The organism is Stenotrophomonas sp. S39 (assembly GCF_016624665.1).
Taxonomy (GTDB): Bacteria; Pseudomonadota; Gammaproteobacteria; order Xanthomonadales; family Xanthomonadaceae; genus Stenotrophomonas.
Window position 1 is genome coordinate 1 of record NZ_JACVTT010000035.1, and the last position, 43,379, is coordinate 43,379.

Sequence of the window (43,379 nt, forward strand, 5' to 3'; positions counted from 1 at the left end):
CCCCCCCCCCCCCCCCCCCCCCCCCCCCCCCCCCCGGCCGCGCCCCCCCGCCCCAATTCGATTGCCACTGCATGAACATTCCCGCCCCCGCCGTCACCCGGCTGGCGATGGCGCTCGCCCTGGCGCTGGCCCCCGCGCTATGCGATGCGCGCACCGTCCCCGCCGGTTTCGAAGATCTGGTTGAAGGCCAGACCGAGCAGCTGGACGTCAGCCTGTTTGGCCAGTCGGCCGGGCTGTCGCCGGTGCGGGTCACGCTGGACGACGTGCAGCTGCTGGAGCCACAGCGTGTCGCCGAGGAGCTGGGGCTGTCTGCCGAAGCGCAGGCGGCGCTGCTGCCCGCACTGTCACAGCCGATGCCACGCAACAGCCATCTGGCCTGCCGCTACGGTGGCGCTGCGGCCGGCTGTGGCTACATGGCACCGCCCGAGGAGCCCACTGCCGTCAGCGCGCTCTACGACGAGGGCGAAGGCTCGGTGCGCCTGTTCGTGGCCCGCCAATGGATTCCCGGTGAAGTGCGCGAGCCGCATCGCTTCCACAGTGTCACCCCCAACGCCGAGAACGCGTGGCTGCACCGGCAGACGTTCAACATGAGCGGTGGCCGCGACTACCAATCACTGAGCGCACAGGGCGCAGGCACGCTGGGCGTGTTCGAGCGTGGCCACCTGGCGGGCGAGTGGAACTACAACCGCCAACAGTACCGCCACGGCGGCAGCAGCGATGATTTCCAGCTGGACAGCGCCTACTACCGGTACGACCTCGGCCAGGAGCACTACGTGCAGGCCGGCCTGATGGACCGCCGCAACCTGTCCAGCACCCAGGGCGGCACCTTCGCCTTCGGCATGCTGCCGCTGGACCGCTTCCGCGGCGTGCGCTTCGGCACCACTTACGCCTACGTGGATGCCGACGGTGCCGTGCAGGCGTCAGCACTGACCGTGCTGCTGGCGCGCGATGCGCGCGTGGATGCCTTCGACGGCGAGCGCCTGTTGCAGACCTTCTACCTGCAGGCGGGCGTGAACCAGCTCGACACCCGCAACTTTCCGATGGGCAGCTACAACGTCACCCTGCGTATCTACGAGGACGGCATCCTGGTGCGCAGCGAGGACGCGCCGTTCGACAAGGGCGGCGACTGGACCGACAGCCGCATGCAGTGGTTCGTGCAGCTGGGCCAGCGCGATGAGCGCCGCAGGAACACGTTTGACGGCGACCAGGCCCTGCATGCCGGCGTACGCGTGCCGCTGGTGCGCGATATGGCCGTCACCGCGGGCATGGCCGACATTGCCGGCTTCACCTATGGCGAAGTGCGGCTGGATGTACGGCGCCAGTTCTCCACCCAGGATGTGCGTGGCGCCTTCAGCGTACTGCGCGGCAGCGATGGCAGCAGTGGCCAGCAGCATCAGCTGTCCTACCGCCGCACGGCGGCATGGAACGTCTACCAGCAACGCATGCGCGGCAACGCCTGCCGCTTCCAGGACGATGCGCGCGACCGGCTGGGCTGCAGCGATTCGCTCAGCGCGTCGATGTCGCTGCCGGTGGCCGGCGGCAGTGCCTATGTGGGCTATACCCGCCGGCAGACCTGGCGGCCCGCGCGCGACCTGCCCGGCTTTGGCGATGACCCGCTGGACGGGCTGTTGCCGTGGTTGCCGCCCGACCCGCTGCGCCCGCAGCGCGAGGCCCAGCGCAGCCGCACCTGGCAGGCCAGCTTCAGCCGTACCCATCGCTGGGGCGAGTTCACCGTCTCCACCCGCACGGGCGTGTGGCAGCAGCGCAACGACGCCGCTGTGGGTGCAGCGGCAACGCGCGACCGCGGCGTATTCCTCAGCCTCAGCCTGAGCCGGCTGCAGCAGGGCGAGCGCGGCAACTCGCAGCGCCGCTACGCCGTGGATGCGCGCCAGCCCGAACACCAGCGCCCCGACGTGACCTACAGCGTGGCCCAGAGCCTGCGCCAGGACGTGGACGCCAACTACCGCGAAGTGACCGGCGAACTGCGTGCTACCAACAACGACGGCTACAGCGCCACGCTGGGTGCGCAGCTGCAGAACCCGTGGGGCCAGACCGGCGCCACGCTGGCCGGCTACCGGCAGCCGGGCAGCAACACGTATTCCTATAGCGCCAACCACGCCTCCAGCTTTGCGCTGAGCCGTCGCGGTTTCTATTGGGGCGGCGGTGCCACCGCCGATGCCGGCCTGGCCGTGCAGGTGGATGACACCGACGACCTGGACCTGAGCGGCCTGGCCGCCGAGCTGCAGGTGGGCGGCGCACGCCGCCAGCGGCTGAAGCTTGGCGAGCGCCGGCTGATGCCGCTGCAGGCCTACCAGAGCCACCGTGCGGAACTGCAGGACGCCAGCGCGCTGGAGGGCATCGCCTCGGTGCGGGTGACCGGTGCTTCGGGCATGCGCCCGCTGTTCCTGTCGCCAGGCCGGCTGGTGCGCATGCCGGTGCCGATCGAGGTGACCTACACCTTCATCGGCAGTGCGCGCGATGTGGCCGGGCTGCCGCTGGGTGGCGCCCGCATCCTCAACGCGCCGGTACCTGGCACCAGTGCCAATGGCGGCTTCGTGGCCGAGTTCCCGCGCTTTGAAAAAACGCTTTATCTGCTGCAGGACGACCGCCTGCTGCAGTGCCCGCTGCAGATACGCGAACGCCGCAGCGTGGTGCTGCTGGTGGGCGCGGTGCAGTGCGAACCGCTTGCCGTGGCGTTGTTGCCGCCGGAAATACGCCAGCAGGCCCGCGTGACCCGCCTGCTGCAGGAACAGGCATTGATTGCCGTTGTGCCCCAGACCGCTGCTGCAGGAGAGACGCCATGAGCCGGCGTATGTTGTTTGTGTGGATGCTGGTGTGTGCGCTGGCCGTGGTGGTGCCGAAGGCGTGGGCGCAGAGGCCGCCGCAGATGGACCCGCCGAGCGGGGTGATTACCCAGGACGTGGTGATGAGCTGGGATCGTTCGGCGATTCCGGCGGACATCGAGGTGTGGCCGCGAAGGACGCTGATCGCCCACGATCACCTTGACCCGTCGAAGCAGTATGGCGCGTTGTACTTTACGTGCCCGTCCGCGAGTGACTCGGCAAAGGGGCGGTGCCCTGTGGAGGATACACACTCGGCCACCTACGGCATTCCCAGTGATGTGCCCTTGGTGTTCTTGGAGCAACGCAGCGGCTATCGCACTGATGTTTCCATTTCTGTAGCCATCAATCGTATCGATCCCGCAGCGTCGTGCAATGCGGATTACTGGCATTCCAACGTCCAGACAGCCCACTCGTCTGACGGAAAAACCTGTCTTGGTACGCCTATTGTTGGGACGGGAAGTGCTATTGCGCTCGATAGCACTTCGCTGTGCAAATTCACCGCCGGGCACTGGAAAGGCACTCTCGAACTCCGCCTGCGTCGCCCACCATCCGAGCACCTCGCCACCTACATCTTCAACTTCGACTTCACGATCACCGACTACGACGCTGTCTCGATCTACCTTCCCGCGTTCGAGAGCGGCAACGCCAACGTCAACATGGACCTGCGCTACGACCCGATCAAAGGACAGATCGGCGGAAGCAAGGACGTGGACATGTGCCTGTACGACGGCCTGGGTTCGCAGAGCGAGTACCTCGGTGTCACGGTGCGGGACACAGGCTCAAACCCCAGTACTGGCGACGACTACTCGCTTTGGCACCGCGATGCGACCGGCGACGAACGCGAGCGCGTGAGCTTCAACGTCTGGTTGAACTATGCCGGCAGCATGCGCCGCATGCGCAACGGCGTGGAAGAGCAATTGCTGGGCGTCGACAAGACCGCGCTGCGGCTGGTGAAGCTACCCAAGCTCGACCAGCCCGTTTATTGCGTACCGACACCGATCACCCTTGAAACACCGGCCTTTACAGCCAGCAGCAAGCGCGAAGGCGTCTACACCGGTGAGCTGAAGGTCGAACTGCGCGTGCCCACCGTCCGGCCCTGATTCCTAAGGAGATACTCGTGAACAAATTCATCTACCTGCTGTTGCCGGTGGCGCTGCTGCTTGCAGCGCCAGCCCACGCCAATCTCACCGTCCACCCGATGCGCTCGTCTGTGGAGGGCAAGCGCAGCACGCAGATCCGTGTGTACTCGCAGTCCACCCAGGCGCAGTACGTGCAGGCCACGCTGCGTCGCATCGACAACCCTGCCAGCGCCGACGAGCAGGAAAGCGCAGTTGAGCCGCACGAGGCCGCCATCGCCGTGACGCCCGGCAAGTTCGCATTGGCGGGCGGCGGCAACCGCCTGATCCGCGTGATTCCGCTGCAGCCCGTGCAGAAGGAAACCGCCTACCGCGTGTACTTCGAGGGCGTGCGTGGGCCGGAAGAAACCGCAGTGGAAGGCGAAACCGGATCCCAAGCCAACGTAGGCGTCAGCCTGGTCTGGGGCGCACTGGTGAACGTGCTGCCCACCGATGGCGAGGTGGCGCTGCAGCTGCAGGGCAGCACGCTGCATAACACCGGCAGCCTGCGCGTCGGCATTACCAGCGTGGCCGAGTGCACCCGCGCGGGTGCCTGCACCGCCCACGACATCACCCACAGCCTGTACCCGGATGCCGCACTGGAACTTCCGTTCCAGCCGAAGCCCGGCAACACGCTGCAGCTGCGCTATCGCCTCACCCGCGACGGCTACCGCGAGCACGTGCAGACCGTCTCCGCGTCGGCAGGCTGATCCGATTCCATCTCTGTCCTGCGCAGGTGCGCAGGCCAACTTTTCCCCGTGTTGCTAAGGAGCTTCAATGAACCGCATCTATCGACGTATCTGGAATGCCACCCGGCGCTGCTGGGTGGTGGCCAGTGAACTGAGTTCGCCGCGTGGAAAGCCTGCGCGCAGTTCAAGAAGCGCCGCCTGCGTCGCGGGGCTTGTGCTGATTCCATTTGCGGCGATAAGCCACGCCGCCAGCGAACCCGACTGCACCGGAAGTGATGTCATCTGCGTGAATCGCGATGAGCCGACGGGGATTCACGACGATCCGCTCAGTGTGGCGTTCTTCGCTCCGCCCTTCGTCGCTGGCATTCTTGCCACTGGTGATACGTTGTATGGCAACGCAAGTACGAGTGGGGATCACAATTCGGCGTTCGGCGCGTCAACTGAGGCGCGTGGCTACGGCACCGCTATGGGCTTCGGTGCCAGTGCCATGTCCCATGGGGCTACGGCCTTCGGCGCCAATGCATATGCAAGAGGTCGCAACAGCATCGCGCTGGGTCGTAGTGCAAGCATTACCTACAGCGACGCCGATGAAGCCATTGCAATCGGATACAACGCCATGGCTGGAACGAACGCCACCAAGGGCGCCGTCGCCATAGGTGCGGGCTCACGTGCCCAGGACAATTCCTTGGCGTTGGGCTACAACGCCAGGTCGAGCAGCTGGGACAGCGTAGCCCTCGGCACCAGCTCCGTTGCAACGGAGTACCGAACGGTGTCGGTTGGCAGCAGTGACATCAAGCGCCGCATTGTGAATGTCGAGAAGGGCAGAATCTCAAGTGGGAGCAACGACGCCGTGACAGGGCATCAACTGTTCGAGACCGGAGAAAAGGTAACGGCCGCACAGCGACGCGCCGATCTTGCCTACACCAGTGCTGAAAGTTCCCAGAGAACTGCCGATAGTGCGCTGGTGAAGGCTGACAGTGCTTTGAGCACTACCGTCACCCTACGGGGCCTTATCGACCACGCGTCCAGCTCGGGAGAGATTCGAATCGGCAGGAGCAACAGCGGATCGCTGATTGACATTCGCAACAACGGTGGCAACGACCGCCGTATCGGAGGCGTTGCGGATGGGCAGGTCAGCGGGACCAGCCGTGAGGCGGTCAATGGCCGCCAGCTGAACATGACCCACGAACTCGCCAGCCAAGGCAAAACAGCTGCGACGGAGGCGTTGAAGACAGCGCAGGCAGCGACGTCCCGGCTTGATGGCGTCTCGTTGGCACTTGGCCAAGGGGCAAGTGCGAACGTCAATTCGGGGACGGCTGTAGGCGGAAATGCCATTGCAGGCCAGGATTCGGTCGCCTTGGGCAGTCGCTCCGAGGCCAAGCAGCCTGAGTCTGTGGCAGTGGGGAACCGCGCTGATGCATTTGCAAGGCATAGCACAGCGTTGGGAAGCAATAGCGCAACTATTGGGGCGGCGAGCACGGCAGTGGGCCATTCGGCCAGAGCTGGGGGAACTGGCGCGGTCAGTATCGGCTACCGCGCACGGGCGGACGGCATCAACTCCCTGGCGATCGGCGCATCTGCCAATGCTGCACACAGTGGATCGGTGGCGCTGGGAGACGGCTCGGTGACGGACGGGGTCGATCAGGTTTCGGTGGGGAACAGCAGCGCCGGGACGCTACGCAGGATCGTAAATGTGGCTCGGGGCGCGCTGTCAGCTACCAGTGCTGAGGCGGTAACGGGCGCGCAGCTGTTCGCCGTCGACGAGATGGCCCGTGGTGCCGAAACCCTGGCGCAGGGCGCGGCAACCGCTGCGGACAATGCAGTGGCCAAGGTAACGGTGCTGGAGGGGCTGGTGCGAGAGGATGGACCGTCGGGCAGTGTTCGCCTGGGTGGAAACAATTCCGGTTCCGTGCTGGATGTTCGTAACAAGAGTGATGGCAAGCGGAAGATCACTGGCGTTGCGGAAGGCGCGCTTTTTGCTGGTAGCACCGAAGCTGTGACGGGCGGGCAGCTGGCGGCAACCAACGCGAGCGTGGCTGGCGCGGAGACGTTGATTGCTGATATTGCGGCGCGCGTTGACGCTGCATCAAGGCATGTTGCTGTGGGTACACCCATCGATGATGAAAAGGCGCAGGCGGGACGTCTTGGAATTGCCATGGGCGACTCTGCAGTGGCTGCGCCCACCAAGGATGGAGCCGTAGCGCTTGGAAGCTATTCGCGTGCACTGGGTGAGAACTCTGTTGCACTGGGCCGCGCTTCTTGGGTTCACGACAGTGCCACCGATGGCTTTGCACTTGGTGTTCGGGCTGTGGTCGAGGAGCGTGGCGGGCTAGCGCTTGGTGCCGGTAGTGCGGTGAGAAAGACTGCGCTGAATGCCGTCGCTATTGGTGAAGGATCTGTCGCAACAGAGAGCCGTACAGCATCATTTGGCGATGGCGCACTGCAGCGCCGTCTGACTAACCTCGCCCGCGGTACCGCCGACCACAACGCCACCACCGTCGGTCAGTTGAACGACACCCTCGCCACCCTTGGCGGCGGCGCGAAGCTCGACCCTGCTGGCAACGTGACCGCTCCCACCTACACCGTGCAGAACACCCGTCAGCACACCGTGGGCGATGCGCTCACCGTCCTCGATGGCGCGGTGGTGCGCGCTTCCTCCCGCATGGACCGCGTCGAAGGCCAGCTCCGCTCCGTCTTCCAGGACACCCCCACCGCCCGCGCCGATGGCCTCAACCAGATCACCTTGGCCGGTGCCAACGGCATGATCCTCTCCAACGTGGGCAACGGCCTGATTGCGGCCGGCAGCCGCGATGCGGTCAACGGTGGCCAGCTGCATTCCATGCAGCAGCAGCTCAACGGCCGCATGGATGGCCTGGAGCAGCGCATCGACGGCCAGCCGCAGTCCCGGATGATGGCGCTGGCTTCCAATGAGTCGGGCACGCCTGCCACCCCGCCCGTGGCTGAAGAACCGGCTCCGCCCGCCAGCAACGACGACAAGGTCGCCGCCAGCACCGGCAACGCGCCGAAGTCCTCGCCGCAGCCCAAGGCAGAGGCGCCGGAATCGCCGAAGCCGCAGGTCGACACCGCCGAACTGGAGAAGATGCTGGCCCGTGCCAACGACTACAGCGATGGCATCGCCCGCGAAGTGGATGCGCGCCTGAACAAGATGGACAAGCGCTTCAACCGCATGGCGGCGATGAGCAGCGCGCAGACCGCGATGGCGATGAACACCGCCGGCCTGGCCACGTACAACCGCCTGGGTGCGGGCGTGGGCTATGCCGAAGGCGAATCGGCCATGGCGGTGGGCTACCAGCGCGTGCTGAACGAGAAGGGTTCGGCCACCTTCAGCCTCAATGGTGCCTTCACCAACAGTGGTGAGCGCAGCATGGGCGTGGGCGTGGGTATCGGCTGGTAAGCCGTGATGCCCCGGCGTGGTGTGCGGTTACCGTGCGCTGCGCCGGGGCTTGGACTTTCAATGGCCAGCCACCCTTACATGCCCAGATCGGACAGCCCGGGGTGATCATCCGGGCGACGCCCCAGCGGCCAATGGAACCTGCGCTCGCTCTCCTTGATTGGCATGTCGTTGATGCACGAGAACCGGCGCTCCATCAGGCCATCTGCACCAAATTCCCAGTTCTCGTTGCCATAGGAACGGAACCAGTTGCCCGAGTCGTCATGCCATTCATAGGCGTAGCGCACGGCAATGCGGTTTTCGGTGAAGGCCCACAGCTCCTTGATCAGGCGGTACTCAAGCTCCTTCTTCCACTTGCGCGCAAGAAACTGGCGGGCTTCTTCGCGGCCGCTGGTGAATTCGGCACGGTTGCGCCACTGGGTGTCGAGCGAATAGGCGAGCGAGACGTTGTCGGCATCGCGGGAATTCCAGCCGTCTTCGGCCAGACGGACTTTCTGGGTGGCCGATTCAAGAGTGAACGGAGGAAGCGGCGGACGGGACGGTTCAGCGGACACGGTGGGCCCTCCAATGGGGATGGATACACGGGTTACTTCAGCGGATGGGCGTTGCCCGGGCGCTAGCGCCTGGACTGTTTCAACAACACGTGCGCCACGTCCCTGGCATTGTCTGCAGCGCCGTAGTCGCCCATGACGCGCGATACGGTGATGGCACCTTCCATGAGAACCAGCAACTGCCGCGCCAGGGCGGCTGGCTGCTCGATACCCAATTGCCCGGTGAGCTCCAGCGTGTAATCGAGCAACTTCTGTTTGTGATGCCTGGCAATCCGGCGGATCGGATCGTCGGGGTTGCCGACCTCGCCTGCTGTGTTGATGAACGCGCAGCCGCGGTAATCCTCGGATTCAAACCAGCCCTTGAGCACCGTGAACATGCGCAGGATGCGCGCTTCGGCGCTGTCGGCCTTCTCGCACTCGTGCCTGAACCAGTCCAACCAGCGCACATCGCGCGCGCTCAGCGCCTCGGCGGCGACCTGGTCCTTGTTTTCGAAATGGCGGTAGATGCTCTTGCGCGCCACGCCGGAGGTCTTTACCAGAAGATCCATGCCGGTGGCATGGATGCCGTTCTGGTAGATCAGGGCCTCGGCGGTCGCCAGGATCTTCTGCTTGGTGTCGTTGGTGATGGTGTCCACGACGCCAAGGTAGAACGATCGTTCTACCCTGTCAACTGCCACGTGCAGGAAACAAAAAAAAGGCGGGAACGCCTGCGCGCCCCGCCCTTCTTCATCCACCATGGCCCAGCTGCCGGGCCGGAGAACCTGGGCCCTGCCCTTATTCCACCGTAACGCTCTTGGCCAGGTTACGCGGCTTGTCCACATCGGTGCCGCGCGCCAGCGCGGTGTGGTAGGCCAGCAGCTGCACCGGAATGGTGTGCACGATCGGGCTGAGCACGCCGGCGTGGCGTGGGGTGCGGATGACATGCACGCCTTCGGACTCGCTGAAATTGCTGTCCTGGTCGGCAAACACGAACAGCTCGCCGCCGCGGGCGCGCACTTCCTGCATGTTCGATTTCACCTTTTCCAGCAGGCTGTCGTTGGGCGCGATCACCACCACCGGCATGTCCTCGTCCACCAGCGCCAGCGGGCCGTGCTTCAGTTCACCGGCCGGGTAGGCCTCGGCGTGGATGTACGAGATTTCCTTGAGCTTGAGCGCGCCTTCCAGCGCGATCGGGTAATGCAGGCCACGGCCCAGGAACAGCGCGCTGCTCTTGCGCGCGAAGCGTTCGGCCCAGGCGGCAATCTGCGGTTCCATGTTCAGCGCGTGCTGCACGCTGCCCGGCAGGAAGCGCAGCTGCTCCAGGTAATCGGCTTCCTGCGCGGCATCGACGCGGCCGTGCAGCTTGCCCAGCACCACGGTCAGCTGGAACAGCGCGGCCAGCTGGGTGGTAAAGGCCTTGGTCGAGGCCACGCCGATCTCGGCGCCGGCACGGGTGTAGCAGACCAGTTCGCTGGCACGCGGGATCGCGCTTTCCGGCACGTTGCAGATCGACAGCGTGTGCGTGTGGCCCAGCGACTTGGCGTACTTCAGCGCTTCCATCGTATCCAGCGTTTCGCCGGACTGGGAAATGGTCACGATCAGGTGCTTGGGGTTGGCGTACGCCGCGCGGTAGCGGTACTCGCTGGCGATTTCCACGCTGCACGGCAAGCCGGCGATGGATTCGATCCAGTAGCGCGCGGTCAGGCCGGAGTAGTAGCTGGTGCCGCAGGCCAGGATCTGCACGCCTTCGATACCGGCCAGCACGGCCTCGGCATTCTTGCCGAACAGCTCGGCCGGGAAACCACCGGCGTCGATGGCCGCTTCGATGGTGTCGCCCAGCGCGCGCGGCTGCTCGTGGATTTCCTTCTGCATGAAGTGGCGGTACGGGCCCAGTTCCAGCGAGGCCAGCGAGACGTCGGACAGGTGCACGTCACGCTCGACCGGCTGGTCGTGCTCGTCGAACACCTGCACGCCGTCGCGGCGGACGTCGGCAGTGTCGCCCTCTTCCAGGAAGATGACCTTGCGGGTGGCCGAGATCACCGCCGAGACATCGGAGGCGACGAAGTTCTCGCCTTCACCCAGGCCCACCAGCAGCGGGCAGCCCATGCGTGCGCAGACGAAATGGTCCGGCTCGGCACGGCTGACCACGGCCAGCGCGTAGGCGCCAGTCAGTTCCTTCACCGTGCGCTGCAGCGCGCCCAGCAGGCTGTCGCCGCCCTTCAGGTGGTGGTGCATGAGGTGGGCGATCACTTCGGTGTCGGTCTGCGACTCGAAGGTGTAGCCCAGCGCGCGCAGCTTCTCGCGCTGTTCTTCATGGTTTTCGATGATGCCGTTGTGCACCAGCGCCACGCCGGCACTGATGTGCGGGTGCGCGTTGGCCTCGGTCACCCCGCCATGGGTGGCCCAGCGGGTATGGCCGATGCCCAGCTGGGAATGGAAGCCTTCGGCTTCGGCGGCGGTGGCCATTTCCGAGACACGGCCGGTACGGCGCACGCGGCGCACGTCCGGGCGCTCTGCACGGTCGATCACCGCGATGCCGGAGGAATCGTAGCCGCGATACTCCAGCCGCTTCAGTCCTTCGATCAGCACCGGCACCACATCGCGATCAGCGATCGCACCCACGATTCCACACATGTCGCGCTTTTCCTTGAAGACGGTCGCCGCATTCTAGCGTGGGTGCCCGTGCCGTCCCTCCTGTCCGCTTAATGAAAGTGTCCGCAACAGTGTCCGCGGACACCCGGACACGGAGAACCCAGTCGCAAACCATTGAAAAGGCGTGAAAAAAAGTTGGCACGGAGCGTGCTTGGTCTTTGGCACCACCGAAAGGCATGCTCCCGATGATCCGCGACACCTCTGCCCAGGACCAGATCGTTTCCGCCCCCTCCGCCAGCGCCCCCCGTGCGGCCTGGCAGCGCTACCGCTGGCCGGCCCTGGGCGCCATTGCCCTGCTGGCCGCCATCGGCTGGGCCGTGCATGCCTGGTCCAACGCCAGCCGCTCCTTCGACAGCAGCCGGGTGCGCATCGCCGAAGTGCAGCGTGGCGACCTGGTGCGCGACATCGCCGCCGACGGCCGCGTCATCGCCGCCAACAGCCCCACTCTGTACGCCATCTCCGCAGGTACGGTGGACCTGAAGGTGGTGGCCGGTGACGTGGTCAAGAAGGGCCAGGAGCTGGCGATCATCGACAGCCCGGAACTGCGCAGCAAGCTGGCCCAGGAACAGGCCACTCTGGCCGGCCTGGAAGCCGAAGCCAGCCGCGCGGCGCTGGACGCTACCCTGGCCCGCGCCAAGTCGCGCAAGGAAACCGACCAGGCCAGCATCGAACGGCAGGCCGCCGACCGTGACCTGCAGCGCTACCAGCGCGGCTACGACGGCGGCGCGGTGCCGCAGATCGACCTGGCCAAGGCCCAGGATTCGCTGAAGAAGGCCGACATCACCCTGGCCAACGCGACCACCGATGCGCGCCTGCAGAGCCAGGGCGCCGACCTGGACGCACGCAACAAGCGCCTGCTGGCCGACCGCCAGAAGGCGGTGGTAACCGAAGTGCAGCGCCAGGTGGATGCGCTGACCCTGCGCGCGCCGTTCGATGGCCAGGTCGGCCAGGTGCAGGCCACCCAGGCCACCAACCTGGCGGCCAACGCGCCGGTGCTGGGCGTGGTCGACCTGTCCAAGTTCGAAGTGGAGATCAAGGTGCCGGAGAGCTTCGCCCGTGACCTGGCGATCGGCATGCCCGCACAGCTGACCGGCGGCAACGGCAAGCCGTTCCCGGGCGAGATCAGCGCGGTCTCGCCGGAAGTGGTCAACGGCGAGGTCAATGCCCGCGTGCGCTTTGCCGCTGCGCAGCCGGAAGGCCTGCGCCAGAGCCAGCGCATGTCGGTGCGCGTGCTGCTCGATACCCGCCGCAACGTGATGAAGGTCGAGCGTGGCCCGTTCGTCGAACAGGGCAACGGCGTGGCCTACGTGATGGACGGCCGCACTGCCGTGCGCCGGCCGGTGGAACTGGGCGTCAGCAGCCTGGGCGAAGTGGAAATCAAGTCGGGTGTGCAGCCGGGTGACCGCATCGTGGTCTCGGGCAGCGACCTGTTCAAGGACGCCGAACGCGTCTCCGTCAACTGACACATCCTGGAGAGAGGACACCCCATGTACATGCTCGAAATGCGTTCGGTCGCCAAGGTCTTCCGTACCGAACAGGTGGAAACCCACGCACTGCGCTCGCTGGAACTGCAGGTCAAGGAAGGCGAGTTCGTCGCCGTCACCGGTCCGTCCGGCTCCGGCAAGACCACCTTCCTCAACATTGCCGGCCTACTGGAAACCTTCACCAGCGGCACCTACCTGCTGGACGGCGAGGACGTGAGCACGCTGGGCGATGATGCGCGCAGCCGCATGCGCAACCAGAAGATCGGTTTCATCTTCCAGGGCTTCAACCTGATCCCCGACCTGAACCTGTTCGACAACGTGGACGTGCCGCTGCGCTACCGCAGGATGGGCGCCGGCGAGCGCCGCGAGCGCATCGAGAAGGCGCTGAACCAGGTGGGCCTGGGCTCGCGCATGAAGCACTACCCCAACGAACTGTCCGGCGGCCAGCAGCAGCGCGCCGCCATCGCCCGCGCCCTGGCCGGCAGCCCGCGCCTGCTGCTTGCCGACGAACCGACCGGCAACCTGGACACGCAGATGGCGCGTGGCGTGATGGAGCTGCTGGAAGAGATCAACGCGGCCGGCACCACCATCGTCATGGTCACCCATGACCCGGAACTGGCCGCGCGCGCGCAGCGCAACGTGCACATCGTCGATGGCCAGGTGACCGACCTGGTGCGTGAGCCGGTGCTGGCCACGCCGCGCCGCATCGTCGCCGTCAACGAGTGAGGGCCCGACCATGTTCGCCTACTACGCCCGTCTGGCGGCGCGCAGCTTCCGCCGCAACAAGGTCCTGACCGCGCTGATGGTGGTCGCCATCGCGCTGGGCATCGGTGCCTCGATGACCACCCTGACCGTCTTCCACGTGCTCTCCGGCGATCCGATCCCGGACAAGAGCGACCGCCTGTTCTACGTGCAGCTGGACCCGGGCCCCCGCGGCGGCTACGTGCCCGGCGAGGAACCCAATACGCAGATGACCCGCTTCGATGGCGAGGCCCTGCTGCGCGAAGCCAAGGCCGAACGCCAGGCGCTGATGAGCGGCGGCGGCGGCACCATCGAACCGGAGGGCAGCACCCTGCAGCCGTTCTCGATCGACACCCGCTGGACCTCGGCCGATTTCTTCCCGATGTTCAACGTGCCGATGCAGTACGGCCGTGCCTGGACCCGCCAGGATGACGACGGCCGTGCGCGCGTGGTGGTCATCTCCAAGGCGCTGAACGACAAGCTGTACCAGGGCGGCAACAGCGTGGGCAAGGACATCCGCATGGATGGCCAGAGCTTCCGCATCGTGGGCGTGATGAAGGAATGGAACCCCGAGCCGCAGTTCTTCGACCTCACCACCGGCAGCTACGGCAAGGACGAGGATCTGCTGCTGCCGATGTCCACGTCGATGGACCTGAAGCTGGGCAGCAGCGGCAACATGAACTGCTTCGGCGAGAACCCCGACGGCGACAGCTACACCTTGAACGCGCCCTGCACCTGGCTGCAGTACTGGGCCGAGATGGACCCGGGCAAGGCCGATGACTACCGCCGCTACCTGGAAAACTATTCCAGCCAGCAGCGTGAGGCCGGCCGCTTCGAGCGCCCGCCGAACGTGCGCCTGCGCAACGTGATGCAGTGGCTGGACTTCAACGGTGCGGTGCCCAGCGATGTGCGCCTGCAGCTGTGGCTGGCGCTGGGCTTCCTGGGCGTGTGCCTGGTCAACACCGTGGGCCTGCTGCTGGCCAAGTTCCTGCGCCGCAGTGGCGAGATCGGCGTGCGCCGCGCACTGGGTGCCAGCCGCGGCCAGATCTTCCTGCAGTGCCTGGTGGAAGCCGGTGCGGTGGGCGTGGTCGGTGGCGTGCTGGGCATCGGCGTGGCCCTGCTCGGTCTGTTCGCCGTGCGCCAGCAGCCGGTGGACTACGCCAAGCTGGCCCACCTGGACGGCAGCATGCTGCTGCTGGCCATCGGCCTGACCCTGTTTGCCAGCGTTGCCGCTGGTTTCCTGCCCGCCTGGCGCGCGATGCAGGTCACCCCGGCCATCCAGCTCAAGTCGCAGTAAGTACCGGAACGAGGACTCCCATGGACATCCGCCCCATCCTCAGCACCCTGCGCCGGCACAAGACCGCCGCCGCCCTGATCGTGCTGGAAGTCGCCCTGACCTGCGCCATCGTCTGCAACGCGCTGTTCCTGGTCAGCCAGCGCGTGGAAAAGATCAGCATGCCCAGCGGCATCGCCGAGAACGAGCTGGTGATGGTCCGCGTCAGCGGCATCGGCAAGCAGAGCAACGGCATGGCCCGCACCCGCGAGGACCTGGCGTCGCTGCGCGCCATTCCCGGCGTCACCAGTGCCACCATCATCAACCAGGTGCCGTTCCGCGGCGGCTCGTCCAGCAGCAGCATCCAGCGCCAGCAGGACCAGGAACGGCCGACCACCGAGGCATCGATGTACACGATGTCCGAGGATGGCATCCGCACGATGGGCATCAACGTGATCGCCGGGCGTGACTTCCTGCCCGACGAGTACATGGACTACGCCACCGTCTCCAAGGCCGGTTCCAAGGACACGGCCATCCCGGTGATCTTCAGCCAGGCCACCGCAGCGAAGATGGAACCGGACGGCAGCGCGCTGGGCAAGACCTACTACATGGGCAAGCAGCCGCTGCACGTCATCGGCATCGTCGACACCCTCACCACGCCCACCGGCTGGGCCGACAACTGGAACGAGTCGATGCTGATGCCGCTGCGCCGCGGTTTCGACGAGGGCGGCACCTACATGCTGCGCACCGCACCGGAGCGCCGCGATGAAGTGCTCAAGGCGGCCGTCGCCGCGCTGGAGCGCAACGATGCCAACCGCCTGATGCGCGACAAGAAGACCTACGAGGATCAGCGCAAGGACTACTTCAAGAACGACCGCGCCATGGTGGGCCTGCTGGTGACGGTGTGCATCGCGCTGCTGGTGGTCACCGCGCTGGGCATCATCGGCCTGGCCAGCTTCTGGGTGCAGCAGCGCAGCAAGCAGATCGGCATCCGCCGTGCGCTGGGTGCCACCCGCGGGCAGATCCTGCGCTACTTCCAGACCGAGAACTTCCTGCTGGCCACGCTGGGCATCGTGCTGGGCATGCTGGCTGCATACGCGATCAACCTGGCGCTGATGAACATGTACGAGCTGCCGCGCATGCCGCTGCTGTACCTGCCGCTGGGTGCGGTGCTGCTGTGGGTGCTGGGCCAGGTGGCAGTGTTCGGCCCGGCCCGCCGCGCCGCTGCCGTGCCGCCGGCCGTTGCCACCCGGGGCGCGTGAGATGCGCGCCCTGGCCCTGGCAGTTGCGATGACCGTGGCGCTGCCGCTGCCGGTGCTTGCCGGCAGCAGCACGGTGCAGACGATGAACTGGCAGCAGGATGGCGCGCGGCTGGCGCTGCGCTCCACCGAAGGCCAGGTGCAGGTCGATGCAGCCAGCCCCGAGGCGCGCTTCGGCGTGCGCCGGGGCGACCGCATCCTGCGCGTGGACGACGCCCCGGTGCGGCAGATCGACCAGCTGGCCACCGCCCTGCGCAAGGCCGACGCCGCAGGCAGGACGCAGGCCTACCTGCTGCTGCGCCGCGACAGCCGCACGTTCAGCGTGCCGGTTGCGGTGGCCACCTGGAAGGCCGTGCTGGTACCACCGCCGGCACCGCCCCCACCGGCGCCGCCACCGCCGCCGCGCTGACCTTCTCCGGCCCCTGCGGGGCCACCGGTTTGGCTATATTGGCGAGGTCACGGTAGCGCCGGGCCATGCCCGGCGGCTCTGCCAACCACGCTGCTCCTGAATCCGCCGGGCATGGCCCGGCGCTACCTATATTCGAACCATGCCTGCGATCCTGATCATCGATGACAACGCCAGCGTCGGCACCGCGCTGGACGTGCTGTTTTCCCTGCATGACATCGACACGCTGCAGGCGCAGAGCCCGGCCGATGGCCTGGCGATGCTGGAGAGCCACGCGGTCGACCTGGTCATCCAGGACATGAATTTCACCGAGGACACCACCTCCGGCGAGGAAGGCGAGGCCCTGTTCGCGCAGATCCGCGCGCGCCACCCCGACCTGCCGGTCATCCTGCTGACCGCATGGACCCACCTGAGCAGCGCGGTGGACCTGGTCAAGGCCGGCGCCGCCGATTACCTGGCCAAGCCCTGGGATGACCGCAAGCTGCTGACCACGGTCAACAACCTGCTGGAACTGTCCGAAGCCCGCCGCGAGCTGGACCAGCGGCGTGCACGTGAGGAACGCCAGCGCAACGCTCTTGAAGAGAAGTACGAACTGTGCGGCGCGGTGTTCGCCGATCCCGCCAGCGAGCGCGTCATCGCCCTGGCCTGCCAGGTCGCCCGCTCGGAGCTGCCGGTGCTGATCACCGGCCCCAACGGCGCCGGCAAGGAAAAGATCGCACAGATCATCCAGGCCAACTCGCTGGTGGCCAAGGGGCCGTTCGTCGCGGTCAACTGCGGTGCCCTGCCCTCCGAACTGATCGAGGCCGAACTGTTCGGCGCCGAGGCCGGTGCCTACACCGGTGCCAACAAGGCGCGTGAGGGCAAGTTCGAAGCCGCCGATGGCGGCACGCTGTTCCTGGATGAGATCGGCAACCTGTCGCTGGGCGGGCAGATGAAGCTGCTGCGCGTACTGGAAACCGGCCGCTTCGAGCGCCTGGGCTCCAACCGCGAGCGCCAGGTCAAGGTGCGGGTGGTCAGTGCCACCAATGCCGATCTGCCGGCGATGATCCGCGATGGCAGCTTCCGCGAAGACCTCTATTACCGCCTCAACACGGTGGAACTGGCGCTGCCGCCGCTGGCCGAGCGTGCGGGCGACATCGTGCCGCTGGCCGAGCGTTTCCTTACGGCCGGCAAGCCGCTGTCGACCGCTGCGGCCGCCGCACTGCAGCGGCACCCGTGGCCGGGCAACGTGCGCGAGCTGCGCAACGTGATCCAGCGCGCCGAGCTGCTGGCCAGCGGCAACCGCATCGAGGTGGCCGACCTCAACCTGCCGCGTGCCCCGGCCGCACCACGACCAGCGCCCAGCACCGGCAACGATCCCGACCGTGCGCGCATCGAGGACGTACTGGCGCGCAACCACGGCGTCATCGCCCAGGCGGCGGCCGAGCTGGGCTTGAGCCGCCAGGCGCTGTACCGCCGCATGGACCGCCACGGCATCCCGCGCGAATGAAACGGCGCTCCTTCACCTTCCGCCTGTTCCTGCGCCTGCTGCCGGTGCTGGCGCTGGCGGCCGCGCTGCCGTGGCTGCTGGCCTACTGGATGAACCACGGCTGGTGGGTGACAGCGATCTCCTCGGTCGTGCTGCTGTCGCTGATGTGGTGGTCGCTGCGCCGTGCCACGGCACCGGTGCGATCGCTGATGCGTGCCCTGGCCGGCACCACCAGCAGCTACCGCGATGGCGAGTTCAACTTCGGTGTGTACTGGCCGGGCAACGATGAGCTGGGCGACCTGGTGCAGGCACACCGCGAGCTGGGCGACGTGCTGCGCGAGCAGCGCCAGGGCCTGGTGCAGCGCGAACTGCTGCTGGACACCATGGTGCAGAACACGCCGGTGGCGATGCTGCTGATCGCCGCCGGTGGCGACGGCATTTCCCGCGTGGTGTTTTCCAACCTGGCTGCGCGCAAGCTGCTGCACGGTGGCTGGAAGCTGGAAGGCCAGCGCATGGAAGAGGTACTGGAACAGCTGCCGGTGGAACTGCGCGATGCCATCGCGCGGGGCGGCGACAGCCTGTTCGCGGTGCGTGCGGAAGTGGAGGACGGCGTCGAGCCCGACGAGGATGACGAACAGGTCTACCACCTGTCGCGGCGCGCGTTCCATCTGAATGGTCGCCCGCACGATCTGCTGCTGGTGCGCCAGTTGACCGCCGAACTGCGCCGCCAGGAAGTGCAGACCTGGAAGAAGGTGATCCGGGTGATCAGCCATGAACTGAACAACTCGCTGGCACCGATTGCCTCGCTGGCCCATTCCGGTGGCGAGCTGGTCAAGCGCGAACGCTTCGACCGCCTGCCGGAAATCTTCAGCACCATCGAGGATCGCGCGCGCCACCTGGAAGGCTTCATACGCGGCTATGCGCGTTTTGCCAAGCTGCCGCAGCCGCAGCTTCAGACCGTGCACTGGGCACCGTTCCTGTCCAGCCTGCGCCAGCAGATTCCCTTCGGCATGGACCGCGAGCCGGACGAGACACTGAGCAGCCGCATCGACATCGCCCAGTTCGGCCAGGCGCTGTTGAACCTGCTGAAGAACGCACACGAAGCCTGCGCCGAAGCCGACCCGCCCAACGACGATGTGCAGGTGCAGCTGACGCGGCTGCCGCAGTGGCTGCGCCTGGACGTGCTGGACCGCGGCAAGGGCATGAACGAACAGGTGCTGCAGAACGCGCTGATGCCGTTCTATTCAACCAAGCGCAACGGCACCGGCCTGGGTTTGGCGCTGACCCGCGAGATCGTTGAAGCGCACGGCGGCCGTGTATCGCTGCAGAACCGCGGTGACGGCGGGTTGTGCGTGTCGATCCTGCTGCCGGTCAGTTGATCGGTTGGCCGCATCCACGCATGGCGTGGATCTACCGCCGCCGGGCATGGCCCGGCGCTACCTTGGCGGACATTCCCCAGTAGATCCACGCCATGCGTGGATGGCATTACCAGTAGATCCACGCCATGCGTGGATAGCGGCGGTGCCTCAGGACTTCTTCACCGGCCGCTTCCAGCCATCGATGGTTTCCTGTCGTGCGCGGGCCAGGGTCAACTTGCCATCCGGCGCATTGCGGGTGATGACCGAACCGGCCGCGATGGTCGCGCCCTGCCCGATCGTCACCGGTGCCACCAGCGCGCTGTTGGAGCCGATGAAGGCCTGGTCGCCGATGGTCGTGGTCGACTTGTTCACCCCGTCGTAGTTGCAGGTGATGGTGCCGGCGCCGATGTTGACCTTGCTGCCGATCACTGCATCGCCCAGGTAGGTCAGGTGGTTGGCCTTGCTGCCCACGCCCAGGGTGACCTTCTTGGTTTCCACGAAGTTGCCCACGTGCACGCCGTCGGCCAGCACGGTGCCCGGGCGCAGGCGCGCGAACGGGCCGATCTGCGCGGCACCCTCGGTCACCACGCCTTCCAGGTCGCAGTGCGCGCGCACTTCGGTGCCCGGCCCCAGGCGCACGTCTTTCAGGCGGGTGAACGGGCCGACGGTCACGCCATCGGCCAGCTCCACCTTGCCTTCGAGGATCACATCGACATCGATCAGCACGTCGCTGCCGACCGTGACCTCGCCGCGGATATCCAGGCGCGCCGGATCGAGCACGCGCGCACCCTGGGTGCACAGGGCACGCACCGCGCGGCGCTGCCAGGCACGTTCCAGCTGCGAGAGCTGCCACGGATCATTCGCGCCTTCGGCTTCCTGCGCATCGGACACCAGCGCCATCTCCGCCGGGGTGTACTCGTGTGCGGCGAAGGCGAACACATCGGTCAGGTAGTACTCGCCCTGCGCGTTGCTGTTGGACAGCTGCGAAAGCCAGCGGCGCAGCGCGGTCGATTCGGCGGCGATGATGCCGGTATTGATGGTGCGCACGCGCAGCTGGTCGTCGTTCGCATCCTTCTGTTCGACGATCGAACCGACCCGGCCTTCGGCGTCGCGCAGCACGCGGCCGTACCCGGTCGGGTCGTCAACCTCGGCCACCAGCACCGCCAGGCGGCCTGGCTGGGCCAGCAGGTGGCGCAGCGTGTCCGCACGGATCAGCGGCACGTCGCCGTACAGCACCAGCACCTGCGCGGCATCGGGCACCTCCGGCATGGCCTGGGCCACGGCATGGCCGGTGCCCAGCTGCTGCGCCTGTTCGGCCCACAGCAGGTCGGTCTGGTCGGCGAAGCGCTGGCGGACGGCTTCTCCGCCGTGCCCGTACACGACATGGATGGCGGACGGCTGCAGTTCCCGCGCCGCGGCGATCACGTGGGCCAGCATCGGCTGGCCGGCGATCGGCTGCAGCACCTTGGGCAACACGGATTTCATGCGCTTGCCAGCGCCGGCGGCGAGGATGATGACGTGCAGGGCTTGGGTCATGGGCAGCGGTCCGTGGTTCGTTGCCGCTGATTCTAGAGCGTCGGCCGTTAACATGGCGGCCTGCCCGCCTCTATTGCCACCATGAGCCTTCTCCGCCAGGGAACCGCCTACATCATCATCGGCCTGTTGCAGCTGCTGCTGGACTGGCTGGTGTTTGTCGCCCTTACCGCGGCGGGCACGCCGGTGGTGCCGGGCAACATCGCCGGGCGCGTGGCCGGCATGCTGCTGGGCTTCTGGTTGAACGGGCGGATCACCTTCGCCGATGCGCAGGGCCGGCAGCGCCTGGGCTGGCGGCGCTTCGCCCGCTTCCTGCCGGTGTGGCTGCTGCTGACGGTTGCCAGCACGCTGCTGGTATCCGCCGCCCACCATGCGCTGGGCCTGCAGTACGCCTGGCTGGCGAAGCCACTGGTGGAAGCAGCGCTGGCCGCGGTGTCGTTCCTGCTGATGCGCTACGTGGTCTACCGCTGACGGCTGACTCTACCCGTCGGGGCCGCAGGAAAACCTGCCCGGTAGAGTCGACCGTTGGTCGACCATCGCGCGCAGCGCGGGGTTTTCGCGGGCCATCCGGAAGAGCAGTCGACCAACGGTCGACTCTACCAACGCTGACGGCACAAACAAAAACGCCGGCACATGGCCGGCGTTTCTGCAGGGTGGCGCGAACCTCAGTGCTTGAGGGTCTTGCGCAGGCGCTCCAGCGCCTGCAGCTGCACCACGGCTTCGGCCAGCTTCTGCTGGGCCTCGGCCACTTCCATGGCTTCACCGCGGTTGGCCAGGATGCGCTCGGCTTCTTCCTTGGCCTTGCGGACCGAGGCTTCGTCGATGTCCTGCGCGCGGATCGCGGTGTCGGCCAGCACGGTGACCACCTGCGGCTGCACTTCCAGGATGCCGCCGGAAATGGCGAAATCCAGCTGCTCGCCGTTCGGCGTGGTCACCACCACCTTGCCCGGCTTCAGGCGGGTGATCAGCGGTGCGTGCTTGGGCGCGATGCCCAGTTCGCCGAGCTCACCCGTAGCCACGACCAGAGTCGCTTCACCACGGAAGATTTCCTGCTCGGCGCTGACGATGTCGCAACGGATGGTGCTCATGATCAGGCCTTCTCAGCCATCTTCTTGGCCTTCTCGACCGCTTCTTCGATGCTGCCGACCATGTAGAACGCCTGCTCCGGCAGGTGATCGTACTCACCATCGACAATGGCCTTGAAGCCACGGATGGTGTCCTTCAGCGACACGTACTTGCCCGGCGAACCGGTGAACACTTCGGCCACGTGGAACGGCTGGCTGAAGAAGCGCTCGATCTTGCGGGCGCGCGACACGGCCTGCTTGTCTTCTTCGGACAGTTCGTCCATGCCCAGGATGGCGATGATGTCCTTCAGTTCCTTGTACTTCTGCAGGGTCTGCTGGACGCGCTGGGCGGTGTCGTAGTGCTCGTGGCCGATGACCAGCGGGTCCATCTGGCGGCTGGTGGAGTCCAGCGGATCGACGGCCGGGTAGATACCCAGCGAGGCGATCGAACGCGACAGGGTGACGGTCGAGTCCAGGTGGGCGAAGGTGGTCGCCGGCGACGGATCGGTCAAGTCATCCGCGGGAACGTAGACGGCCTGGATCGAGGTGATCGAACCGTTCTTGGTCGAGGTGATGCGCTCCTGCAGGACGCCCATTTCCTCGGCCAGGGTCGGCTGGTAACCCACGGCGGACGGCATACGGCCCAGCAGTGCCGAGACTTCGGTACCGGCCAGGGTGTAGCGGTAGATGTTGTCGACGAACAGCAGGACGTCCTTACCCTTGCCGTTTTCGTCCTTCTCGTCGCGGAAGTACTCGGCCATGGTCAGGCCGGTCAGGGCGACGCGCAGACGGTTGCCCGGCGGCTCGTTCATCTGGCCGTACACCATCGCCACCTTGTCGAGGACGTTGGAGTCCTTCATTTCGTGGTAGAAGTCGTTGCCCTCACGGGTACGCTCACCCACGCCGGCGAACACGGACAGACCGCTGTGCGCCTTGGCGATGTTGTTGATCAGTTCCATCATGTTGACGGTCTTGCCGACGCCGGCGCCGCCGAACAGGCCGACCTTGCCGCCCTTGGCGAACGGGCACATCAGGTCGATGACCTTGATGCCGGTTTCCAGCAGTTCGGTGGCCGGGGACTGGTCTTCGTACGACGGGGCCGCACGGTGGATTTCCCAGCTGTCGCTGGCGGCCACCGGGCCGGCTTCGTCGATCGGACGGCCCAGCACGTCCATGATGCGGCCCAGGGTGCCAGCGCCGACCGGCACGGAGATGCCGCGGTCGGTGTTGACGGCCACCAGGTTGCGCTTCAGGCCGTCGGTGGAACCGAGGGCGATGGTACGCACCACGCCGTCGCCCAGCTGCTGCTGGACTTCGAGGGTGATTTCGGTGTTTTCGACCTTCAGTGCGTCATACACCTTCGGCACCGACTCACGCGGGAATTCGACGTCGACGACCGCGCCGATGATCTGAACGATCTTGCCCTGACTCATTGCTGCATCCTCTAAATGTGTGCTTTGAACGAACGCGGTCAGACTGCTGCCGCGCCGCCGACGATTTCGGAGATTTCCTGGGTGATCGCTGCCTGGCGCGCCTTGTTGTAGACGAGCTGCAGGGTGCCGATCAGCTTGTTGGCGTTGTCGCTCGCCGCCTTCATCGCGACCATGCGTGCGGCATGTTCGGAGGCGACGTTTTCCAGCAGTGCCTGGTACACCAGCGATTCGATGTAACGCGTCATCACGTGCTCCAGCACGGTCGCGGCATCGGGTTCGTACAGGTAGTCCCAGTCATGGTGGGCGACCTGCTTTTCAGCCGGCGGCAGCGGCAGCAGCTGATCGAAGCTGGCCTTCTGCACCATGGTGTTCACGAAGCGGTTGTAGACCAGGTACACGCGGTCGATCTTGCCTTCGGTGAAGGCGTCGAGCATGACCTTGATCACACCGATCAGCGATTCCAGCTTCGGCACGTCGCCGATGTGGGTCACGCTGCCGACCATGTTGACCTTCACGCGGCGGAAGAAGGTCGATGCCTTCTGGCCGATGGTCACCAGGTCCACTTCAGCACCCTTGTCCTGCCATGCCTTGGCTTCGCCCAGCATCTTGCGGAACAGGTTGTTGTTGAGGCCGCCAGCCAGGCCGCGATCGGAGGAGATCACGATGAACCCGACCCGCTTGACCTGCTCGCGCTCGACCAGGAACGGATGCTGGTAATCGGTGCTGGCCTGGGCCAGGTGGCCGATCACCTGCTTCATCGCCTGCGCGTACGGACGCGAGGTCTTCATCCGATCCTGCGCCTTGCGGATCTTGGAGGCCGAGACCATTTCCAGGGCGCGCGTCACCTTGCGGGTGTTCTGCACGCTCTTGATCTTGGTTTTGATTTCGCGTCCGCTTGCCATCTTTGATTCCCGTAGAGCGGGGCGATGCCCCGCTGCAATCAACGGTGTAGCGGGGCCTGGCCCCGCCACACGTCTGTCTTACCAGCTGCCGGTGGTCTTGAACTCGGCGATGCCCTTCTTGAAGGCACCTTCGATGTCGTTGTCCCAACCGCCGGTGGCGTTGACCTTGCCGACCAGCTCGCCCTGGGTGTTGGCGAAGTGGGCGTGCAGGCCTTCTTCGAAGGCCAGCAGCTTGTTGACCGGCACGTCGTCGAGGTAACCCTCGTTGACGGCGTAGATCGACAGTGCCTGGTTGGCGATCGACATCGGCGCGTACTGCTTCTGCTTCATCAGCTCGGTGACGCGCTGGCCACGCTCCAGCTGCTTGCGGGTCGCTTCGTCCAGGTCCGAGGCGAACTGCGCGAACGCAGCCAGCTCACGGTACTGGGCCAGCGAGATACGGATGCCGCCCGACAGCTTCTTGATGATCTTGGTCTGGGCCGAGCCACCGACGCGCGACACCGAGATACCGGCGTTCACGGCCGGGCGGATGCCGGCGTTGAACAGGTCGGTTTCCAGGAAGATCTGGCCGTCGGTGATCGAGATCACGTTGGTCGGAACGAAGGCGGACACGTCGCCGGCCTGGGTTTCGATGATCGGCAGCGCGGTCAGCGAACCGGTCTTGCCGGTGACCTTGCCTTCGGTGAACTTCTCGACGTACTCCTCGGACACGCGGGCTGCGCGCTCGAGCAGACGGGAGTGCAGGTAGAACACGTCACCCGGGTAGGCTTCACGGCCCGGCGGGCGCTTCAGCAGCAGCGAGATCTGGCGGTAGGCCACGGCCTGCTTGGACAGATCGTCGTACACGATCAGCGCGTCTTCGCCGCGGTCCATGAAGTACTCACCCATGGTGCAGCCCGAGTAGGCGCTGATGTACTGCATGGCAGCCGATTCGGAAGCGGTGGCGGCAACGACGACCGTGTGGGCCAGTGCGCCGTTTTCTTCCAGCTTGCGCACGATGTTGGCGATGGTCGAAGCCTTCTGGCCGATCGCAACGTACACGCACTTGATGCCGGTGCCCTTCTGGTTGATCACCGCATCGATGGCCATCGCGGTCTTGCCGGTCTGGCGGTCGCCGATGATCAGCTCGCGCTGGCCACGGCCGATCGGGATCATCGAGTCGACCGACTTGTAACCGGTCTGCACCGGCTGGTCGACCGACTTGCGCCAGATCACGCCCGGAGCAACGCGCTCCACCGGAGCGGTCAGGTCGGTGCCCAGCGGGCCCTTGCCGTCGATCGGCTCGCCCAGCGCGTTCACGACGCGGCCCAGCAGTTCCGGACCGACCGGCACTTCCAGGATGCGGCCGGTGGTCTTGGCGACGTCGCCTTCGCGCAGGTGCTCGTAGTCACCCAGGACCACGGCGCCGACCGAGTCGCGCTCCAGGTTCAGGGCCAGGGCGAAGGTGTTGTTCGGCAGTTCGATCATTTCGCCCTGCATCACGTCGGCCAGACCGAAGATGCGCACGATGCCGTCGGACACGCTGGTCACGGTGCCTTCGTTGCGCGATTCCGCGGCCAGCTTGACCTTCTCGATGCGGTTCTTGATCAGTTCGCTGATTTCGGAGGGGTTGAGCGTGGTTGCCATCGTCAAGTCCTAGTGCCGGCAGCGGGGCCGGACGTTAAATGAATTCAGTTAGCGAGCGCGGTCTGCAGACGGGCCAGCTTGCCCTTCAGCGAACCATCGATGACCACGTCGCCGGCGTCGATGACGGCACCGCCGATCAGCGAGGCATCGACCGCGGTGGTCACTTCGACCTCGCGGTTGAAGCGCTTGCGCAGCGCGACCTTGATCGCGTCCAGCTCACCGGCCGACAGTTCGGCCGCCGAGGTCACCGTGGCCTTGACCACGTGCTCGGCTTCGGCGCGCAGGGCGTCGAACATGCCAGCGATTTCCGGCAGCAGCGGCAGACGATGCGATTCGGCCAGCACGGCGAGGAAACGCGAGTAGGTCTCACCGTGGGTTTCCGGTGCCAGCAGTGCGACGGCTTCGTCGCGACCCAGCTCCGGGTTGGCGAGCAGGGCCGCCACGCGCGGGTCGGCGGCGACGTGGGCGGAGAACGCCAGGGCGTCCGACCACGGCGCGAACGTGCCTTCGTCACGCGCGGTCGCGAAGGCGGCGCGGGCGTACGGGCGGGCAAGCGTGAGGGCCTGGCTCATCCTTAGATCTCCGAGGCCAGCTCGTCGAGCAGCGCCTTGTGGGCGTTGGCGTCGATTTCGCGCTTGAGCAGCTTTTCGGCACCGGTCACGGCCAGCGCGGACACCTGCTTGCGCAGATCTTCACGGGCACGGTTGGCGGCGGCGTCGATCTCAGCCTGGGCCAGTTCCTTCTGACGGGTGGCTTCGGTGATCGCTTCGTTACGGGCAGCATCAACGATCTGGTTGGCGCGCGCGTGGGCCTGGTCGATGATCTCGTTGGCCTTGGTGCGTGCTTCTTTCAGCGCTTCGTTGACCTTCTCCTGCGCCTGGGCCAGATCTTTCTGGCTGCGGTCGGCAGCAGCGAGGCCTTCAGCGATCTTCTGCTGGCGCTCTTCGATCGCGTTCATCAGCGGCGGCCAGATCTTGGTCGCGATGATCCAGATCAGACCAGCGAAGGCGAGCGCCTGCGCAAGAAGGGTGAAATTGATATTCATGGTTAGCTCGATCGCTGGTTTCGGGGTGGACGCGCCGCCGAAGCGGCGCATCCGGCCTTCATCCGAAACCGGGTGCATCAGCACCCGGTCGTCTCAAACCGCTGTATCAGCCGGCCAGAGCCTTGGTGACGGCGCCAGCAAAGGCAGCCGACAGCGGGTTGGCGAAGGCCAGCAGCAGGCCGACGGCGACCGAGATGATGAACGCGGCGTCGATCAGGCCGGCGGTGATGAACATGCGGACCTGCAGGACCGGGATCAGTTCCGGCTGGCGGGCGGCCGACTCCAGGAACTTACCAGCCATGATGGCCAGACCCAGGCCAGCGCCCAGCGCGGCCAGGCCGATCATGATGCCGACGGCAAGGGCGGTGGAGCTCTGAATCTGCGCGAAGTTGGTCAGGACGGCGAAGTACATGGTTATCTCCAGGAACTAAGTTGCTAAGGGTGATGAAACGGATGAAGGTGAAACTGGTTGAAGCTTGAAACTCAGTGAGCGTCTTCCGACAGGCTCAGGTACACGATCGACAGCATCATGAAGATGAAGGCCTGCAGCGGGATCACCAGCAGGTGGAACAGCATCCAGCCCAGACCGAATGCACCACCGGCAATGGCACCGAAGAAACCGGCACCACCCAGCACCCAGATCAGCAGGAACACGATTTCGCCGCCGAACATGTTGCCGAACAGTCGCATCGCCAGCGAGATCGGCTTGCTCAGCCACTCGACGATGTTGAGGATCAGGTTGAACGGCATCATCCACTTGCCGAACGGCGCCGTCAGGAATTCCTTGATGAAGCCCAGCAGGCCCTTCGACTTCAGCGCGAAGAACAGCATCAGGAAGAACACGCTGAAGGCCATGCCCAGGGTGGCGTTGACGTCAGCGGTCGGAACCGGCTTCCAGTAGTGCACGCCGGCCATTTCCAGCGGCTTGGCGATGAAATCGGCCGGGATCATCTTCAGCAGATTCATCAGCAGAATCCAGAAGAAGATGGTGATGGCGATCGGCGTGACCAGCTTGCTCTTGCCGTGGTAGGTGTCCTTGGCCTGGCGGTCAACGAACTCCAGGCAGATTTCCACGAACGCCTGCCACTTGCCCGGCACGCCGGCGGTGGCCTTGCGGGTACCCATCCAGAACGCGACCACGATCACCAGGCCCATCAGGACGGCGGTGAGGAAGGTATCGACGTGGATGTGCCAGAACATTCCTTCGCCGTTGCCGACCGGTGCGGTCAGGTTCTGCAGGTGATGCTGGATGTAGCTGGTAGGGGTTAGAGCCTCGCCCGCCATGTGTCCGGAACCTTAGTTAATTGAATTCTGTCAACGCCTGGCCAGAGCCAGGACCTGGAACATCAAACCGACGGCGATTCCGGCCAACAGCGCCAATGCAGGCAGCTTGAAGACCAGGAAACCCGCCAGCAGGACGCCGAAAACGACTGCCCACTTCGCAACAACCGCAATGATCAGTCGAGCCATCGCCGAACCTGCCGCGACCGCACCCCCGCTCAGTGCCATCCGCGCCGCCACCCAACCCCCGGCCGAGACCGCCACGCCGGACAGCAGCGCACCCAGTGCGGCCTTCTGCCCCGCCAGCAGCAGGAATGCCAGGGCCAGGACAGCCACTGCGACCAGCGGATAGACCGCGGCGCGCAGCATCAGTCGCCGACCCGCTTCAACGGAGTTCAGCACAGGATGTCCCACATGGTTCTTGTGAAGGGCGGAGGCCGTTACAGCGTGCGTGCCTCATCGAGCCGCCAAATTATAGCAATGGGACAATTTGTGAGACAACCGCTGCCTGTTCATCCCCGGAGCCGCAAGTTGCCGAATCGGCAGGATTTTTACGGCCCACAGGGGGGACAATAGCGTCCGCACCATGTTGCAGCGCAGCGCATTCAACTTTGGTCGCAGGCTGCGGAACTTTCCCGCGCGCGCCCTGTCCTATCTTTCGACCTGCCTGCAGCAACCTCGTCGACGCATCGCCCCGCAGGTCCCAGGATGGCCCCGTAGTCCGCTCCGGGGCCATCTTCTTTGCAGCGGCATGACGGCGCTGAACCGTCCACGCAACGTGGACCATACGTTCACGTAGGGTGGACGTGCACGTCCGGCACAGTGGCCTTCATTCCGAATTAACCACTGCAAGGACTCTGCGATGCGCCCCGTACCCACCCTGCTCGCCCTCTCGCTGCTCGCCGCCGGCGCGTCGTTTGCCAATGCTGCCCACGCTGCGGAAGGCGATCCGCGCTTCACGCTGCGCGTGGGTGCGATGAACATCGAGAACGACAACACCATCCGCGGCAACACCACTGTCGCCGGCCAGGACGTCAATGTCAGCGAAGATTTCAAGATGGGTGGCAAGGAATGGGAGCCGCGCATTGACGGCGTGTTCCGCGTCAGCGACCGCCAGCGCCTGATCTTCGACTACTTCAAGTGGGACAAGGACCGCCGCGAGACGCTGGATGACGGCATCGCCTTCGGCCAGATCAACGTTCCGGAAGGCAGCTTCGTCAAGGCCGAGCTGAAGTACCAGGTCGCCAGCCTGGTGTATGACTACTCGGTGGTGGACACCGAAAAGTTCGACCTCGGCCTGCAGCTGGGTGCCGAATGGGCCAAGGTCAGCGCCAAAGGCTTTGCCGACCTGGGCAACGTCTACAACGGCCGCTTCCTGGACGAGAGCGAGAGCGGCGTGGCGCCGGTGGTCGGCGCCCGCCTGAGCTTCACTCCGGCCGACCGCTGGCTGATCAACATCCAGGGCCAGTACCTGAATACCAAGTGGGGCAGCTTCGATGACTACGACGGCGACCTGAGCCGCGCCAACGCCATCGTCGAATACCGCTTCACCGAGACCTTCGGCGTGTTCGCCGGCTACGACTGGTTCAAGCTGGACGTTGACCAGAAGGGCAGCGACGGCGTGGTCGGCCTGAAGCAGGAGTTCAAGGGTCCGATTGCCGGCATCAGCTTGACCTTCTGATCGAGCGTTAAAGAGCTCTCTCCATCGCGGCGCCCGGGCAACCGGCGCCGCGTTTTTTTATGCCGCCGCCCCCGTGCGGGCAACAAAAAACCCGGCTTTCGCCGGGTTTTTCGTTCGTGTCAGATGCCGATTGGTAGCTGCCACACAGATTTCGACACTGATGTCGATTGCGACGTTTCCGCTCGCATAAGACTCTTTTCCCCTGCCCTGTTCTGCGTAGCCTGAATTCCGCCGCCATGCGATGTCACGCGCATGCCCTGGCGGCCTCCGTGAACACAGGACCATTCCCATGAAAAAGATTGCCCTGCCTGTCTCCTGCCTGCTGTCGCTCGCCCTGGCCGCTGCCGTTCCTGCTTCGGCCGCTCCGCCCCCCCTTGCAGGGGTATTTGCCGAACGCCAGTACGTGTGCAAAGCCTGGGCGAGGTACGTTGCGCAGCCTTATATATTCCGGGTGATGGCGTCTTCGCTGGCCGACGCAGAGCGGAAAGCACGGGCGGGCCTGCCGCCGGATCATTACCTGGACAGCTGCTGGTCCACCCTCTAGGCGAAGCTGGCGCAGCAACAAAAAACCCGGCTTTCGCCGGGTTTTCCGTGTTTCGCGAAGTGCCCGCCGGGCGTGGCCCGGCGCTACTTCTTTTTGGGGAGGTACAGATCGGTGATCGTGCCGTCGTAGATTTCCGACGCCATCGCCACCGATTCGCTCAGCGTCGGGTGGGCGTGGATGGTGTGGCCGATGTCTTCGGCTTCGGCACCCATCTCGATGGCCAGGCCGATCTCGGCCAGCAGGTCACCGGCGTGCACGCCGACGATGGCACCACCGATGATGCGGTGGGTCTCTTCGTCGAAGATCAGCTTGGTGAAACCCTCGGTACGGCCGATGCCGATCGCGCGACCGCTGGCGGCCCACGGGAACTTGGCCACGCCGACCTTCAGGCCCTTGGCCTTGGCTTCGGTCTCGGTGACGCCGACCCAGGCGATTTCCGGGTTGGTGTAGGCCACCGACGGAATCACGCGGGCGACCCATTCCTTCTTGTGGCCGGCGGCCACTTCGGCAGCCAGCTTGCCCTCATGCGTGGCCTTGTGGGCCAGCATCGGGTTGCCGACGATGTCGCCGATGGCAAAGATGTGCGGCACGTTGGTGCGCATCTGGCGATCGACCGGGATGAAGCCACGCTCGGTGACCTGCACGCCCGCCTTCTCGGCATCGATCTTCTTGCCGTTCGGCGAGCGGCCCACGGCCACCAGCACGCGGTCGAAGGTGCCCTGCGCCAGGGCCGGCGACTGGCCTTCCTCGGCGGCTTCGAAGGTGACGGTGATGCCCTTGGCATCGGCGGTGACGCCCGAGGCCTTGGTCTTCAGGTGCACTTCGATGCCCTGCTTCTTCAGGCGGTCGGCCAGCGGCTTGACCAGGTCCTTGTCGGCGCCCGGCATCAGCTGGTCCATGAACTCGACCACGGTGACCTTGCTGCCCAGCGCGCCATACACGGTGGCCATTTCCAGGCCGATGATGCCGCCGCCGACGACCAGCAGCGAGCCCGGCACTTCGGCCAGCTCCAGCGCGTCGGTGGAATCCATCACGCGCTTGTCGTCCCACGGGAAGTTGGGCAGCTTCACCGCCTGCGAACCGGCGGCGATGATGCACTTCTGGAAGCGCAGCAGCTGGGTGCTGCCGTCAGCTGCGGTGATTTCCAGTTCGTTGGCCGAGATGAACTTGCCGACGCCCTGCACGCTGCGGACCTTGCGCTGCTTGGCCATGCCGGCCAGGCCCTTGGTCAGCTGATTGACGACCTTTTCCTTGTACTGGCGCAGCTTGTCCAGGGTGATGGTCGGCTTGCCGAACTCGACGCCGAAATCACCGGCATGGGCGACTTCGTCGATGACCGCTGCGGCGTGCAGCAGGGCCTTGGACGGGATGCAGCCCACGTTGAGGCAGACGCCGCCGAGGCTGGCGTAGCGCTCGACCAGCACGGTGTCCAGGCCGACGTCGGCGGCGCGGAAGGCAGCGGTGTAGCCGCCCGGGCCCGAGCCCAGCACGACCATTTCGCATTCAATGTCGGCCGGCTTGCCACTGGACAGCGCCGGCTTCGGCGCAGCCGGTTCGGCCGGGGCGCGGTGCGACGGGGTCACCGGCGGCTTGCTGGCCGGGGCGGCGGCGGCCGGGGCCGGTGCAGCGGCCTTGGCCGGGGCTTCGGCGGCGCCTTCAGCGTCCAGCACCACGACCACGGCGCCTTCGGACAGGGTGTCGCCCAGCTTGACCTTGATTTCCTTGACCACGCCGGCGGCCGAGGACGGCACTTCCAGGGTGGCCTTGTCCGATTCCAGGGTCACCAGACCCTGATCCTTCTTCACCGTATCGCCGACGGCGACCAACACTTCGATCACCGGCACATCGCTGTAATCGCCGATGTCGGGAACCTTGACTTCAATCGTGGCCATGGTGGTTTTCCTCGTGCCCGGCCGGCGGCGCCGGCGGGCTGTCACTGCATCTGTTCACGCGGCCGCGCCAGGGGGCAGCGGCCGCACGGTGGGGGCGAAGCGGTGCCTTACAGCAGCACGCGGCGCATGTCGGCCAGTACCTGCGACAGGTACGTGGTGAAGCGTGCGGCCAGGGCGCCATCGATGACGCGGTGGTCGTAGCTCAGCGACAGCGGCAGCATCAGCTTCGGCGCGAATTCCTTGCCGTTCCAGACCGGCTGGATGGCGGACTTGGAGACGCCGAGGATGGCCACTTCCGGTGCGTTGACGATCGGGGTGAACGCGGTGCCGCCGATGCCGCCCAGCGAGCTGATCGAGAAGCAGCCGCCGCTCATGTCGGCCGGGCCCAGCTTGCCGTCACGTGCCTTCTTGGCCAGTTCGGTGGTTTCCTGCGCGATCTGCACCACGCCCTTCTTGTCCACGTCGCGGATGACCGGCACGACCAGGCCGTTCGGCGTATCGGCGGCGAAGCCGATGTGGAAGTACTTCTTCAGGGTCAGGTTTTCACCGCTGGCATCGAGCGAGGCGTTGAATTCCGGGAACTTCTTCAGCGCCGCGGCGCTGGCCTTGATCAGGAAGGCGAGCATGGTCAGCTTGATGCCGGCCTTCTCGTTTTCCTTGTTCAGCGCCACGCGCAGGCCTTCCAGGTCGGTGATGTCGGCCTGTTCGAACTGGGTGACGTGCGGAATCATCGCCCAGTTGCGGGCGAGGTTGGCACCGGAAATCTTCTTGATGCGCGACAGCGGCTGCACTTCGGTCTCGCCGAACTTGCTGAAGTCGACCTTCGGCCACGGCAGCAGGTTCAGGCCACCACCGGCGGCGACGGCAGCACCGGCAGCAGCCGGCACGCCACCGCTCAGCGCGGCCTTGACGAACTTCTGCACGTCACCCTTGGTGATGCGGCCGCCCTTCTCGGTGCCGCTGATCTGCAGCAGGTCCACGCCCAGTTCGCGGGCGAACACGCGCACGGCCGGGGTGGCATACGGCACCTTGGCCGGCAGCACGCCATCGGCGTTGAACTGCACCGGCGGGCTGGCCGGGGTACCGGCCGAGGCGATCTCGCGGGCGGCCAGCTTGTCCGGCTGGGCCGGAACGGCGACCGGCTCGACCTTGGTGGCGGTTTCGGCGGCGGCCGGGGCAGCGGCAGCGGCGGCCTTGCTCGGGGCCGGCGCGGCAGCGCCCTCGGCCTCGATGATGGCGACCACGGCACCCTGCGACAGGTTGTCGCCGACCTTGACCTTCAGTTCCTTGACCACGCCAGCGACCGAGGACGGCACTTCCATGGTGGCCTTGTCGCTTTCCAGCGTGACCAGGCCCTGGTCCTTCTTGACCGTGTCGCCGACGGCGACCAGCACTTCGATGACCGGGATGTCGGTGTAATCGCCGATGTCCGGCACCAGCGCTTCAACGGCACCGCCGCTGGCAGCCGGGGCGGCCGGCGCAGCAGCGGCCGGGGCCGGGGCGCTCTGGGTGGCGGCAGCCGGGGCAGCGGCCTTGGCCGGGGCCGGAGCGGCGGGCTTGGCAGCCTCGCCTTCAGCCACTTCGATCAGGGCCACGACCTTGCCCTCGGAGAGGTTGTCGCCGACCTTGACCTTGATTTCCTTGACCACACCGGCGACCGAGGACGGCACTTCCATCGTGGCCTTGTCGCTTTCCAGCGTCACCAGGCCCTGGTCCTTCTTGACCGTGTCGCCGACGGCGACAAGCACCTCGATTACCGGGATATCGCTGTAGTCACCGATATCGGGGACAAGTGCTTCCTTGATTTCGGCCATGGGGATAACTCCGGCAATCTGGTGTAGGGAAACGTCTATTGTGCGGCCAGCGGGGGCCAGCGCCAACCGTTACAGGTGTTTTCAGTACGCACGCCGCCGGGACACGCTGTTGCCAAAGGCCCGCGGGCACTTCCAGTCGGTAGCGTATTGTCCCGACGATGTCCGCTTCATGTCGCCAGCGCGTCAGCCAGCGGCTGCCAGGCCTGGCGCAGGCGCGGCAAGGACCACGCGGCATTGGCCGGGCTGGTGGACGGCAGCGCGAGCAGGGCCGGCGATGCCGCCAGATCCGGCACAACCCAGCGCTGCAGCGCCTGCCAGGCCGCGCCGCCATTGCAGGCGACCAGGCGCAACCCCGGCAGGCCGGCGATCAGTGCGGGCAGCGCATTGGGCACTTCCGACCCGCGCACGATGTCCGCATCCAGGCTGCCGCGCCGCTGGCACTGGCCGATCACATCCCACAGGCCGACACCGGCGTCGGCCAGCGCGCGCAGCCGCGCCTCGTAGGCGAGCGCCGGATCGAACCCGCACAGATCACCGAGCAACGGCCAGAAGCGGTTGCGCGGATGCGCGTAGTACTGCTGTTCCTGCAGCGACGCGACACCGGGCATCGAGCCGAGCACGAGCACGCGGCAATCGACCGCCACGCGCGCAGGCAGGCCGATGCACAACGCATCGCTGCTCACGTTTCCTCCAACTGCATGAACGATCGCATCTATCCAAAACCCCTTTAAAACAGCGTTTTCGCGCTGCCCGCTGAACAGTTGGAACCAAATTTTAACGCGCGTCGGATTCGATTCATGTTGGGGCGACTACGGTGACATCGCCCCGCAACCGGGGGCCCAAAAAAAGAAACGACAGGAGATTCCCCCATGCGTTCCATCCGTATCCTGAGCCTCGCCCTGCTGACCTCCGCTGCCTTCGCACCTGCTGCATTCGCGCAGGACAGCAGCGCCACCGACACCGCCTCGGGCAGGCATTTTGCCGTGGTTGGCGGCGTGTCGCTGCTGCAGCCGAAGAATGACCCGATCGACGGCATCAAGAAGGTCGACGGCGGCCCGGCGCCGACCGTCAGCTTCAGCTACTACGTCAACGACAACTGGGCCGTTGAGCTGTGGGGCGCTGCCGACAAGTTCGACCACCGCGTCAAGGGTCCGGGCAATGCCCGCCTGGGCAGCGTCGAACAGCAGCCGGTCGCGCTGAGCGGCCAGTACCACTTCGGCCAGGCCGACAACGTGTTCCGTCCGTTCGTGGGCGTGGGTTACTTCCAGTCGGCCTTCAGCAATGAAAACTTCGCCGGCGGCGATGACATCCGCCTGAAGGATGCCAAGGGTGCCATCGGCACGGTGGGCGTGGACATGAACATCAACTCCACCTGGTTTGCCCGCGCCGATGCCCGCTACATGCACTCGCGCCCGGACCTGAAGGTTGCCGGCCAGAAGGTTGGCGAAGCCAAGCTTGACCCGTGGACCGTGGGCTTCGGCATCGGCGCACGCTTCTAAGCGGTTCCCCGCTCCACTGTGTTGAAACGACGGGCCCTGCGGGGCCCGTTGTTGTTTTGTAGAGTCGAGCTTGCTCGACTGCTTTTCACGGCAGTCGAGCAAGCTCGACTCTACTGACGTCTGGGGGGCACCATGCACGAAATCGACCTGCTGGTGATCGGCGGTGGCATCAACGGCACCGGCATCGCCCGCGATGCCAGCGGCCGCGGCCTGCGCGTGCTGCTGTGCGAACAGCATGATCTGGCCGCGCACACCTCCAGTGCCAGCAGCAAGCTGGTCCACGGCGGCCTGCGCTACCTGGAACAACGCGAGTTCGGCCTGGTGCGCAAGGCGCTGGGCGAGCGTGAGACGGTGCGCCGGCAGGCGCCTTACCTGGTCCATCCGCTGCGCTTCGTGCTGCCGTGGGAACCGCACCTGCGGCCGCGCTGGATGCTGCGCGCGGGCCTGTGGCTGTACGACCACCTGGGCCGGTGCAGCCCGGCCTTCCCCACCTCGCGCTCGCTGCAGCTGCCCGGCGATGCACTCGGCAGCTGGCTGGCTCCGCACCTGCAGGAGGCCTTCAGCTATGCCGACGCACAGGTGGACGATGCGCGGCTGGTGGTCCTCAACGCGCTGGATGCCGCCGGCCGGGGCGCACGCATCCTCACCGGTACGCGCTGCACGGATCTGCAGCAGTCGCCCACGCACTGGCGGGCGACGCTGGAAGACCGCGACGGCCGGACCCACACCGTGCAGGCCCGCGCCGTGGCCAACGCGGCCGGGCCGTGGGCCGGTGGCCTGCTGCAGCGCATGCTGCCGGGCGACGGCTCGCCCGCGCTGCGCCTGGTGCAGGGCAGCCATATCGTTCTGCGCCGGCCCTGGCCCACGCACAGTGCCTGCCTGCTGCAGCAGCCGGATGGACGCGTGGTGTTCCTGCTGCCGTTCGCACACGATCACCTGCTGGTGGGCACCACCGACACCGACTACCGCGGCGACCCGGCACGCTGCAGCGTCCTGCCCTCGGAAGTGGAGTACCTGTGCGCGGCCGCCAACCGCTACCTGCGCGAGCCGATCCACGCCGCCGATGTGGTCTGGCAGTTTGCCGGCGTGCGCCCGCTGCTGGCCGCCACCGATCCGCAGGCGGCGAAGCTGAGCCGCGACTATCGGCTGCAGTTGCAGGGCGGTGGCGCACCGGCCGTGCACGTGCTGGGCGGCAAGCTGACCACCTACCGCGTGCTGGCCGAAGAAGCCCTGGATCTGCTGCGTGCCCACCTGCCCGGCATGGGCCCGGCCTGGACGGCACGCGGCGATGCCCTGCCCGGCAGTGACTGGGGCGATGCTGGTGCGGCGTGTGGGCAGCTGCAGCGGCGCGCCCCCTGGCTGCCCGCCCCGCTCGCCCGGCGCTGGGCCGAAGCCTATGGCAGCCGCAGCGCGGCGTTGATCGATGGCGCGAGCGCGCTGGCCGACCTAGGGGAAGACTTCGGCAGCGGCCTGTACGCGCGCGAGGTGGCCTGGCTGCAGCAGCACGAATGGGCATGGACTGCCGAGGACGTGCTGTGGCGACGCAGCAAGCTGGGCCTGCGCCTGGATGCAGCGCAGGTGGCACGCCTGCAGGCGTGGATGCAGAAACGGTAGAGTCGAGCCTGCTCGACTGACGCGAGATCCAGTCGAGCAAGCTCGACTCTACCAACACCACCACCGGAGACGCCCCATGACGCCCCGCTACGTGCTGGCCATCGACCAGGGCACCACCAGTTCGCGCGCGATCCTGTTCGACCGTGGCGGCAACATCGTCGGCAGCGCGCAGCGTGAATTCAGCCAGGTGCTCCCGCAGCCGGGCTGGGTGGAACACGATCCGCGCGAGATCCTCACCAGCGTCTACGCAACCATGACCGAACTGCTCAGCCGCGAGCAGATCGACCCACGGCAGATTGCCGCACTGGGCATCACCAACCAGCGCGAAACCACCGTGGTGTGGGACCGCGCCACCGGCCAGCCGATCCACAATGCCATCGTCTGGCAGTCGCGGCAGAGCCAGGCCATCTGCGAGCGGCTGCGCGCCGATGGCCATGAAGCCCTTATCCGCGAGCGCACCGGCCTGCTGATCGATGCCTACTTCTCGGCCACCAAGGTGCGCTGGATCCTCGACCACGTGGACGGTGCGCAGCAGCGCGCCGAACGTGGCGAACTGCTGTTCGGCACCATCGACAGCTGGCTGGTGTGGAACCTGAGCGGCGGCCAGGCCCACGTGACCGACTACAGCAACGCCGCGCGTACCCTGCTGTTCAACATCCACACCCTGCAATGGGACGACGACCTGCTGGCGTTGCTGGACATCCCGCGCGCGATGCTGCCCAGCGTGCGCGATTCCAGCGCGGTGTACGCGCATACGCGGCCCCAGTTCTTCTTCGACCACCCGATCCCGATCGCCGGCATCGCCGGTGACCAGCAGGCGGCGCTGTTCGGCCAGGCCTGTTTCCAGCCCGGCATGGTCAAGAACACCTACGGCACCGGCTGTTTCATGCTGATGCACACCGGCACGCAGGCGGTGCGCTCGCGCAACGGCCTGCTGACCACCATCGCCTGGGGCATCGGCGGGCGCGTGGAATATGCGCTGGAAGGGTCGATCTTCATTGCTGGATCGGTGGTGCAGTGGCTGCGCGACGGGCTGCACATGATCGACCACGCCAGCGACAGCCAGGCACTGGCAGCGAAGGTGGACGACAGCGGCGGGGTCTATCTCGTGCCGGCCTTCGTCGGCCTGGGCGCGCCGTACTGGCGCAGCGATGTGCGCGGGGCGATGTTCGGCCTGACCCGGGGCACCAGCAAGGCGCACTTCGTGCGTGCTGCGCTGGAGGCGATGGCCTACCAGACGCGTGACGTGCTCGATGCTATGCAGTCCGATGCGGGCATTGCCCTGAGCGAACTGCGCGCCGATGGCGGTGCGATCGGCAACGATTTCCTGGCCGGGTTCCAGGCCGACATCCTCGGCGTACCGCTGCTGCGACCACGGCTGACCGAAACCACCGCGCTGGGTGCGGCCTACCTGGCCGGCCTGGCGGTGGGGTTCTGGGAAAGCCGCGAGCAGATTGCCGCGCAGTGGGGCCTGGACCAGCGCTTCGAGCCGAAGATGGACCCGGCGCGACGCGAGAGGCTGTATGCCGGGTGGCAGCAGGCCGTGGCCGCCACCCTCGCCTTCCACGTCGATTGAGGGCGGTAGCGCCGGGCCATGCCCGGCGAACACCCATTCCGCCGGGCATGGCCCGGCGCTACCTCTACATCAGAACGCCGGCAGCACCGCGCCCTTGTACTTGGTTTCGATGAAGGCCTTCACCTGCGGGCTGGTCAGTGCCTTGGCCAGCTTCTGCACGCGGGCGTCGTCCTTGTTGTCCGGGCGCGCGACCAGGAAGTTCACGTACGGCGAGTCCTTGCTCTCGATCGCCAGCGCGTCCTGGGTCGGGTTCAGGCCCGCATCCAGCGCGTAGTTGGTGTTGATCAGGGCCAGGTCGACCTGGTCCAGCACGCGCGGCAGCATCGCCGAATCCAGCTCGCGGAACTTCAGCTTCTTCGGGTTGGCGATGATGTCGCGCTGGGTCGACAGGGCGTTGCTCGGGTCCTTCAGCTCGATCACGCCGGCCTTGTGCAGCAGGATCAGCGCGCGGCTGTTGTTGCTCGGGTCGTTGGGAATGACCACGTCGGCGCCTTCGCGCAGTTCGGCCAGCGACTTCACCTTGCGCGAGTACGCACCGAAGGGTTCGATGTGCACGCCGATCACCTTGGTCAGGTCGGTCTTGCGGTCGCGGTTGTAGGCATCCAGGTACGGCTCGGTCTGGAAGTAGTTGGCGTCCACCTGCTTCTGCACGAGCTGGTCGTTGGGCTGCACGTAGTCGTTGAACACGCGCACGTCCAGGTCCACGCCTTCCTCCTTGAGGATCGGCTTGACCACCTCCAGGATCTCCGCGTGCGGCACGGCGGTGGCGGCCACCACCAGCTTCTGCGAAGGCTCACCGGACTTGCCGCAGGCGGTCAGGGCCAGCGCAGCGGCGAACAGGGGCAGCAACAGGGTCTTCTTCATGGGGGCAACGGGTCTCTCGGGGGGAGGATCAGGGGTTTTCGTAGTTGGACAGGGCCAGGTCCAGCAGCGCCTTGGCCTGCTCGCGCAGCATCACCGGCTCGACGATCTCGGCATCGGAACCGTAATGCAGCACGTCCATCAGCAGCTCGCGCGAGACGCTGTAGGGCACCTTCAGCTCGTAGCGGCCATCGGGCAGGAAACGGCCCTGCTGCTTGGAATGCCAGTGCTCATCGGCCACCCAGCGCGCGGCCTTGGCGCTGAACAGGATGGTCGCCCAGCCCTTGGGCTGGCCGGAGAAGATGCCGTAGCTGGCACCCAGCTGTTCGTCCAGCTCGGATTCGGCCACGTCGCGGGCACCGCTGTCGACCACCCGCGCCTTGTGCACGCGGTCCACGGCAAAGCTGCGCAGGGCTTCGCGGTCGTGGTCCCAGGCATCCAGGTACCAGTTGTCGCGGTAGTGGGTCAGGCGCTGCGGCGAGACGGTGCGCCGGGTCGACTCATCGGTGGAGCGGGCGCGGTACTCGAACGCCAGCTGCTTGCGCTCCAGCACGGCCGAGGCAACGGTGCGGAAGCTGCCCTCATCGAACTTGCGGCCGCGGTGCGGGATCACCCGCACCCGGTCCACCGGCCAGTTGGAGACGCCGGCCTGGGCCGCCAGCAGGCTTTCGATGCGCTGCTGCAGCGGGGCCAGCACCGACGACAGCACGCCGCCGCCGGTTCGCGCCAGCAGGTGCTGCGAGGCCAGCAGGGCGTGCAGCTCCTCCGAGCTGAGCCACAGCCCGGGCAGCTCGAAGCGATCGCTCTCGTCAGCCATGTAGCGGAAGCCGGCCTCGCCGTCGCCCTCGATCGGGGCCATCAGCGCGTCGCGCAGGAAGGCCAGATCACGGTAGACGGTGGCACGGGAACAACCGAGCTTGTCCTGCAGGGTCGCCACCGTCACCGGATAGCGCGCGGACTTGAGCAGACGATGCAGGGCGGTGATGCGTTCGTATCGGTCCATGCCCCTGATTATGTCCGAGTCGCGGGCGTTGTGTGGGGGCTTTGGGCTATCGTGGGCGCCCCCCGCCCCCATGGAGCGCCCGATGCGCCGCCTGCCTGCCCTGCCCCTGCTGGCCTGCCTGCTGCTGGCCGCCTGTGATCGCGCCCCCGCTCCGGCGGCCGCCGACGCCCCGGTACCGGCCGCCGAGCCGGCGCACGCGGTGCTGGCCGCCAGCGAGCGCCTGGCCGGCCTGCGCAGCTTCCACGCCGAACTGGACCTGCAGGGTGCGGCGCAGCCGGTGCGCAGCGCCATGGACTTCGTCGCGCCCGACCGCTTCCGGGTGCAGACCCCGGCCGGGCTGCAGACGATCATCGGTGACACCATGTTCCTGCAGGCCGGCAGCGCCATCCAGCAGGTACCGACCCCGCCGGGCCTGATGGAGCAGTGGCGCAGCCCGCTGCCCAAGGATGCCCCCGCAGCCGAGCTGCGGGCCGAGGATCTGGGCCGGCAGTCGCTGGACGGGGTGGATACCCGCCACTACCGCCTGCTGGGCGAGGCCGGCGAGCGGCTGGAATACTGGGTGGACGACCAGGGGCTGCCACGGCAGATCGTGCGCAGCGGCAGCAACCAGGGCCGCCCCTACCAGCTGCGCCTGCGCTACTCGCGCTTCAACGACCCGGCACTGCGCATCGAGCGCCCCTGAATGGGCGATGGCGGTAACGCCTGCTGAAGCGCTGCTTCCGACCGGTTCTGGCGGCTATGGCGCATCCAGTATCATCACGGGTTGTTAACCGCTTCGGAGAAGCCTTGATGTCCCTGCGCGTGACCCTGCTTGTGCCCCTCCTGCTGTGCGCGCCGCTGGCGTATGCCCAGGATGCCTCCGAACTGGCGGCGATGACTTCGCCGTGGAGCGGCAGCGGTGGCGAACTGGGCTTTGCCGCAGCCAGCGGCAACAGCAGCACCGAGAGCTTCAACGGCGCCCTGCGCCTGCGCTACACCGATGGCGACTGGGTGCACACCATGGACCTGTTCGGCCTGCGCTCCAGCTCCAAGGTGACCGAGACCAACGACGACGGCAGCACCTCCCGCCGCGACAACACCACGGCCAACCGCTATACCGGCGCCGCCGGCAGCGCGCTGCAGCTGGGCGAACACCGCCAGCTGTTCGCCAAGGTGCGTACCGAGCGCGATGACTTCGCCACCTATGATCGCCGCAGCTCGTTCGGCCTGGGCTACGGTACCCGCCTGATCAACACCGAGCGCCTCTCCTTCGACGCCCTGCTGGGCCCGGGTGTCAGCCGCACCCACAGCACCGAGGACGACCGCACCCGCACCGGCCTGATCGGCCAGGGCCAGTTCGAGCTGAAGTTCGCCATCACCGGCAACACCGACCTGGTCAACAACCTGCTGGTCGAATCGGGCTCGTACAACACCTTCGGCCAGAACGATTTCGGCGTGTCGGTGAGCATGAACGAACACCTGGCCCTGAAGGCCGGCTGGCAGGCCCGTTACAACAGCGATGTGGCCGACGACAAGCGCCGGACCGATACGCTGACCACGATGAACGTGGTCTACAAGTTCAAATGAGAAACGGGCGCCCAGGGCGCCCGTTCTTTATTTGTAGAGTCGAGCTTGCTCGACTGCTGTTGGCCAGCCAGTCGAGCAAGCTCGACTCTACAAACGGCCCAGTCGAGCAAGCTCGACTCTACGGGCGCGCGGTTCAGACGTTCAGCAGCTCGCCCGCACCGCCGTCCAGCAGCATCCTGGCCACCTGCTGGCCCAGCGTTTCCGGATCGCTGGCCGGGCCCACGGCTTCGGCGCGCACCGCGCGGCCATCACTGGCACTGCCGACCATGCCCTGCAGGTGCAGATCCTGGCCCTGCCACTGTGCGATGGCCGCCACCGGCACATGGCAGCTGCCATGCAGCGCGCGGTTCATCGCCCGCTCCGCTTCCACGCAGGCACGGGTATCGGCGTCATCCAGGCGGGCGAACAATTCCATCAGCCGCGCGTTGCCACCATCACACTCCACCGCCACCGCCCCCTGTGCCGGCGCCGGCAGCCACTGCGGCGGCTGCAGGCGGGCCACGATGCGATCGCCCAGGCCCAGCCGTTCCAGCCCGGCCACGGCCAGCACGATGGCGTCGTAGCCACCGTTGTCGAGCTTGGCCAGGCGTGTGTTGACGTTGCCGCGCAGGTCCAGCAGCTGCAGGTCCGGGCGCAGCGCGCGCAGCTGCGCCTGCCGGCGCAGCGAGGACGTACCCACGCGCGCGCCGATGGGCAGTGCATCCAGCGAGGCATACAGGTTGGAGATGAAGCCATCGGCCGGGTCGTGGCGGGTCAGCATGGCCGGCAGCGCGAACGGCGCATCCAGTTCCATCGGCACATCCTTCAGCGAATGCACCGCGCAGTCGGCATCGCCGCGCAGCATGGCCAGCTCCAGTTCCTTCAGGAACAGGCCCTTGCCGCCGATGGCGGCCAGCGAGCGGTCGAGCACTTCATCGCCGCGGGTGCTCATCGGCACCAGTTCCACGTGCAGGCCGGGGTAGGCCTGGCGCAGGCGGTCGGCGACGTGTTCGCTCTGCCAGAGGGCGAGCGGGCTCTTGCGGGTGGCGATGCGGACGGTTTCCATCCGGGCATTATCGCGCCTATCGGCGGGATACGGCCAACGGCGGAGCCCCTCGTGGCTGGTGGTAGAGTCGACTGTTAGTCGACCAGCCTAGTGAGCTGGCCGGGTGGGTGGGCCGCGCAGGGGACGCTGCAAGTACGTCCCTGTAAGCTCGGTCGCCGCATCCATGCGGC

Annotated in this window: 38 protein-coding genes; 19 read left to right on the plus strand and 19 right to left on the minus strand. The window is 66.4% G+C overall.

All coding sequences use genetic code 11. The features are described from left to right. The first annotated feature begins 71 nt into the window (after positions 1–71). The 4 genes from IAE41_RS10950 (at position 72) to IAE41_RS10965 (ending at position 8,062) form a co-directional block, all read left to right on the plus strand. Positions 72–2,804 (plus strand): TcfC E-set like domain-containing protein, encoded by a 2,733-nt coding sequence (locus tag IAE41_RS10950; RefSeq protein ID WP_200733139.1) that lies wholly within the window; start codon positions 72–74, stop codon positions 2,802–2,804. Further along, positions 2,801–3,943 (plus strand): CfaE/CblD family pilus tip adhesin, encoded by a 1,143-nt coding sequence (locus tag IAE41_RS10955; protein WP_234458432.1) that lies wholly within the window; start codon positions 2,801–2,803, stop codon positions 3,941–3,943. The genes IAE41_RS10950 and IAE41_RS10955 overlap by 4 nt, the downstream gene beginning before the upstream one ends. Before the next feature lie 17 nt (positions 3,944–3,960). Next, on the plus strand, positions 3,961–4,668 hold the full coding sequence (locus IAE41_RS10960; protein ID WP_200733140.1) for a pilus assembly protein: 708 nt from the start codon (positions 3,961–3,963) through the stop codon (positions 4,666–4,668). Positions 4,669–4,735: 67 nt separating this feature from the next. Continuing rightward, a complete protein-coding gene (locus tag IAE41_RS10965) occupies positions 4,736–8,062 on the plus strand; it encodes an ESPR-type extended signal peptide-containing protein (RefSeq protein WP_200733141.1) in 3,327 nt (1,108 codons plus the stop codon). A gap of 74 nt (positions 8,063–8,136) precedes the next feature. Here IAE41_RS10965 and IAE41_RS10970 read toward each other — a convergent pair whose 3' ends face one another. The 3 genes from IAE41_RS10970 to glmS all read right to left on the minus strand — a co-directional run bounded on the left by IAE41_RS10970 (position 8,137) and on the right by glmS (position 11,223). Next, positions 8,137–8,613 (minus strand): nuclear transport factor 2 family protein, encoded by a 477-nt coding sequence (locus IAE41_RS10970; protein WP_200733142.1) that lies wholly within the window; start codon positions 8,611–8,613, stop codon positions 8,137–8,139. A 62-nt stretch (positions 8,614–8,675) separates the two neighbouring features. Next, the gene (locus IAE41_RS10975) at positions 8,676–9,245 is read right to left on the minus strand and encodes a TetR family transcriptional regulator (RefSeq protein ID WP_325166998.1); all 570 of its coding nucleotides are present in this window, start codon (positions 9,243–9,245) and stop codon (positions 8,676–8,678) included. A gap of 139 nt (positions 9,246–9,384) precedes the next feature. Next, positions 9,385–11,223 (minus strand): glutamine--fructose-6-phosphate transaminase (isomerizing), encoded by a 1,839-nt coding sequence (gene glmS, locus IAE41_RS10980; protein WP_200733144.1) that lies wholly within the window; start codon positions 11,221–11,223, stop codon positions 9,385–9,387. Between the two features lie 203 nt (positions 11,224–11,426). On the opposite strand from glmS, the gene IAE41_RS10985 reads away from it, so the two are divergent. The 7 genes from IAE41_RS10985 to IAE41_RS11015 all read left to right on the plus strand — a co-directional run bounded on the left by IAE41_RS10985 (position 11,427) and on the right by IAE41_RS11015 (position 19,251). After that, positions 11,427–12,704, plus strand: coding sequence for an efflux RND transporter periplasmic adaptor subunit (locus tag IAE41_RS10985; RefSeq protein WP_200733145.1), 1,278 nt, complete (start codon positions 11,427–11,429; stop codon positions 12,702–12,704). A 24-nt stretch (positions 12,705–12,728) separates the two neighbouring features. After that, positions 12,729–13,451 (plus strand): ABC transporter ATP-binding protein, encoded by a 723-nt coding sequence (locus IAE41_RS10990; protein WP_079223539.1) that lies wholly within the window; start codon positions 12,729–12,731, stop codon positions 13,449–13,451. A 10-nt stretch (positions 13,452–13,461) separates the two neighbouring features. After that, positions 13,462–14,763: an ABC transporter permease gene (locus IAE41_RS10995; RefSeq protein ID WP_108747426.1), complete on the plus strand. Its 1,302-nt coding sequence runs from the start codon at positions 13,462–13,464 to the stop codon at positions 14,761–14,763. A 20-nt stretch (positions 14,764–14,783) separates the two neighbouring features. After that, a complete protein-coding gene (locus IAE41_RS11000) occupies positions 14,784–16,001 on the plus strand; it encodes an FtsX-like permease family protein (protein ID WP_200733146.1) in 1,218 nt (405 codons plus the stop codon). A gap of 1 nt (position 16,002) precedes the next feature. After that, the gene (locus IAE41_RS11005; protein ID WP_200733147.1) at positions 16,003–16,407 is read left to right on the plus strand and encodes a PDZ domain-containing protein; all 405 of its coding nucleotides are present in this window, start codon (positions 16,003–16,005) and stop codon (positions 16,405–16,407) included. 139 nt (positions 16,408–16,546) lie between these two features. After that, positions 16,547–17,893, plus strand: coding sequence for a sigma-54 dependent transcriptional regulator (locus IAE41_RS11010; protein ID WP_079223546.1), 1,347 nt, complete (start codon positions 16,547–16,549; stop codon positions 17,891–17,893). Continuing rightward, a complete protein-coding gene (locus IAE41_RS11015; protein WP_200733148.1) occupies positions 17,890–19,251 on the plus strand; it encodes a HAMP domain-containing sensor histidine kinase in 1,362 nt (453 codons plus the stop codon). Before IAE41_RS11010 ends, IAE41_RS11015 begins: the two co-directional genes overlap by 4 nt. 147 nt (positions 19,252–19,398) lie before the next feature. Here the strand turns inward: IAE41_RS11015 and glmU are convergent, their stop codons facing one another. Next, a complete protein-coding gene (glmU, locus tag IAE41_RS11020; protein WP_200733149.1) occupies positions 19,399–20,766 on the minus strand; it encodes a bifunctional UDP-N-acetylglucosamine diphosphorylase/glucosamine-1-phosphate N-acetyltransferase GlmU in 1,368 nt (455 codons plus the stop codon). Positions 20,767–20,847: 81 nt separating this feature from the next. Between glmU and IAE41_RS11025 the strand changes: the two genes are divergently transcribed. Then, entirely contained in the window at positions 20,848–21,234 is a 387-nt protein-coding gene (locus IAE41_RS11025; RefSeq protein WP_200733150.1) for a GtrA family protein, read from the plus strand. 194 nt (positions 21,235–21,428) lie between these two features. Here IAE41_RS11025 and IAE41_RS11030 read toward each other — a convergent pair whose 3' ends face one another. The 9 genes from IAE41_RS11030 to IAE41_RS11070 form a co-directional block, all read right to left on the minus strand. Continuing rightward, complete coding sequence (locus IAE41_RS11030) at positions 21,429–21,851, minus strand: F0F1 ATP synthase subunit epsilon (RefSeq protein ID WP_005411127.1); 423 nt, start codon at positions 21,849–21,851, stop codon at positions 21,429–21,431. A 2-nt stretch (positions 21,852–21,853) separates the two neighbouring features. Next, positions 21,854–23,260 carry a F0F1 ATP synthase subunit beta gene (gene atpD, locus IAE41_RS11035; protein ID WP_079223556.1) on the minus strand — a complete coding sequence of 469 codons (1,407 nt, stop codon included), beginning with the start codon at positions 23,258–23,260 and terminating at the stop codon, positions 21,854–21,856. A 38-nt stretch (positions 23,261–23,298) separates the two neighbouring features. Next, positions 23,299–24,162: a F0F1 ATP synthase subunit gamma gene (atpG, locus tag IAE41_RS11040; RefSeq protein WP_005411129.1), complete on the minus strand. Its 864-nt coding sequence runs from the start codon at positions 24,160–24,162 to the stop codon at positions 23,299–23,301. Positions 24,163–24,240: 78 nt separating this feature from the next. Continuing rightward, a complete protein-coding gene (gene atpA, locus IAE41_RS11045) occupies positions 24,241–25,788 on the minus strand; it encodes a F0F1 ATP synthase subunit alpha (RefSeq protein WP_108747433.1) in 1,548 nt (515 codons plus the stop codon). A 44-nt stretch (positions 25,789–25,832) separates the two neighbouring features. Continuing rightward, positions 25,833–26,360: a F0F1 ATP synthase subunit delta gene (locus IAE41_RS11050; RefSeq protein WP_108747434.1), complete on the minus strand. Its 528-nt coding sequence runs from the start codon at positions 26,358–26,360 to the stop codon at positions 25,833–25,835. A gap of 2 nt (positions 26,361–26,362) precedes the next feature. Then, complete coding sequence (locus IAE41_RS11055; RefSeq protein ID WP_005419512.1) at positions 26,363–26,833, minus strand: F0F1 ATP synthase subunit B; 471 nt, start codon at positions 26,831–26,833, stop codon at positions 26,363–26,365. 106 nt (positions 26,834–26,939) lie between these two features. Continuing rightward, a complete protein-coding gene (gene atpE, locus IAE41_RS11060; RefSeq protein ID WP_005411133.1) occupies positions 26,940–27,245 on the minus strand; it encodes a F0F1 ATP synthase subunit C in 306 nt (101 codons plus the stop codon). A 71-nt stretch (positions 27,246–27,316) separates the two neighbouring features. Next, a complete protein-coding gene (atpB, locus tag IAE41_RS11065; RefSeq protein ID WP_079223562.1) occupies positions 27,317–28,117 on the minus strand; it encodes a F0F1 ATP synthase subunit A in 801 nt (266 codons plus the stop codon). Between the two features lie 30 nt (positions 28,118–28,147). Continuing rightward, complete coding sequence (locus IAE41_RS11070) at positions 28,148–28,483, minus strand: hypothetical protein (RefSeq protein ID WP_079223564.1); 336 nt, start codon at positions 28,481–28,483, stop codon at positions 28,148–28,150. 493 nt (positions 28,484–28,976) lie between these two features. On the opposite strand from IAE41_RS11070, the gene IAE41_RS11075 reads away from it, so the two are divergent. Then, positions 28,977–29,795 (plus strand): hypothetical protein, encoded by an 819-nt coding sequence (locus tag IAE41_RS11075; RefSeq protein WP_200733151.1) that lies wholly within the window; start codon positions 28,977–28,979, stop codon positions 29,793–29,795. A 289-nt stretch (positions 29,796–30,084) separates the two neighbouring features. After that, positions 30,085–30,339 carry a hypothetical protein gene (locus IAE41_RS11080; RefSeq protein WP_200733152.1) on the plus strand — a complete coding sequence of 85 codons (255 nt, stop codon included), beginning with the start codon at positions 30,085–30,087 and terminating at the stop codon, positions 30,337–30,339. Positions 30,340–30,422: 83 nt separating this feature from the next. Here IAE41_RS11080 and lpdA read toward each other — a convergent pair whose 3' ends face one another. The 3 genes from lpdA to IAE41_RS11095 all read right to left on the minus strand — a co-directional run bounded on the left by lpdA (position 30,423) and on the right by IAE41_RS11095 (position 34,728). After that, a complete protein-coding gene (lpdA, locus tag IAE41_RS11085) occupies positions 30,423–32,231 on the minus strand; it encodes a dihydrolipoyl dehydrogenase (protein WP_200733153.1) in 1,809 nt (602 codons plus the stop codon). A gap of 107 nt (positions 32,232–32,338) precedes the next feature. Beyond that, a complete protein-coding gene (gene aceF / locus IAE41_RS11090; RefSeq protein ID WP_200733154.1) occupies positions 32,339–34,045 on the minus strand; it encodes a dihydrolipoyllysine-residue acetyltransferase in 1,707 nt (568 codons plus the stop codon). A 167-nt stretch (positions 34,046–34,212) separates the two neighbouring features. Further along, positions 34,213–34,728 (minus strand): DNA-deoxyinosine glycosylase, encoded by a 516-nt coding sequence (locus tag IAE41_RS11095; RefSeq protein WP_200733155.1) that lies wholly within the window; start codon positions 34,726–34,728, stop codon positions 34,213–34,215. A gap of 186 nt (positions 34,729–34,914) precedes the next feature. Here IAE41_RS11095 and IAE41_RS11100 point away from each other — a divergent pair, with 186 nt between their 5' ends. The 3 genes from IAE41_RS11100 (at position 34,915) to glpK (ending at position 38,734) form a co-directional block, all read left to right on the plus strand. Next, on the plus strand, positions 34,915–35,544 hold the full coding sequence (locus IAE41_RS11100) for an OmpW family outer membrane protein (protein ID WP_200733156.1): 630 nt from the start codon (positions 34,915–34,917) through the stop codon (positions 35,542–35,544). Positions 35,545–35,676: 132 nt separating this feature from the next. Then, positions 35,677–37,158 carry a glycerol-3-phosphate dehydrogenase gene (glpD, locus tag IAE41_RS11105; RefSeq protein WP_200733157.1) on the plus strand — a complete coding sequence of 494 codons (1,482 nt, stop codon included), beginning with the start codon at positions 35,677–35,679 and terminating at the stop codon, positions 37,156–37,158. 76 nt (positions 37,159–37,234) lie between these two features. Further along, entirely contained in the window at positions 37,235–38,734 is a 1,500-nt protein-coding gene (gene glpK / locus IAE41_RS11110; protein ID WP_200733158.1) for a glycerol kinase GlpK, read from the plus strand. Positions 38,735–38,803: 69 nt separating this feature from the next. On the opposite strand, the gene IAE41_RS11115 is transcribed toward glpK, so the two are convergent. Together IAE41_RS11115 and IAE41_RS11120 are read right to left on the minus strand one after the other, a co-directional pair. Beyond that, positions 38,804–39,598, minus strand: coding sequence for a MetQ/NlpA family ABC transporter substrate-binding protein (locus tag IAE41_RS11115; RefSeq protein ID WP_200733159.1), 795 nt, complete (start codon positions 39,596–39,598; stop codon positions 38,804–38,806). Positions 39,599–39,626: 28 nt separating this feature from the next. After that, positions 39,627–40,598, minus strand: a complete 972-nt coding sequence (locus IAE41_RS11120) for a YafY family protein (RefSeq protein WP_200733160.1) — start codon at positions 40,596–40,598, stop codon at positions 39,627–39,629. An 82-nt stretch (positions 40,599–40,680) separates the two neighbouring features. Here IAE41_RS11120 and IAE41_RS11125 point away from each other — a divergent pair, with 82 nt between their 5' ends. Both IAE41_RS11125 and IAE41_RS11130 read left to right on the plus strand, forming a co-directional pair. Beyond that, complete coding sequence (locus IAE41_RS11125; RefSeq protein ID WP_200733161.1) at positions 40,681–41,280, plus strand: hypothetical protein; 600 nt, start codon at positions 40,681–40,683, stop codon at positions 41,278–41,280. A gap of 107 nt (positions 41,281–41,387) precedes the next feature. Continuing rightward, positions 41,388–42,164: a DUF481 domain-containing protein gene (locus IAE41_RS11130; RefSeq protein WP_108758930.1), complete on the plus strand. Its 777-nt coding sequence runs from the start codon at positions 41,388–41,390 to the stop codon at positions 42,162–42,164. A 133-nt stretch (positions 42,165–42,297) separates the two neighbouring features. Here the strand turns inward: IAE41_RS11130 and hemC are convergent, their stop codons facing one another. Next, on the minus strand, positions 42,298–43,209 hold the full coding sequence (hemC, locus tag IAE41_RS11135) for a hydroxymethylbilane synthase (RefSeq protein WP_108758931.1): 912 nt from the start codon (positions 43,207–43,209) through the stop codon (positions 42,298–42,300). Positions 43,210–43,379: the final 170 nt, after the last annotated feature.

What these genes read in the sequence shown, in the direction of transcription:
- IAE41_RS10950 (WP_200733139.1), top strand. Translation starts at nt 72, where the DNA reads ATGAACATTCCCGCCCCCGCCGTCACCCGGCTGGCGATGGCGCTCGCC.
- IAE41_RS10955 (WP_234458432.1), top strand. Translation starts at nt 2,801, where the DNA reads ATGAGCCGGCGTATGTTGTTTGTGTGGATGCTGGTGTGTGCGCTGGCC.
- IAE41_RS10965 (WP_200733141.1), top strand. Translation starts at nt 4,736, where the DNA reads ATGAACCGCATCTATCGACGTATCTGGAATGCCACCCGGCGCTGCTGG.
- glmS (WP_200733144.1), bottom strand. Translation starts at nt 11,223, where the DNA reads ATGTGTGGAATCGTGGGTGCGATCGCTGATCGCGATGTGGTGCCGGTG.
- IAE41_RS10985 (WP_200733145.1), top strand. Translation starts at nt 11,427, where the DNA reads ATGATCCGCGACACCTCTGCCCAGGACCAGATCGTTTCCGCCCCCTCC.
- IAE41_RS10990 (WP_079223539.1), top strand. Translation starts at nt 12,729, where the DNA reads ATGTACATGCTCGAAATGCGTTCGGTCGCCAAGGTCTTCCGTACCGAA.
- IAE41_RS10995 (WP_108747426.1), top strand. Translation starts at nt 13,462, where the DNA reads ATGTTCGCCTACTACGCCCGTCTGGCGGCGCGCAGCTTCCGCCGCAAC.
- IAE41_RS11000 (WP_200733146.1), top strand. Translation starts at nt 14,784, where the DNA reads ATGGACATCCGCCCCATCCTCAGCACCCTGCGCCGGCACAAGACCGCC.
- IAE41_RS11005 (WP_200733147.1), top strand. Translation starts at nt 16,003, where the DNA reads ATGCGCGCCCTGGCCCTGGCAGTTGCGATGACCGTGGCGCTGCCGCTG.
- IAE41_RS11010 (WP_079223546.1), top strand. Translation starts at nt 16,547, where the DNA reads ATGCCTGCGATCCTGATCATCGATGACAACGCCAGCGTCGGCACCGCG.
- IAE41_RS11015 (WP_200733148.1), top strand. Translation starts at nt 17,890, where the DNA reads ATGAAACGGCGCTCCTTCACCTTCCGCCTGTTCCTGCGCCTGCTGCCG.
- glmU (WP_200733149.1), bottom strand. Translation starts at nt 20,766, where the DNA reads ATGACCCAAGCCCTGCACGTCATCATCCTCGCCGCCGGCGCTGGCAAG.
- IAE41_RS11025 (WP_200733150.1), top strand. Translation starts at nt 20,848, where the DNA reads ATGAGCCTTCTCCGCCAGGGAACCGCCTACATCATCATCGGCCTGTTG.
- IAE41_RS11030 (WP_005411127.1), bottom strand. Translation starts at nt 21,851, where the DNA reads ATGAGCACCATCCGTTGCGACATCGTCAGCGCCGAGCAGGAAATCTTC.
- atpD (WP_079223556.1), bottom strand. Translation starts at nt 23,260, where the DNA reads ATGAGTCAGGGCAAGATCGTTCAGATCATCGGCGCGGTCGTCGACGTC.
- atpG (WP_005411129.1), bottom strand. Translation starts at nt 24,162, where the DNA reads ATGGCAAGCGGACGCGAAATCAAAACCAAGATCAAGAGCGTGCAGAAC.
- atpA (WP_108747433.1), bottom strand. Translation starts at nt 25,788, where the DNA reads ATGGCAACCACGCTCAACCCCTCCGAAATCAGCGAACTGATCAAGAAC.
- IAE41_RS11050 (WP_108747434.1), bottom strand. Translation starts at nt 26,360, where the DNA reads ATGAGCCAGGCCCTCACGCTTGCCCGCCCGTACGCCCGCGCCGCCTTC.
- IAE41_RS11055 (WP_005419512.1), bottom strand. Translation starts at nt 26,833, where the DNA reads ATGAATATCAATTTCACCCTTCTTGCGCAGGCGCTCGCCTTCGCTGGT.
- atpE (WP_005411133.1), bottom strand. Translation starts at nt 27,245, where the DNA reads ATGTACTTCGCCGTCCTGACCAACTTCGCGCAGATTCAGAGCTCCACC.
- atpB (WP_079223562.1), bottom strand. Translation starts at nt 28,117, where the DNA reads ATGGCGGGCGAGGCTCTAACCCCTACCAGCTACATCCAGCATCACCTG.
- IAE41_RS11070 (WP_079223564.1), bottom strand. Translation starts at nt 28,483, where the DNA reads ATGCTGCGCGCCGCGGTCTATCCGCTGGTCGCAGTGGCTGTCCTGGCC.
- IAE41_RS11075 (WP_200733151.1), top strand. Translation starts at nt 28,977, where the DNA reads ATGCGCCCCGTACCCACCCTGCTCGCCCTCTCGCTGCTCGCCGCCGGC.
- IAE41_RS11080 (WP_200733152.1), top strand. Translation starts at nt 30,085, where the DNA reads ATGAAAAAGATTGCCCTGCCTGTCTCCTGCCTGCTGTCGCTCGCCCTG.
- lpdA (WP_200733153.1), bottom strand. Translation starts at nt 32,231, where the DNA reads ATGGCCACGATTGAAGTCAAGGTTCCCGACATCGGCGATTACAGCGAT.
- aceF (WP_200733154.1), bottom strand. Translation starts at nt 34,045, where the DNA reads ATGGCCGAAATCAAGGAAGCACTTGTCCCCGATATCGGTGACTACAGC.
- IAE41_RS11100 (WP_200733156.1), top strand. Translation starts at nt 34,915, where the DNA reads ATGCGTTCCATCCGTATCCTGAGCCTCGCCCTGCTGACCTCCGCTGCC.
- glpD (WP_200733157.1), top strand. Translation starts at nt 35,677, where the DNA reads ATGCACGAAATCGACCTGCTGGTGATCGGCGGTGGCATCAACGGCACC.
- glpK (WP_200733158.1), top strand. Translation starts at nt 37,235, where the DNA reads ATGACGCCCCGCTACGTGCTGGCCATCGACCAGGGCACCACCAGTTCG.
- IAE41_RS11115 (WP_200733159.1), bottom strand. Translation starts at nt 39,598, where the DNA reads ATGAAGAAGACCCTGTTGCTGCCCCTGTTCGCCGCTGCGCTGGCCCTG.
- IAE41_RS11120 (WP_200733160.1), bottom strand. Translation starts at nt 40,598, where the DNA reads ATGGACCGATACGAACGCATCACCGCCCTGCATCGTCTGCTCAAGTCC.
- IAE41_RS11125 (WP_200733161.1), top strand. Translation starts at nt 40,681, where the DNA reads ATGCGCCGCCTGCCTGCCCTGCCCCTGCTGGCCTGCCTGCTGCTGGCC.
- IAE41_RS11130 (WP_108758930.1), top strand. Translation starts at nt 41,388, where the DNA reads ATGTCCCTGCGCGTGACCCTGCTTGTGCCCCTCCTGCTGTGCGCGCCG.
- hemC (WP_108758931.1), bottom strand. Translation starts at nt 43,209, where the DNA reads ATGGAAACCGTCCGCATCGCCACCCGCAAGAGCCCGCTCGCCCTCTGG.